This window comes from Flavobacterium sp. 1355, assembly GCF_017833415.1.
Taxonomy (GTDB): Bacteria; Bacteroidota; Bacteroidia; order Flavobacteriales; family Flavobacteriaceae; genus Flavobacterium.
The window spans coordinates 1-57,671 of record NZ_JAFICC010000003.1 but is presented as its reverse complement, the minus strand read 5'-3'; the positions used below and the strand labels follow the sequence as shown (position 1 = coordinate 57,671).

General features: G+C 32.1%; 57 protein-coding genes (1 of these 57 running past the window's edge). 40 read left to right on the top strand and 17 right to left on the bottom strand.

From position 1 onward, the window contains the following. The 3 genes in view from mobC to JOD96_RS04490 are tightly spaced (at most 17 nt apart) and all read right to left on the bottom strand, a layout consistent with a single transcriptional unit that may run on beyond the window. A protein-coding gene (mobC, locus tag JOD96_RS04500) for a conjugal transfer protein MobC (protein ID WP_209563312.1) crosses the window boundary here: on the bottom strand, nt 1-498 show its 5' end (the start). 1,479 nt of this gene lie to the left of the window's left edge; the window shows 498 of its 1,977 coding nt (coding positions 1-498); it begins with the start codon at nt 496-498; the stop codon falls past the left edge of the window. Between the two features lie 17 nt (nt 499-515). Beyond that, nucleotides 516-1,817 (bottom strand): relaxase/mobilization nuclease domain-containing protein, encoded by a 1,302-nt coding sequence (locus JOD96_RS04495; RefSeq protein ID WP_209563075.1) that lies wholly within the window; start codon nt 1,815-1,817, stop codon nt 516-518. Beyond that, entirely contained in the window at nt 1,802-2,197 is a 396-nt protein-coding gene (locus JOD96_RS04490) for a plasmid mobilization protein (protein ID WP_317195271.1), read from the bottom strand. The genes JOD96_RS04495 and JOD96_RS04490 overlap by 16 nt, the downstream gene beginning before the upstream one ends. Nucleotides 2,198-2,561: 364 nt before the next feature. Here JOD96_RS04490 and JOD96_RS04485 point away from each other — a divergent pair, with 364 nt between their 5' ends. From JOD96_RS04485 to JOD96_RS04475, 3 genes are all read left to right on the top strand, one after another. Further along, the gene (locus JOD96_RS04485) at nt 2,562-2,852 is read left to right on the top strand and encodes a hypothetical protein (RefSeq protein WP_209563074.1); all 291 of its coding nucleotides are present in this window, start codon (nt 2,562-2,564) and stop codon (nt 2,850-2,852) included. Nucleotides 2,853-3,071: 219 nt separating this feature from the next. Next, complete coding sequence (locus JOD96_RS04480; RefSeq protein ID WP_209563073.1) at nt 3,072-4,589, top strand: DoxX family protein; 1,518 nt, start codon at nt 3,072-3,074, stop codon at nt 4,587-4,589. A gap of 44 nt (nt 4,590-4,633) precedes the next feature. Then, on the top strand, nt 4,634-4,924 hold the full coding sequence (locus JOD96_RS04475) for a DUF6520 family protein (RefSeq protein ID WP_209563072.1): 291 nt from the start codon (nt 4,634-4,636) through the stop codon (nt 4,922-4,924). Between the two features lie 74 nt (nt 4,925-4,998). On the opposite strand, the gene JOD96_RS04470 is transcribed toward JOD96_RS04475, so the two are convergent. The 3 genes from JOD96_RS04470 to JOD96_RS04460 all read right to left on the bottom strand — a co-directional run bounded on the left by JOD96_RS04470 (nt 4,999) and on the right by JOD96_RS04460 (nt 12,028). Continuing rightward, nucleotides 4,999-7,605 carry a S9 family peptidase gene (locus JOD96_RS04470; RefSeq protein ID WP_209563071.1) on the bottom strand — a complete coding sequence of 869 codons (2,607 nt, stop codon included), beginning with the start codon at nt 7,603-7,605 and terminating at the stop codon, nt 4,999-5,001. A gap of 12 nt (nt 7,606-7,617) precedes the next feature. Continuing rightward, entirely contained in the window at nt 7,618-8,880 is a 1,263-nt protein-coding gene (locus JOD96_RS04465) for a RagB/SusD family nutrient uptake outer membrane protein (RefSeq protein ID WP_317195270.1), read from the bottom strand. A gap of 121 nt (nt 8,881-9,001) precedes the next feature. After that, nucleotides 9,002-12,028 carry a SusC/RagA family TonB-linked outer membrane protein gene (locus tag JOD96_RS04460; RefSeq protein ID WP_209563070.1) on the bottom strand — a complete coding sequence of 1,009 codons (3,027 nt, stop codon included), beginning with the start codon at nt 12,026-12,028 and terminating at the stop codon, nt 9,002-9,004. A 553-nt stretch (nt 12,029-12,581) separates the two neighbouring features. Between JOD96_RS04460 and JOD96_RS04455 the strand changes: the two genes are divergently transcribed. From JOD96_RS04455 to JOD96_RS04345, 23 genes are all read left to right on the top strand, one after another. Further along, nucleotides 12,582-12,815 (top strand): helix-turn-helix transcriptional regulator, encoded by a 234-nt coding sequence (locus JOD96_RS04455; protein ID WP_209563069.1) that lies wholly within the window; start codon nt 12,582-12,584, stop codon nt 12,813-12,815. 280 nt (nt 12,816-13,095) lie between these two features. Continuing rightward, complete coding sequence (locus tag JOD96_RS04450) at nt 13,096-13,944, top strand: PHP domain-containing protein (RefSeq protein ID WP_209563068.1); 849 nt, start codon at nt 13,096-13,098, stop codon at nt 13,942-13,944. A gap of 32 nt (nt 13,945-13,976) precedes the next feature. After that, nucleotides 13,977-15,122, top strand: coding sequence for a hypothetical protein (locus JOD96_RS04445; RefSeq protein ID WP_209563067.1), 1,146 nt, complete (start codon nt 13,977-13,979; stop codon nt 15,120-15,122). Continuing rightward, on the top strand, nt 15,085-15,405 hold the full coding sequence (locus tag JOD96_RS04440) for a hypothetical protein (protein ID WP_209563066.1): 321 nt from the start codon (nt 15,085-15,087) through the stop codon (nt 15,403-15,405). Before JOD96_RS04445 ends, JOD96_RS04440 begins: the two co-directional genes overlap by 38 nt. A gap of 189 nt (nt 15,406-15,594) precedes the next feature. Next, nucleotides 15,595-16,302, top strand: a complete 708-nt coding sequence (locus tag JOD96_RS04435; protein ID WP_209563065.1) for a hypothetical protein — start codon at nt 15,595-15,597, stop codon at nt 16,300-16,302. Nucleotides 16,303-16,556: 254 nt separating this feature from the next. After that, on the top strand, nt 16,557-17,510 hold the full coding sequence (locus JOD96_RS04430; protein ID WP_209563064.1) for a nuclease-related domain-containing protein: 954 nt from the start codon (nt 16,557-16,559) through the stop codon (nt 17,508-17,510). 218 nt (nt 17,511-17,728) lie between these two features. Then, the gene (locus tag JOD96_RS04425) at nt 17,729-18,535 is read left to right on the top strand and encodes a hypothetical protein (RefSeq protein WP_209563063.1); all 807 of its coding nucleotides are present in this window, start codon (nt 17,729-17,731) and stop codon (nt 18,533-18,535) included. Between the two features lie 153 nt (nt 18,536-18,688). Next, on the top strand, nt 18,689-19,846 hold the full coding sequence (locus tag JOD96_RS04420; RefSeq protein ID WP_209563062.1) for an RES family NAD+ phosphorylase: 1,158 nt from the start codon (nt 18,689-18,691) through the stop codon (nt 19,844-19,846). A 149-nt stretch (nt 19,847-19,995) separates the two neighbouring features. Next, nucleotides 19,996-20,856, top strand: a complete 861-nt coding sequence (locus tag JOD96_RS04415; protein WP_209563061.1) for a hypothetical protein — start codon at nt 19,996-19,998, stop codon at nt 20,854-20,856. A gap of 131 nt (nt 20,857-20,987) precedes the next feature. Then, nucleotides 20,988-21,158 carry a hypothetical protein gene (locus JOD96_RS04410; RefSeq protein ID WP_209563060.1) on the top strand — a complete coding sequence of 57 codons (171 nt, stop codon included), beginning with the start codon at nt 20,988-20,990 and terminating at the stop codon, nt 21,156-21,158. Between the two features lie 124 nt (nt 21,159-21,282). After that, nucleotides 21,283-21,864 (top strand): hypothetical protein, encoded by a 582-nt coding sequence (locus JOD96_RS04405; protein WP_209563059.1) that lies wholly within the window; start codon nt 21,283-21,285, stop codon nt 21,862-21,864. A gap of 153 nt (nt 21,865-22,017) precedes the next feature. Then, nucleotides 22,018-22,962, top strand: coding sequence for a restriction endonuclease (locus JOD96_RS04400; protein ID WP_209563058.1), 945 nt, complete (start codon nt 22,018-22,020; stop codon nt 22,960-22,962). Nucleotides 22,963-23,030: 68 nt separating this feature from the next. Next, nucleotides 23,031-24,152: a DUF4238 domain-containing protein gene (locus tag JOD96_RS04395; protein WP_209563057.1), complete on the top strand. Its 1,122-nt coding sequence runs from the start codon at nt 23,031-23,033 to the stop codon at nt 24,150-24,152. A 331-nt stretch (nt 24,153-24,483) separates the two neighbouring features. Continuing rightward, the gene (locus tag JOD96_RS04390; RefSeq protein ID WP_209563056.1) at nt 24,484-25,284 is read left to right on the top strand and encodes a GIY-YIG nuclease family protein; all 801 of its coding nucleotides are present in this window, start codon (nt 24,484-24,486) and stop codon (nt 25,282-25,284) included. A gap of 92 nt (nt 25,285-25,376) precedes the next feature. Beyond that, entirely contained in the window at nt 25,377-25,826 is a 450-nt protein-coding gene (locus JOD96_RS04385; protein ID WP_209563055.1) for a hypothetical protein, read from the top strand. Nucleotides 25,827-25,909: 83 nt separating this feature from the next. Beyond that, nucleotides 25,910-26,065 carry a hypothetical protein gene (locus JOD96_RS04380; RefSeq protein ID WP_209563054.1) on the top strand — a complete coding sequence of 52 codons (156 nt, stop codon included), beginning with the start codon at nt 25,910-25,912 and terminating at the stop codon, nt 26,063-26,065. Between the two features lie 397 nt (nt 26,066-26,462). Next, nucleotides 26,463-28,310, top strand: a complete 1,848-nt coding sequence (locus tag JOD96_RS04375) for a DUF262 domain-containing protein (protein ID WP_209563053.1) — start codon at nt 26,463-26,465, stop codon at nt 28,308-28,310. Nucleotides 28,311-28,375: 65 nt separating this feature from the next. Further along, nucleotides 28,376-29,323: a hypothetical protein gene (locus JOD96_RS04370; RefSeq protein WP_209563052.1), complete on the top strand. Its 948-nt coding sequence runs from the start codon at nt 28,376-28,378 to the stop codon at nt 29,321-29,323. A 110-nt stretch (nt 29,324-29,433) separates the two neighbouring features. Continuing rightward, on the top strand, nt 29,434-30,168 hold the full coding sequence (locus JOD96_RS04365; protein WP_209563051.1) for a hypothetical protein: 735 nt from the start codon (nt 29,434-29,436) through the stop codon (nt 30,166-30,168). A gap of 36 nt (nt 30,169-30,204) precedes the next feature. After that, nucleotides 30,205-31,029, top strand: a complete 825-nt coding sequence (locus JOD96_RS04360; RefSeq protein ID WP_209563050.1) for a UPF0489 family protein — start codon at nt 30,205-30,207, stop codon at nt 31,027-31,029. 99 nt (nt 31,030-31,128) lie between these two features. Beyond that, nucleotides 31,129-32,187: a hypothetical protein gene (locus tag JOD96_RS04355; protein WP_209563049.1), complete on the top strand. Its 1,059-nt coding sequence runs from the start codon at nt 31,129-31,131 to the stop codon at nt 32,185-32,187. A 20-nt stretch (nt 32,188-32,207) separates the two neighbouring features. Continuing rightward, nucleotides 32,208-32,828 carry an NADAR family protein gene (locus JOD96_RS04350; protein ID WP_209563048.1) on the top strand — a complete coding sequence of 207 codons (621 nt, stop codon included), beginning with the start codon at nt 32,208-32,210 and terminating at the stop codon, nt 32,826-32,828. Between the two features lie 623 nt (nt 32,829-33,451). Further along, nucleotides 33,452-33,949 carry an HNH endonuclease domain-containing protein gene (locus JOD96_RS04345; RefSeq protein WP_209563047.1) on the top strand — a complete coding sequence of 166 codons (498 nt, stop codon included), beginning with the start codon at nt 33,452-33,454 and terminating at the stop codon, nt 33,947-33,949. A gap of 21 nt (nt 33,950-33,970) precedes the next feature. On the opposite strand, the gene JOD96_RS04340 is transcribed toward JOD96_RS04345, so the two are convergent. Next, entirely contained in the window at nt 33,971-34,138 is a 168-nt protein-coding gene (locus JOD96_RS04340; protein WP_245188344.1) for a hypothetical protein, read from the bottom strand. Between the two features lie 236 nt (nt 34,139-34,374). On the opposite strand from JOD96_RS04340, the gene JOD96_RS04335 reads away from it, so the two are divergent. The 4 genes from JOD96_RS04335 (at nt 34,375) to JOD96_RS04320 (ending at nt 35,681) form a co-directional block, all read left to right on the top strand. After that, nucleotides 34,375-34,650 carry a hypothetical protein gene (locus JOD96_RS04335; RefSeq protein ID WP_209563046.1) on the top strand — a complete coding sequence of 92 codons (276 nt, stop codon included), beginning with the start codon at nt 34,375-34,377 and terminating at the stop codon, nt 34,648-34,650. Nucleotides 34,651-34,655: 5 nt separating this feature from the next. Next, the gene (locus JOD96_RS04330; RefSeq protein WP_073487864.1) at nt 34,656-34,940 is read left to right on the top strand and encodes a hypothetical protein; all 285 of its coding nucleotides are present in this window, start codon (nt 34,656-34,658) and stop codon (nt 34,938-34,940) included. Nucleotides 34,941-34,974: 34 nt separating this feature from the next. Next, entirely contained in the window at nt 34,975-35,310 is a 336-nt protein-coding gene (locus JOD96_RS04325; protein WP_209563045.1) for a helix-turn-helix domain-containing protein, read from the top strand. Between the two features lie 122 nt (nt 35,311-35,432). Next, nucleotides 35,433-35,681 carry a hypothetical protein gene (locus tag JOD96_RS04320; RefSeq protein ID WP_209563044.1) on the top strand — a complete coding sequence of 83 codons (249 nt, stop codon included), beginning with the start codon at nt 35,433-35,435 and terminating at the stop codon, nt 35,679-35,681. Between the two features lie 24 nt (nt 35,682-35,705). On the opposite strand, the gene JOD96_RS04315 is transcribed toward JOD96_RS04320, so the two are convergent. The 3 genes from JOD96_RS04315 to mnmE all read right to left on the bottom strand — a co-directional run bounded on the left by JOD96_RS04315 (nt 35,706) and on the right by mnmE (nt 39,078). Beyond that, complete coding sequence (locus tag JOD96_RS04315) at nt 35,706-36,851, bottom strand: tyrosine-type recombinase/integrase (RefSeq protein WP_209563043.1); 1,146 nt, start codon at nt 36,849-36,851, stop codon at nt 35,706-35,708. A gap of 5 nt (nt 36,852-36,856) precedes the next feature. After that, a complete protein-coding gene (locus JOD96_RS04310) occupies nt 36,857-37,426 on the bottom strand; it encodes a helix-turn-helix domain-containing protein (RefSeq protein WP_209563042.1) in 570 nt (189 codons plus the stop codon). Nucleotides 37,427-37,677: 251 nt separating this feature from the next. Next, nucleotides 37,678-39,078 (bottom strand): tRNA uridine-5-carboxymethylaminomethyl(34) synthesis GTPase MnmE, encoded by a 1,401-nt coding sequence (mnmE, locus tag JOD96_RS04305; protein ID WP_209563041.1) that lies wholly within the window; start codon nt 39,076-39,078, stop codon nt 37,678-37,680. A gap of 190 nt (nt 39,079-39,268) precedes the next feature. On the opposite strand from mnmE, the gene JOD96_RS04300 reads away from it, so the two are divergent. Next, nucleotides 39,269-40,102: a universal stress protein gene (locus JOD96_RS04300; RefSeq protein WP_209563040.1), complete on the top strand. Its 834-nt coding sequence runs from the start codon at nt 39,269-39,271 to the stop codon at nt 40,100-40,102. A gap of 69 nt (nt 40,103-40,171) precedes the next feature. Beyond that, nucleotides 40,172-41,944, top strand: a complete 1,773-nt coding sequence (locus JOD96_RS04295) for a MutS-related protein (protein WP_209563039.1) — start codon at nt 40,172-40,174, stop codon at nt 41,942-41,944. Nucleotides 41,945-42,043: 99 nt separating this feature from the next. Here JOD96_RS04295 and JOD96_RS04290 read toward each other — a convergent pair whose 3' ends face one another. From JOD96_RS04290 to JOD96_RS04265, 6 genes are all read right to left on the bottom strand, one after another. After that, nucleotides 42,044-42,673, bottom strand: coding sequence for a DsbA family oxidoreductase (locus JOD96_RS04290; protein WP_209563038.1), 630 nt, complete (start codon nt 42,671-42,673; stop codon nt 42,044-42,046). A 249-nt stretch (nt 42,674-42,922) separates the two neighbouring features. Then, entirely contained in the window at nt 42,923-44,041 is a 1,119-nt protein-coding gene (dnaN, locus tag JOD96_RS04285; RefSeq protein WP_209563037.1) for a DNA polymerase III subunit beta, read from the bottom strand. Nucleotides 44,042-44,147: 106 nt separating this feature from the next. After that, complete coding sequence (gene gldG, locus JOD96_RS04280) at nt 44,148-45,833, bottom strand: gliding motility-associated ABC transporter substrate-binding protein GldG (RefSeq protein ID WP_209563036.1); 1,686 nt, start codon at nt 45,831-45,833, stop codon at nt 44,148-44,150. Beyond that, a complete protein-coding gene (gene gldF, locus JOD96_RS04275; RefSeq protein ID WP_209563035.1) occupies nt 45,833-46,558 on the bottom strand; it encodes a gliding motility-associated ABC transporter permease subunit GldF in 726 nt (241 codons plus the stop codon). Before gldF ends, gldG begins: the two co-directional genes overlap by 1 nt. Before the next feature lie 197 nt (nt 46,559-46,755). After that, a complete protein-coding gene (locus JOD96_RS04270; protein WP_209563034.1) occupies nt 46,756-47,052 on the bottom strand; it encodes a putative quinol monooxygenase in 297 nt (98 codons plus the stop codon). 315 nt (nt 47,053-47,367) lie between these two features. After that, nucleotides 47,368-48,195 carry an S-adenosyl-l-methionine hydroxide adenosyltransferase family protein gene (locus JOD96_RS04265; RefSeq protein ID WP_209563308.1) on the bottom strand — a complete coding sequence of 276 codons (828 nt, stop codon included), beginning with the start codon at nt 48,193-48,195 and terminating at the stop codon, nt 47,368-47,370. 264 nt (nt 48,196-48,459) lie between these two features. Here JOD96_RS04265 and JOD96_RS04260 point away from each other — a divergent pair, with 264 nt between their 5' ends. The 7 genes from JOD96_RS04260 (at nt 48,460) to JOD96_RS04230 (ending at nt 54,633) form a co-directional block, all read left to right on the top strand. Further along, nucleotides 48,460-49,410, top strand: coding sequence for a PhoH family protein (locus tag JOD96_RS04260; protein ID WP_209563033.1), 951 nt, complete (start codon nt 48,460-48,462; stop codon nt 49,408-49,410). A 120-nt stretch (nt 49,411-49,530) separates the two neighbouring features. Continuing rightward, nucleotides 49,531-49,893 carry a DUF1801 domain-containing protein gene (locus tag JOD96_RS04255; protein WP_209563032.1) on the top strand — a complete coding sequence of 121 codons (363 nt, stop codon included), beginning with the start codon at nt 49,531-49,533 and terminating at the stop codon, nt 49,891-49,893. A gap of 140 nt (nt 49,894-50,033) precedes the next feature. Next, entirely contained in the window at nt 50,034-50,864 is an 831-nt protein-coding gene (locus JOD96_RS04250; RefSeq protein ID WP_209563031.1) for a Cof-type HAD-IIB family hydrolase, read from the top strand. A 224-nt stretch (nt 50,865-51,088) separates the two neighbouring features. After that, nucleotides 51,089-52,042: a phosphoribosylaminoimidazolesuccinocarboxamide synthase gene (locus JOD96_RS04245; RefSeq protein ID WP_209563030.1), complete on the top strand. Its 954-nt coding sequence runs from the start codon at nt 51,089-51,091 to the stop codon at nt 52,040-52,042. A gap of 32 nt (nt 52,043-52,074) precedes the next feature. Beyond that, nucleotides 52,075-53,211, top strand: a complete 1,137-nt coding sequence (locus JOD96_RS04240; RefSeq protein ID WP_209563029.1) for a glycoside hydrolase family 26 protein — start codon at nt 52,075-52,077, stop codon at nt 53,209-53,211. Between the two features lie 136 nt (nt 53,212-53,347). Beyond that, entirely contained in the window at nt 53,348-53,728 is a 381-nt protein-coding gene (locus tag JOD96_RS04235) for an ankyrin repeat domain-containing protein (protein WP_209563028.1), read from the top strand. 521 nt (nt 53,729-54,249) lie between these two features. Beyond that, nucleotides 54,250-54,633, top strand: a complete 384-nt coding sequence (locus JOD96_RS04230; RefSeq protein ID WP_209563027.1) for an ankyrin repeat domain-containing protein — start codon at nt 54,250-54,252, stop codon at nt 54,631-54,633. A gap of 186 nt (nt 54,634-54,819) precedes the next feature. Here JOD96_RS04230 and JOD96_RS04225 read toward each other — a convergent pair whose 3' ends face one another. Continuing rightward, entirely contained in the window at nt 54,820-55,908 is a 1,089-nt protein-coding gene (locus tag JOD96_RS04225; RefSeq protein ID WP_209563026.1) for a M42 family metallopeptidase, read from the bottom strand. 81 nt (nt 55,909-55,989) lie between these two features. Here JOD96_RS04225 and JOD96_RS04220 point away from each other — a divergent pair, with 81 nt between their 5' ends. Next, nucleotides 55,990-56,673, top strand: a complete 684-nt coding sequence (locus tag JOD96_RS04220) for a DUF4294 domain-containing protein (RefSeq protein ID WP_209563025.1) — start codon at nt 55,990-55,992, stop codon at nt 56,671-56,673. Nucleotides 56,674-57,671 lie beyond the last annotated feature (998 nt).

Sequence of the window (57,671 nt, the reverse complement as noted above, 5' to 3'; positions counted from 1 at the left end):
CTGAGGAAAGGTTTCATTTTCCTTATTAAAAATATCTTTGGAGCCAAGCCTGTTTTTTATAATGCGGGAAAGCAGAGTTCCTCCCGAGAGCATCAAAAGATAGCCGGTTGATGTTATAAAAATATATACTATGGCTGTGGAAGTTTTTTCAGATGAAAGATGCAGGGAAAGATAACTTATAAAGTACAGCAGCACTCCTGTGAGTATATAGACAAATGCATTTTTATAACTCAGTTTTTCATCTTTTCTGCCTTTGGCACCAAGCAGGGAAATGATTAGAAATCCCAGGGCAAACAATTTACATTTATGAAAATTACTAAATAATCCGGTATTGTAAATATTACCTAAAATAGCATCGCTAAATTTACTTACCAGCTGCCAGTTTTTAAAAGCGATATAACATTCATAGTAGAAATGAATGCTCAATAGTATGATACTAATAAGCCTGGTCATATCTAAAATTTTTCTCAAAGCCTGATCATTTTCTCCTGTCTGCATCCCCATGGCTATATGTTTTATTGATTATCAGATTGTCCTTTTCTCTTTCTTTTTTTTCTTTTGCCTTTTAATTGATTCGGCACATAATTTCCAACATATTCATATTTGAGTATGGAATCGATGAGTTCTTTCAATTCACTGTCGGATGATAAAATTTTGTCCTGATCCTGTAAAGTATCACTGGATGTGTTTTGAGTAACCTCAGCTTTGTTTTTGAATTCACCAACTTTTTGAAAAGCTGTTAAAACTTTATCAATAGATGTGTTCTCACAGCGCTCCTGAATAGCTTTTGCAGCATACGATTTTCCTAAAACACTTCCGTTGCACACACATTTTGTTGTGTGATCTATGTATGTGATTCCAAATAAAAATCCTTGATTATTTATTCTGCTAGCAATAGCAATACCTTTTTTCTGGAGTGTTGTTTCTAACTGCTCAACAGTGGTTCCACTGTTGTTTAAAAAGGCAAAATCAATTTCATTTTTAATCCTTTTCAGATCCGAAAGACGTGCTGTTTTATTTGAAGTAAATTTTTTCTCCAGATACTCAAGTGTCGGTTTAGTGTACAGACTGCTGGCTTTAATTGGAACCCCAACAGCTTTCTTTTCATTGTCAATTATTCTGTAAACAAGTCCTCTATGCAGAAACATTTTGGAATCTTCCCTACCGCGCTCAGCCAATACGTTATATAAATTCAATACTGCATTTAGTTCTCCAATGGTACTGAATTTATAATGAGGAACAACAGCATTTAAAATGCCTGAAATTGCTTTTTTAGTTTCGGATCTGCCGTATTGGACTTTATGAATATTAACCGCCTTTATATCTGTATTTTGTTTTTTATTTTGACCGGATGCCTGCACGAGATAGAATTGCTTTTCAATTTCTTTGCGGGCTGTTTCAGACTGATTTTTTCCAATGTTCTGCATGTCAATGCGTTTTCCATTAGCCTGTACTTTTATTGATACAATGTGAATGTGCGGATGTCCTGCATCATGATGCTGATAGACGAGATAAGGCTGAAGGCCAAAGCCAATTTTAGTCATATAGACAGAAGCAATTTTCATTAGTTTTTCTTTTGATAAACCGGTTTCTGAAGGATCAAAATTAAGTGAGATATGTACGCTGTTACGGGTGACATTTTCATTTAATTCCAATTGTTTTAAAAGTAGTTTTAATTTAAAATCAAGGCTCATTTGATCCACATCCATGGGATAATTTCCCTCACCGATACACTGAGCAGCACCAATGGAAACTTTGTTTTCATTATAATTAAAAATGCTTCGCAGCGAATGTCCTGTATTTATGACTGCAACCATTTCTGGGATAGGTTTTTAATGTGGTTTTTTATCTGATCAATAGAATTAAAAAGTACTTTTTTCTCCAGTTCATACGCCATTATCCAGTGTTTAAATTCCGGAATTTGATTTAACGTATGTAACTTTTTAACGACCTGGTTAAAGTTGTTTCCAATAGCATTTAACTCTGCTCTGAGCTGTATCAATTCACCGAGTAAGTCATCCAGAGATTCATTTCGGTATTTCATCACAACGGGTTTCTGCAGCAGATTTTTTCTTGCAAAATCACTTAGTTTTGGGCAGGTTGATCTGCTGAAACGTTTGTGTAGTATTTCAAATTCATCTGGTTTGAGCCTGAGATGAAGCCACTTTGTCCTGTTTTTGTTTTGCTCTTTCATCATCTGTCTTTTTCATTTTTACGCACTATTTTCTTTTGGTTTCACCGCCCACGAGTTCCGAGTAAAGGGGTGGCAAGATATCGGTTGTGATACAACCGGACATCTTGCAGATTGCAGGAACGTGGCAATCTTTGAGATTCTTTACAAGAACTGACTTGATTTTGCATTATAATATCAATCTGAAAATATTATTACGGAGTAACTGGCAAGATTTACCGATTTCAATAACCAAGACAGTAATTAAATTATGCACTAAATTATAAAAGGGATGACAGCTGACCAATCCCCGCTATATTTTGAATGGGGTAAATTGTACTGAACTTTTTATTTTTACCAGAAGTTATTATCAATTTAAAACACGTGAATTATGATTACAAAAAATGAAGTTGCCAAGGTTTTAGATACTGTTTTGAGTATCCCTGGCATGGGTGAAGTAGTGAAGATTGATTTGAAAATTTCACGAAAAAATGTACTGTTTTTAAGTCATGTTATCTCTGACGGACTGGCCAATGAAAAAGACTCATCGGTCCTTCTGGGCAGTATGGGTGAGGAGGGACTTTTAGAACTTAAAAATATCTCCGAAGAATGCCTGCAGAAAGCAGGACTTGTAGAGCTCAATCAAAAATTAATTACCCTGAGCGAAGCTTGTAAATCTTAAATTAGAGAAGATAAAAAGGGTTAAGGTGCTCTGTAGATACAAATGTATTTATGGAGCACTTTTTATTTGCAAAAACATCTTTTAAAAACGGCTTGTTTTTGACAAATTTCGGCTTGTTTTTGATATTAATTTATATAGAATCCCAGCTTAAATTTGCGTATAATTTTACTGGTTCACTCTTGTTTTTCTGCCGATTTTTAATCTGTTAATCTGGGTCTTATGAAATTTTTGAACAATTTTAAAAATAGTGTTATAGAAATGGCCAGTGTACTGTATATGTCCTTATTTGTTTATGCAGCTGCCAGTAAATTATTGGAATTTGAAAATTTTCAGGCGCAGTTGGGGCAGTCACCAATTTTGGGAGCATACACTGGAATTCTCTCTTATGCTGTAATAACCTCGGAGCTTATTTTGGCTGTATTATTAGCATTTAGCAAGACGCGGCTTTTCGCTCTTTATTCAGGTTTTGGGTTAATGGCAATGTTTACGGTTTATATTGTAATCATACTAAATTTTAGTTCCAATATTCCTTGTTCGTGTGGTGGAGTTTTGGAAAACATGGGATGGAAGCAACATTTAATTTTTAATATCTTTTTTATTGTTCTGGCTTTCTCAGCCATAATTTTCAATTCGGTGAATTACAAAAAAAGTGGCGCTAAGCTTTGTGTAATAATGGTGGCAGCAGCTATTGTTATATCTGTATTATATTTTCGCTCTGAACATATTATGCAAAAGGAGAACCCTTTTATCCGTAGGTTTACCCCAGGATCCAGCAGAAAAATATCAGAAACAAAACTACATAACAACACATTATATTTTGCAGGTGCGGATTCAAGCGGAGTTTACATTGCAGATCAGAAAGCTCCGCTTCACATTTTTAAATATGATACGGCACTAAAAGTAAAACATCATTATAAAATTCAATTAGACAAAACAGACTTTCCATTTCGTTCTGTGCAAGTAAAAATCATACCACCCTATTTTTTTGTTATAGACGGTACAGTGCCTGTAATCTACCGTGGAAAAATATCCGATTGGAAGGCAAAAGTTTTGATGAGTGAAAGTGGTTATTATTTTTCAAAGGCTGTTGCAGTTGATTCGTTAAAAATTTCTTTTCGAACCCAGGCGGAAAAGTCAGGAGAAAACACACTGGGTCTTTTTTCTTTTGAAAATAATCTCAAAAGCACTCTTTATCCCAGGCTACTGCAGAAGCAGATTGATGGTGTTTTCGATACAGACGGCATGATGAATTACAGTGTGGAGAGCAGGGCTTTTGTATATGTGTATTATTACCGCAATCAGTATATCGTAACCGATGATAAACTAAATCTGATGTATCGCGACAATACAATAGACACAATGAGCAGAGCTGCTATAAAACCCGTTTTTATTAAAGATAAAGGACAGCGGACACTAGCTTCCCCGGCAAATGCAGTTAACAAATTAAGCACACTGCGTAATACTGTTTTATTTGTAAACTCATCAGTGATAGGACAGTATGAGCCAAAGGAAATGTGGGATACCGCCGTAATAGTGGATGCTTACAATCTATCTTCCAGATCCTATATATCGAGTATCTATATTTATAATTCCGGCGGGTCTAAAATGAAAGACATGACAGTGTGGGGAAACAGTTTGTATGTGATTGCCGGAAAGTATCTGCAGCGTTATAGGCTGGATAAAGACCTTAAAATAAAAACTCATAATCTATCGGCCGATAGCAGGGGTGAAGATTGAAAACCTGTATAATAGAGTAGATCATAACTTTAATAATTATTACTATGAACACAATTGTTAAAATGATTCTGCCTGCGGCTGTATTTATACTGGCCAGCGCAGGTGCTGTAAGCACCAAGGCAGCTAAGGAAAGTGATGCAAAAAAAGCATTAACAACAGAGTGGATTCAGATTTCAGGATCCCCGACTAATTGTGATGATGTGCAGGTAAATTGCACGCCGGTCAACACTGGAACTTTATGTAGTTACGAAGATGAGAATAGTCAAGAACATCAAGTTTTTCGTAAAAACACCGCTGGGCAATGCCGCATTCAACTTTATAAAACTGAGCCTTAGTTAGGCATAAGATGTATGCGGTTTCCCGATAGAAACCGCATATTTTTTTTAAAGCATTTAGAGAACAAATAACCTTAATTGGATTTAATAATCCACTTTGGAGAACTGCTTTTTTTTAAGTAATAATCGAACCATTCTATAGTTTTTCTGCTTAAATCTTCCTGCGCAGCAGCAGATGATAATATATGTCCTTGATTGGGATACTGAAGCATGATATGCTTTTTTTTAAGTCTTCGAAGGCTAAGATAAAATGCCGTTGATTGTTCGGCTTTTACATTCTCATCATTCTTTCCCGTCCATGTCAGCAAAGGCGTGTTTATTTGCTTTGCATGGAGTATAGGAGAGTTTTTAAGATAAGCACTTTGATCCTCATATAGAGAGGCTCTCATACGGTACTGCTGATTTTCATATCTCCATATTTCAGGTTTTTGATTCTCTCCGCTGATTGAAAAGTAAGTACGAATAATATCTGAAACTCCAGCCCCGCTTACTGCAGCTGCAAAGAGGCTGCTTTGCGTGATAATGAAATTGGATTCGTACGCTCCAAAGGAATGACCTAAGAGCCCAATTTTGTCAGGATCAATTAAGCCTTTTGTAGTAACATTTTTGACCGCACTTGTAACACAATTTACAGCTGAGATTCCCGGATTTCCTTTTTCATACGCAATATCTGCTAGCAGTACAAAATAGCCTGCCGCTGTAAAGGTTGTAATATTAAAACCAATCCCGTTATGATCGGTAGGATTAACATAATCATGAATTTTAAACGATGGTCTGCTGTAGATGTAAACAATCATAGGGTACTTTAACGAAGTATTATAATTAGCAGGATAATATAAAGCACCATTTAAGAGAGTATTATCAGGAGCAGCATAATGAATCATTTCTGAGGAGCCCCAATAGAAATTCTGCTGTTGTTTATTGGACTGCACAACGGTTCGTACTGAAGACCTATTGAAAGCCTTTATTAGGATACTCGGAGCATTCTCAAAGCTTTGATATATAAATAAATATGTATCCTTATTTGAAGCTTTTAATATACTGTTTATTTTTCCTTTTTTTAAAGCCAGAGGACTTAGTTTCTTTCGATCCAGAATGTAGTAGCCGGCATCCCCATTTAATCTGTTTTCTGCTGAAAGAACATTTTTTTTATTGAGGTCATAAGTACCGTTCTGCGTTCCGGAATAATTAAAGGCAGCTTTATGAGGTTTACTCTCATCGGCGAATCTAAAGCGGATATTCTGCTCTTTCCCAGTAGTTAGTCTTACTCTTTTTCTGCCGTCTACAGTAATCTGCCAGATATCAAACTGATCGTAAATCAATACACTTTTGCCATCTGGAGCCCATCCTTTAAATCCATATAGTTCAGGATCCGGATCTACGGTTGAGTTGTCAAATTCAGTGGCCAGATCAGATGTAATATTGGTGTGTGTTTTAACTTTAATATCATAAATCCACCAGCTTTTGTTTTTATAATAATTGATGTATGTTCCATCTGGGGATGTGCCAATAAATGAAGGATGCATGGACACATTTTCAATTAATACTTCTTTTTTACCTGTACTAAGATTCATGAGATAATAATCGGTGTCGGCAAAGTCTTTATATTGGGGCTCATACTCAAGTGGATCGGCAATGATGGCATATTTTTGATCACCTGTAAGAGTTGTCCAGCCATATTGTTTGTTGCTTACCGGTATTGTTTTTCCGGTATTGGGATTCCACATGGCAAGATAGGACTGATTTGTGTTTTCTGCCGCATTGTTCTGCGGGTACAGCAGCTTGTCATCAGCATTCCAGATCTCAACTACAGGTTGTTCCATTGACGGTATTTGACTGTTTTTATATGAGAAAAAAACGGCGTCGTTGTCGCTGGATATTTTAAGGCGCATACCATTATCAGGAGCAATTTCGTGCATTGAAAAATCGCTCTTTGGTAATATTTTTATGTTGTTTATATTATTTGTATTGAATTGATAATAAAATAACTGCCATTGATCATCTAAACCATAAAATGCAAAAGACTTTTCATCTTGCGACCATGTTAGACTTTGAAGTTTTGGAGGCAAACCAGAAAGGATTGTGACAAAAGATATTTTTGTGTTGAAATTGACCTGTCCTATATTTGATGCCTGACCTGTAGATGTTACATAAAGCAATTTATTTCTTAAATTATTTATTTTATATTCTGTCACATTTTCAATGCTGTGGATCAGCTTTCCTTCTGCTGTTCGAATGCAGAGACTTGAAGCCTCAGTATCTTTTTTTTCCAGAGATACAATAAAGCGGTTGTCTGCTGCAAACTCGTAACTGAGTACATTTGGTATTGAAAATAACTGGCCGGTATGCAAATCTTGTATGTTCAAATTTTTACGGATATCAATATATCCGAATATCTTTTCAGCTCCGAATTTAGTATTGGAACCTTTAGGGAATGCATACTCTTTATTTGAAACAACATTTTTAATAAACAGTGTATCTAAATGAGATTCATATTTCAGATAATAGCTTATCCAGGTTCCACTATCGGAAATCTTATCTGCAGTTAGTGTACTCCAGAGTTTATAATCTGAAGGGCTCAGGTGTTTTTTGATTAGTCCCTGTCCCATAGCGGGACAGGTTACTAATTCAAATATGAGTACAGATAGAATTCCGTAAACAAATCGTAAATGCGTTTCCATTTTTCGATGGTATTAATACCCCGGATTCTGAGAACCAAGGAGTGGGTTTGCAATTAATTCCGTTTCTGGAAGTGGCCATAACTGGTCCGTAGTTTCCCATCCCGGTTTGGTAATTGACAAAACAGCATCGAGCTGTCCGGTACGTTTGAGATCAAAGAAACGATGACCGTATTCGGTAAAAAATTCAAAACGTCTTTCGCTGAGTACAGCTGTAATAATTTCATTAGCTGTAATGGCCGGCGTGTTAGCCAGCCCTGCTGTATTCCGGACTTTGTTAAGATCTTCTTTGGCGCCTATTAAGTCGCCTTGTCTTGCTCTTGCCTCAGCACGGATTAGATACTGTTCGGCAATCCTAAAAACAATTGAATATTCCTCGCTGGAGCCGGTGTTAGAATTTTGTTTGTATTTAAAAGAATGATACCATGTATCAGCACCTTCTGTAACAGCACGAATCCAATGAGATCTGCGTTGATCTCCTGTTTGAAAAGAGTTGATTAATTCAGCACTAAGGGCAACAAAAGAAGAAGATCCAGAAATAAAAATAAACGAGGTACCTTCATCAGTATTATTGCCATCTAGTTTAGGCATGAACTGGAATATGGTAGACCTGCTTTCCTTTAGGAATGTCTGATCTAAATCATTCTCTAGGGTGTAAGCCTGATTATTAAGCACAGCGGAAGCCGCATCAGCAGCTTCTGCCCATTGCTGATTATACAGATAGGTTCTTGCCAGAAGCGCATAAACAGCCGATCTGTTTGGCCGCACCCTCTCCTGAGAAACATATTGATCTGATAGTAGGGAAGCGGCTAGGTTGAGATCGCCAATGATATGTGAATACACTTCGTCAGTGGGAATTCTCTTTTCAAGTCTGTTTTGCTCGTAGTCTGTTGTTGTGATATAAGGAATACCGCCGTAAATATTGACCAGATAAAAATGTACCAGCGCCCTGACAAATAAGGCTTCTCCGATTAACTGGTTTTTATTACTAATGGACAGAGAAGATGATTTCTGGATACCTTCAATAACAGCATTTGCGCAGTAAACCTGATGGTAGCTTTGATTCCAATAATCTGCTGTAATACTGCTGGCCGGCAATATGTTATTGGTAAAAGCTAAACCAGGTTCCACACCAGAACCAAAATAAACCAGTTCATCTGCATACATCCCAAAATTAACAGAAGCACCTGTAGAGAGACCAGTTAGAATGCCTGTATCACGAAGCTTGGAGTAAATATCTACCATGGCGGCCGTGGCAGTAACAGGGTCTTCATACACTTTTGATCCCGTGAGCTGTGAAGAGGGCAAGGCAACATCCACAAAATTGTCACAGCCTGTAAGTAACAGAATATTTATATGTAAGATTAGTAATACGAGTAATTTTTTCATGATATCAGAATTAAAAAGTTAATTGTATTCCTGCGGTATAAACCTTAAGGGGAGGCAGATATCCGGCAAACTTAAATTCAGGATCACCGCCTTTATACTTTGTAAAAGTCAACAGGTTCTGTCCCTGCATGTAGATACGGCATTGTATCCCTTTTGTCAGATCAAGAGGAAGATCGTAGCTCAGCGAGATATTTTTAAGACGGATGTAAGAGGCATCTTCAATTGCACCGTCGCTTGTCCTATAGCGGGAGTAAGCCGCTGAAAGTGCACCGTTTCTTCCGCTGGTGAGTTTTTGATAATCTGCAATATCACCTGCCTGCTGCCAAAAATTGGTTAATGATGAGAGCTGATTGATTGCTGTGCCGGGAAGTCCTGGAGTATATGAAAAGGAATCCTGTTTGACAAACTGCAGTAGAAAATCCAATTGGATTTTTTTAAATGTTATCTGGTTCTGCAGTCCTCCATAATATTCGGGATTTAAATCTATAATGGTCTGCCTGTCAGCGACGGCTGAAATCAATCCGTCTGAATTGACATCTTCATAGGTATAAACACCAGTTTGCGGGTTAATTCCCGTAGAATGATAAACTTTGGTAATGTTTATTGACTTACCGACCACATATCGGTTTGAATAGGCAGAAGTTTCCAGTCCGGGGTAAGAAAGTAATTTACTTCTGTTGGCTGAAATATTAAAACTAGTATTCCATTCAAAGTTTTTATTCTGAAAGTTTACGGTTCTGAGTGTAAATTCGAATCCTTTATTCTGCACTACCGCATCAAGATTTGCGGTCATGGAGCTGAACCCTGTAGTTCCGGGAAGGGGCATACCAACAAGCTGGTTGGATGAGCGGTTTTGATAATAGGCAGCAGTAAAGAAGAGCCTGTCCTTAAAGAAACCTAACTCAAGTGCCGTTTCAAACTTTTTGTTTGTTTCCCATCCAAAATCCCCATTAAATAAACGACTAGGCTGCATACCAACTGTTCCCTGATACGTGTTTCCAGAGGAAACATAGGTGTCAAGAAACTGGTAATCCCCAATCTGATCATTACCTGTAATGCCATAGCTGGTACGCAGTTTTCCAAAACTTAAAAGGGAATTCTCTTCTAAGAATTTTTCTTTTGAAAACAGCCAAGCAAAACCAACAGCGCCAAAATTGGCAAACTGCTTACCGGGTCCAAAACGGCTTGATCCATCACGTCTTCCGGTTATATTAAGAATGTAGCGGTCATCATAATTGTAATTGAACCGGGTAAAGAAAGCCTGATATTTATAAATACTTTCATCACTATAGTCAATTACTTTGAGCGTTGCCGAGGCAATATCGCCAATAAGGCTGTTACTGGAAAAACCATATCCGGACTGGAAAAGCCTGTTGCTGGTCTGACTCTGAAAAGTACCGCCGAAAAGGGTTTCCATTCTGCCTTGTCCGAGATTGAAACTCCAGTTAATCTGAGGTTCCACAATCCATGAACTTCTTAGGGTAAGATTAGTGCTGATACCTGAAGACTCACTGCCAAGACCCAGTGACGGATTGTACATCGTGGAGGGCTGAATCATATTTTCATTATTGCGCAGATCGGTATAACCGAAACTGGATTTAATCTGTAGGTTCTGCAGAATGTTATATGAAAGTACTGCATTGGCTGTAAGATCATTAATCTTAGCATTGAATTTAGCTTCATAGGCTGCCAGAGGATTCTCCCAGGAATTGTTCTGCCAATTGAGATTCCCGTTGCTGTCATACAATGCCGGTGCATTAGGAGCAAGAAGCCTTGATATACGAGTCAGGTCTGTTCCGGGCTGAAAGTTCTTCTGCGCGCTGTATCCTGCCGAGAAGTTTAGGCGGAATTTATCATCTTCTGAGACATGATTGAAACTGAAATGAATACTGCCTCTATTGTATTTGAAAGCTCCGGGAAAAACCGTGGTTTCATTTCTGGTACTGCCACTCAATAGATATTGAGTTTTCGCAGATCCTCCTGTAACGGATGTCTGCAGGCTTGTAATCTGGGCAGTTCCTCCAATGAATTCCTTCTGCCAGTCCGTATAGCGGTTCTGGTCCCATGTGCCGTTGAGATCATATGCATTTCTGGGGTAAGTGGTAATACCGTCATTTGCAAATGCCTCACGGCGCATATCAAGGTACTGATTGGTATGCATCAGGTCAAGCATTTTGGTAACCTGCCCCATACTTGTCGATGCGTTTACCGAAAATTTTGTTTTGCCTGAAACTCCTTTTTTTGTCGTAATGAGTACCACGCCGTTGGCACCACGTGAACCATAGATAGAGGTTGCATCACCATCCTTTAAGATTTCAATACTTTCAATATCAGACGGGTTTATGGAATTCAGCGGACTGGTCATTGTAGGCAAACCTCCTGAGGTTAATGTAGAGCCAATGGTTTCAGAGGAATAGGGAACTCCGTCTATAATATACAGTGGCTGATTGGCATCTGCTCTCAGGCTGTTCTGCCCACGTATTTTAATCTGAAAAGCACCTCCGGGAGTACCGCTGTCCTGAATGATTTCTACGCCCGCCATACGTCCCTGCATGGCAGCGAGGATGTTTCCCACGGGCTGTTTTTCAATATCTTTTGACGTTATTTTCGCTATACTACCAGTGCGCTCTTTTTCCTTAACAGAATAATATCCCGCATTGACCCGGACTTCCTGCAGTGTAGTGGTATCATAAAATAATTGTATATCCAGCTTTTTACGTCCCTGTATCGCTATAAGACTTGTTTTAAATCCTATAAAAGAAACAACAAGCGTGTCATCTGGAGAGGCAAAAAGAGAATATTGACCGCTGTAATCTGAAATTACAATGTTATTTTGTTTGTTTTTTATAGCAATGGTTACACCAGGTAAAGGATTCGTGCCATCGGTTATAGTTCCTTGAATTTGATGCTGTTGGGAAATAGGGAGGTTATGGCTAAAAGTTTTTTTAGCATAAACGGATGAAAAAGACAAGAGCATACCCATAAAAATTAGGCAATAAAGATCTTTCCCATCCTTGTAAAATGAAAAATTATTCATAATATTGGATTGGTTAGTTGAACGATGGTTTGATTGGCTACGGTCCTCTATACTAGTTTTGTCGCTGTGGTAGAGGACCATTTTTTATGTATTAAGTAGACGGCTTAATGATCATAAGATGGATTTTGTTTACATAAATAAAATCAGTTATAAATTAAACTTTTGTTATTATGCGAACCTATTATTAAAAAAGTATTGCTAAGAATCTAAGTGAGTACTAGACCTAATAAAAAGGCGTGGAACTCAGCTTATCGTTTTCAAGGCACTGGCGGCGCCCTACCACAAATAAGTGAGCCCACGCCATAAGACGTGAGCATCTTACTTATCCTCTCGTGGTTTATAAAACGCCAGTTTTTGAAAACGAGATTCTAAGCGAATGCTTCAATTTATTTTTATGAAGAATCGCAAAATTATTTAATTATATGCTTAAAGCAAATAATATTGAATGTTAATTCAAATAATGTCCAAATATAACAAAAAAAATTAGTTTGTTATAAGTTCTTATAACATTTTTCCAAAGAATTATTACGCCTTTTGTTTAAAAGCTTGAAAAATGGAGAAACATAAGGAAGAAAAACTAAAAAAATTTGGTGTACATATTAAGAAGTTGAGGACTGAATTAAATTTAAGTCAAGATAATGTAGCATTGAATAGTGATAAGCTTATTAAGGCTACTATTAGTGATATAGAAAATGGAAAAAGGAACCTTTCATTTACAACTCTATTAGACCTGGCAAAAGGATTAGGGAAACATCCAAGAGAATTACTGGATTTTGATCTAGATTAAATACTTATAAAATTTCAAAAGATGCTTAGGCATCTTTTTTTATTTAGTTGAAATTACAAAAACACGTATTTATACGGTGTCTCTCTATTTATTAAAAAACTAATTTGCCATTTTCAGGGACAATTATGGAAAACCGTAAAAGAAAATGAAAGTGGATCTGTAAGTTTGGTATTAAAACTTATAAATGCCATAAAGCCATCAGATAATTTACGGTAGTAAGACATTCTGTAGCATGAATAAATGAGTTAGCAGAAATTTTTTGACGACCAACAATCAAATTATGAAAAAAATCGATTTACATCTTCATACAAAGCCATCTATTCACAGCGACGCTTTATTTGACTTCAGTCTTGATAAGCTTGAAGAATATGTGAGTAAATTAAGCATCGACTGTATTGCTATTACAAATCATAATCTATTCGATTTATCGCAGTATCAAGATATATCTAATCGTTTAAAAATTAAAGTTTTTCCAGGTATTGAAATTAATTTAGAAAAAGGTCACTTATTGCTTATTTCTGAAAACGACGAACTTGAAGATTTTAATTCTAAATGTAATAGAGTTGAAAGTCTAATAACGTCAAAGTCAGAATATATCCTGATTCAACAATTAAAAGAGATTTTTGGAGATTTAAGTAAATATCTTTTAATTCCTCACTACGACAAATCACCAATAATTTCCCAAGATGTAATTGATCAACTGAAACAATTTATAAGTGCTGGTGAGGTTACAAGTGCAAAAAAGTTCAAGTTTTATCTTAAAGAGGTTGAGAGTCTTGTACCAGTTCTATTCAGCGACCTAAGATTCAAACAAGACATGACTAATTTTTCACCAAGACAAACTTTTATTGATGCAGATGATACATCTTTGAGAGCAGTTAAAACATCTCTATTAAGTAAGGATAAGGTTTTCTTACACCCAAATGAAGGACATCATTTTTTCCAAATTTTTGAAAACGGTCAACAATTATCTACCGGCTTAAATGTTATTTTAGGCGATCGATCTTCGGGTAAATCTTTTACGCTAAAAACAATTGATAAAATATATGAAAATGTAAAGCACATTAAACAATTCGAACTTTTAGAAACAGATGAAGAAAAAGATAAGAAAAATTTGATGAACTTTTAACTGCTAAACAAAGCAGCGTATCTGAGCAGTTTTTGCGGGAATTTAGAGACGTTCTCGAAGACGTAAATAAAATTGACACTACTGAAAATGAAAAAAAAGTAGAAACTTATTTAACTTCGTTACTTAAAGTCGCGAAAGAAGAAGAGAAACGAGATGTATATTCAAAATGTGTGTTGTTTAACGAAAGTAAATTTCTTGAAGTTGAAAATGAAACTCTTAAAACTTTAATTTCAGCCGCGGAAATATTATATAACAATACAGTCTATATAGAAATCATCGAGAGACATCTTGAAAAAAATGCGCTTCGCATGTTACTTTTAGATTTGATTTATAAATTCAATGAAGAACAAGAAAGAAATCTTAAAAAACTTTGGGTAAATTCAATCGTAACAAACGTTCAAAAAGAATTGCAGTCTTCTACTTCATCCGCACATGTGAGCGACATCGATTTTTATGAGTATTTAGTTGAAAAAGAAAAGTGCAGAAAATTCGATATTATCGTTCGTGAAATTAAAAAGGAAAAAATCATTGAGAAAACAGATGTACGTAGATTTCGAATTGTTGCTCAAACTAAGAAATTTGGTGGAGCACAAGAATTGCTGAACAAGAGCGGAATTCGAACGCAATTCAGTAACGCATTTACCCATTATGATTTTTCACTTGAATATCTGGAAGAACTAAAGAAAATTGAACGATTACCAGAAACCGAATATTACAAATATTTCGTGGATGTAAAATATAGCATCTTGAATGAATATGGAGCAGAGGTTTCTGGTGGTGAAAGATCCGAATTTAATTTACTTGATAAAATCCAAAATGCACATCATTATGATTTATTATTAATAGATGAACCTGAATCATCTTTCGACAACTTATTCCTAAAAAGTGAGGTAAATGAACAGATTAGACAAATTTCAAAAACAGTTCCAGTACTTATTGTAACACATAATAATACTGTAGGAGTATCGATACAACCTGATTATATTCTTTTTACAAAAAAAGAAATTGTAAACTCAAAACCGGTTTACAAAATTTTTTCTGGAAAACCTGGCGAAAAAGTTTTAAAAAAAGTCGATGCTGAAGAAATTCCGAGTTACGAAATTATGTTAAATTGTCTAGAGGCTGGTCTAATAACCTATAATGAAAGAACACAAACTTATGATATACTTAAAAATTGATAACGGAAAAGCTTACTACAGAGCAATTGACCAAAATTGGATTGAACTTGATCAAATTGGAAAAGATGAATTACTAATTCTCCTAGACAAAGCAATAACAGATGACTTTGAGATGGATGAATTTGATGTAGTAAAACTTACCAACACGGCACACCAAATTATCTACAGACACTTGTATCAAAAATTTGGAGAATTGAAAGAAAATAAGAATCGTTTTAAGGATGAAAGTGAGCAACTTTATAAATTGGCATTCGAAAAATATAGCCAAGTTGGGCCAGAGTAATAAAATCTTCCACTAACAGCTAGGCAATATTTAAATTTTGTTGTGAATTCATGTCTATGATTCGCAAGAAATTTATTTGAGTAGAAAGTACTTGCTTACTTACTAAGCTCACAACCTTAACAAGCTACAGAATGTAAACGATAATGTTTCGGTAGAATCAACAAATAACAAATGTAAAATATATTATTAATGGAAATCGATGATAATAAAAACTTAGAAGTTCGAACAAAAGTTTTAAGCTATGCATTGCATATTGAAGATAGTGTTAATAATCTTTTACTTGCTAACTTATCAATTACCGATAAAATAAGAACTAAAAACTTTGGAAATAAAAGCGGTATATCATTTAAAAATAAAATTGATTTACTTTATGACATTGATATTCTAACACATGAAGAGCATAATAACTTAGAATTATTAATGAATTTTAGAAATAAATTCATGCATGATATTAATTGCAACTCTTTTACTTATGCTCTTGAATTTTCAGATAATGGAATAGTCAATCGTTTTAAAAAATTCATTGATCCTGATACAAAACAAGAGAATGAGAAAGTTTTTGAAAAAGCATGTTTAAATTTATTTTTGCATAATGCAAAAGTTCTGTTGAACAAATATAAAATACGAACGGAATCTTTAAATAATAAAAAAGACTTTTTAGATGGGTTTGCAAATTCGTATTCAACGCTTATGTCATTAAGTTGTTCTTTTTCTAGCGATGTAATGAAAATAATAGAGGAAAGTGAATTAGAAAACCCGGAAATATTGACTCTTTTGCAACCAATAATAGACAAATGTTTAATTTTTGTTGAAGAAATTAAAACTAATAAAGACTTAGAATTTATTAAAAATCTAGAAACCCTTCCCGAAAATTTAATGTTTCAGTTGCTCAAATAACACTTTCGCTAACAGGTTTTCGGCAAAATTTGGGTAGTAGTGAGATTACCTTTTTATATCATATCTTCGTTAATCAGAAAATAAGATGCTTAAATTCCTCAAACAATCAACAATTAATAACCGGCAGATAGATGTGCAGGACTTATAATAAGATCGGTTCACTGACGACTTTAAAGTTACATTTAGAGGAAAACAATATCCATGACTTTAAGTCATTAAAAGAGGTCATTGATTTTCAAAAGACATTTACAATTTTGCGACAGCAAGTAATTTCTCATCACGAAAATCTGATTGAGGAAGAAAAAAATATCCTCAACATAGATTTGCCGAATTTAGATACAGCAATCGAAACACAAAGACAGGTATCAGTTGAAATATTGACAAATGAAATTGATAAGCTGAAACAACAACTAAATGTTTCAACAAACAATACTTCAACAAACTTTTTTCATAAACTAGCCATTGGTTTAGAACATTGGAACTATAAAAGAAAAATTAAAAGGAAAGAAAATAATTTTGAAATTGTAGTAAAAATGTCAGTAAACAAACTAGTTGAAGATTATCAAGTCAAAAGCAATCGCTATCAATTTATAACTTCAGATTTTAATGAAGCAGTAAGGCTAAGTGCTCAATATTCTTTATCAGAACTTGAAAGAAAAAAAGGGACAATAGATGAACTCAACAGTTTCATTTATGGTGCGTTGGGAGAACAAAAAGTAGTTAAGACATTAGAAACTCTATCTGACGATTATTTTTTGATTAACGACTTTGCAGTTTCATTTTCACCTGCAATCTATAATAGAAATGAAAATGATTACATAAAGTCCGTTCAAATTGACCATATACTTGTAGGACCATCTGGAATATTTCTTATTGAGACAAAGAATTGGAGTGAAAAATCATTGGGGAATTTGAGCTTACGCTCGCCTGTAGAACAAATTAAAAGGACAAGCTTTGCATTATTTTATCTACTAAATAATGAGATGAGTAATTATCATTTAAGTTTAGACAGGCATCATTGGGGTGAAAAAAAAATACCAATCAAAAATCTGATTGTTTTGACTAACACCAAACCAAAAGAGGAGTTTCAGTATGTGAAGATTTTGACTGTCAACGAGCTTCTTAGCTATGTAAAATATTTTAAACCAATATTTTCATATAATGAGACAAAGACAATTGCTGACATGATTTTACGGATTAATGAATGAAAGGAGATGAAAAATAGAAATTATATTGCCTGTAACAAGGATTTTGAGTAAGGCGGGCTGAACTGCAAAATTCAACAGCAGTTTTTCAATTGAACTGTAGTAATAATATCGGCTTTTGTGCTTCGATTTCCCACCTGAATACAAGGCTCCGAACCGTTGGCAGTAATCATAACCAAAATAACTAAATTAAAAACGATAAGCTGAAAAATAAAAAAATTATGGATCAATGGAAAAGACAGAGTATTGAAAATTTTTTGATTGAAATAGAAAATTATTATTTAGATTGTTCTGCTGACTATTTTCAAAATATGGGAATAGTTGATAAAGTAAATATAGAAGAAGCCAAATATTTAAATGAAAAACTAGACTTATCAAGAATTGTTGGAGTTAATTCTAAACTCATTTTGAATGAAACTTTAAAAGATAAAAGCAAGAATAAATTTTCATACTTTCTATTAAAATCTAAAAATATTAATTTAGAAGTTAATTATTTAGATGAAACAAAGAAAACTGTTTTTATAAGATTAGCTGAAAATTACTTTTATGAAAAAAACAACTTTTTAATTTACTCCATAAACGAATTATTTAAGCGTGACTATAAAATCAAAGAAGAAGACATAATTTTCATAAATGAATTATACAAAAAAATTAATAGTCAAAGTGATTTTGAAAAATGGTCACTATTAAGATTTGCGGTAAAATTAAATAATTCTGAAAAATTTGAAAAAGCCTATCAGAAATCAAGAGAACTATTTGTTATTTTATCATTAAAATTTGACAAACCAATACATTTCAATTTTCCAAATTTACTAGGTATTTTAAATAATGCAATCCAACATTATAGGGAAAATGGCGACATAATATTGAAAGCAATGAATGTTTATGATAGAACATCTAAAATACAAGAATTGGACTATCGAAAAGGAAATTTAAAAAAGAAATTAAAGGAATATCACGAAAATAAGCCTATTCAAGACAAAGATTTTTTAGAAATAGTTGAAATCTTATTTCCAGAATTAAAATAATACTGGTAACAAACATTTCAAGCAGTTTACGGATTTAGTGGAATTACCTTTGTATTTTATATTTTCGTTTAGCCGAAAATACTCTGCTTCAAAGTCTACAAACCACTTTAAGAGTATGTACATTATACACAATTATAGAAAACAAGCGACAATATGATAGACGAAGATGAATTATTACTGTGCATTGAATGTGCAAAAGACATCCGTTTGAAGAAACTAATTAAAAGGATTAACAAAAAAGGGTTGTGTAGTTGTTGTGAAAATAATGAATTCATTATTGACGTTGACAGTAATGAGTTTATACAAATAATCAAAGCTTTAATACGGTACCACTATTCCGAATGGGATTACAATGAGCATTGGGGCGGCAATGGTTATGGCTCATTATTTTATAAAAGTGACAATATATTTTTAAACAAGGGAAATTTTAAAGACGAAGATGTTTACGATGAATTAATCAACAGAATAGAATGCTTAGAAGTTTATGAAGACTATGACAAAGGTGTTTCAATTTTTGCAGGCTATGATGATGGTCAACAAAACCCGCTTCTTCAGTCTATAAAATCTGACTTAGATTACTCAATTAAAGAAATAGAATATAAGTTAAAGAGTGAGAATTACTTTAAATTCGAAGACCAAATCACACAAATGCTTTCAGAATATTCTGACTGTTCCAAAATAAAAGTTAAAAAAAAATCCGAATTCTACAGGGCTAGAATAGGGGTTGAGAATAAAAAAAGAAGCTTGTTTGAAGGTGGATTTGAAGGAGACTTGATATTTGTCCCATATTCTAATTCTCAAATTGGAGCACCTCCTCCACTAATAGCTGGTATTGGACGATTAAACAGAGCAGGAGTTTCTTATCTATACTCCGCTACGGATAAATACACTGCAATATCCGAGATAAGACCGCATCCAGGTGATGTAGTTTCAATTGGAAAGTTTATAGTAAATAAGGAATTATTGATTTTCGATCTTACTGAAAGTCAGTTTTTGAATTTTTTTCAAAGCGATGAAAGCCTTGATAAATTTGGTAAATTAAATACTTTCACCGAACTAATGCAAAAAGTTATTCCACCCCTAGAAAGACACGCATATAACATAACACAACTAATTGCGGATTGTATTAGAAAGCTGAATTTTGATGGAATTCTCTTTCCAAGTTCTGTGGGAAACGGAGAGAATTTGGTAGTATTTAACCCTGAGCTTATGAGTTATACATATGACGAAGCAGAAGTGGTAGAAATAAGGGATGTATCATATGAATACTTTCAGAGAAAATGGAAAAAAGACATTTCAGAAATAGAATAACTGTTCATAGAACCGGTTTTCGAGAGTGTGTAGTATTTGTAAAAATCATATTTATCTTTTCTAAGAAATTTTATTTTAATAAAATATAGCGTTAAGCAGTTCGCAACTTCGAAAAGGCACGGACTTTAGCATCAATTTATCCAAGCAAAATGATAAGACTAGCCACATTTGAAAACAATGACTTAATCCCATTTAGAGAAATCAACCAAACACAGTATAATTATTTTAATTCTGATTGTAGTTTAATTAAAACAGTATATACCCAATATGTGGTTTTCAAGTATTTGCAATTAAATTTAAAAGAACATTTCGATTTTATAAAAAAATGGGAAAAAGTTCCAGCGAACAAAATGCATTTCACTATTGGAACAAACATCCACTATATTCTTCAATCTAATAAGTTGGTTTTAAATGTACTGATTGGGTTTAAATTCTTTTTAGATAATGCTGAAGCTTATCTTAAAAGGAAATTTGGTAAAAATTCAGATGAAGTCAAAAGTCATATTAACTTAACACGTGATTGTTTTGACACTTCATTCGCTTATAGATTTTTAAGTAAATTAAGAAATTATTATGCTCATTTAGGATTTCCTCTTGAGGTTGTTCATTTCGATATAGATTTTAACGATATAGACCCTGAAATAAGCGAACATTCGTGTAAACTTTTAGTAGATACAGAAATGTTGAGAAAAGAACAAGAATTATTTGGAGCTATTGTAATGAAAGACCTTGAAAAAATAGACTATAGCATTGATTTAATTCCTTTAATAAAAGAGCTAACTTATTCAATAAATACAATCCAAAAGAATATATATTCACTTCAAAAAACTGAAATCGAAGAAGCTATAGAAAACATAGATTTTTTTGTGGGTACTAAAAAGACTGGGACAAATGAAATAAAAGTTTATCAAAATTATAAACAAACTGGAAATGAAGTTTCTTTTGATGTACTTCACGTTCCAATGGAAATAATTGAAGAATTGAAGGATTATAAGAAAAATTGGTGCTGACACGCATATGTAGTCATTTGCAAATTAATAGAATTACTGTTTTAAGCATATTTTAGATTAGCCGAAAAGAGTTAAATTATTCCAAGAAGTAAATTTTAATCTAAAGTAGAAAATAAAAAAATATGAAATATATGCTCACCGGTATAGAGTTGCATCCTGATTTAGGCTTTGGGATTACAGCTGACTCGTATTATCAAAGTGCCGAACATTTAATGACTAATCATTTTGAACATTATGATTTGACACAACAAGCAGAAATGCCTCAAAATTTTCTATTTAGACATTCCACGGAATTCACATAATGACTAGAGTTACTCTATGTGGAGGAATGTAAATAATATTCACTGAGCCTTTAATATACTTAGCTTGAAAGCAGAAAGAATTTTATCACGATCTCAGTAAGGTAAAAAAAATAAACTTAATAAAATGGAATCAGGAGTAAATAACTTTAAAGATTTAGCAGAAATTATTTCTTATTGTGTAACTGCAATTTCTTTATTAGGATTGTGGGCGACGTACATTTTTTCAAAGAAACAAATCCATTTCACAACTATGGAAAAGTGTGTTTCTAATTTTAAAGAAATTACAAAACCGAGTGGTTTACAAAGTGATAAATCTGCTGAATATATAGAATTTGTTAGTGAAGAACTTTTTTATTTTGAAAATAGTTATTTGCCTTTAACAGTTAGTATTGAATGGATTGATGGAATGATTGATTATTTACCTTTTTATGATAAGAACAAAGTATTTATAAAAAGTAATCGTTTGGATGCATTAAAAGATCAAAATGAAACAATCCGACTTCTTCACGATTATCCAAGAATTCGAAAAGCAATTCAAATGCGTCAGGAAATTGATTTCGAAATCGTGCATATTTCAATTGAGAATGAAAATGACCGAGAAAAGAGAAGACAAGAACGGGATAAAATTATTTATACTGTCATAATGAACTTGAATATAAATTGGTGGAAAAAAATAGGTCTTAAACAAAAAATAACAAGGCGTTAACAGGTATTTTTTAAGTAATGCTTGTTGTTGAATTTTATTGGATTGTTGTTTAAATGATTTGTTTTCAGAATATTAAAAGGCTAAAGGAAGTGAATAATAAAAAATCCATTTACATTCAAAATTTTATAACTTCGTAATTTTAAGAATTAATTTATGGATTTAACACCGAAAGAATTTGAAGAATTACTTTGTGAATTTTGTAAACAGGACCTGCCCAATCATTTTGTGGTTGAACATGATGTAAAAGACTCAGGTGGCGAAAGTGGTAATAGACGTCAGATTGATACCAAAATCAGAGGAAGAATAGGCGTTTCTGATATATTAATTTGTGGTGAGGCAAAGAACTGGAATGAACCTGTTGGAAGTGAGACGATTGATGGACTTGTTGGGAAATATCTTTCAGGAGAAATCAGAGCCAATAAAGTGATTGTTTTTTCAAATCGCGGTTATACAGAACCGGCAATTACTAGAGCAAAACTTTTAGGAATTGAACTGCTAGAGCCTTTAGAGCTTGGAAAACCAATAAAAAAAATCCCATATGTTGTTGGAGTAGGATTTCTAGGAAACATGAGAATTAAAACATCTCATATTTCTCCTCAGGAGAATTTAATGGCAATTGATATTAATGAGTACATTATTTTGAAAGGGGCTAGCAGAATTTCATTTCAGCAAAATATTGCAATAAACTTAGTTTCGAGATTACGTTTGATGAAAAAAAGTATCGATACAAATTTATCAAACTTCGATGTTAAAGATGAAAACGTTTTATATGAACTTCGTTTTAAAGAAGGTTATCGCTATAATGCAAATTTTGAAGTGAATGTTTCGCTGAACTGGCATTATCATGTCGAGTATTTGAACGCAGGAGTACTTCGACATATAAATTCATCTGAAATCAAGGTTATTAGATTAGCAGGTAATGACGGAGAAATTGCGTCTAAAGTTTTGCTTTCAAAAAGTAAAACTGTTTACGAAACAAAAGAGGAGGTTTTCAATAATGTAATTGCTAAGAACGTTGCCGTTTCATTTCAATTTGCACTTGTTGACCCTGACAGACAAAAAACTCATCCAGATGAACCTAAATTCTTGCCGCTTTAAGAACTAATTCAGCGATGTTTATAAAAATAATTTCAACTTCTGGAGTTGTTTAAAAGCTATTTACGGTTATGGGTAAGGATTTGAATACTAAAAAAAATCAGCATTTTGTTCCTCAATTTCTTCAAAGATATTTTTCTTATAACGGTAACGAAAAAACTATTGGGATGTTTAATGTAAATAATAAGATATTTAGATTATCAGCACCAATAAAAACACAATTATATAGCGAATATTTTTACGGTAAATCTGGAAAATTGGAAACCTGGTTGTCTGAATTGGAAAGTAAATCTGCTCCAATTTTTAGAGCTATGTGGAAAACTGAAAAATTGCCAGCTTATGAAACTATTTCTCAACTAGAAATGTTACATTTTTTATTGATCCTTGATTTACGAAATCCAATCAGATTCAAATGCCTACAGGATTTTGAAGAGTTAATTAATAACACGAAATCCGGTATTACAGAAGGTAATATACCAACTGATTTGATACCAGTCTTAAAAAATCTGCAAAATGAGGACGGTAAAATAAAATCTCTAATAAGCGCTGTGAAAATTGTTCCTGACCTAACAGTTTTAAAATACAAATTACTTAAAAATACAACTAATATTCCATTTATTATTTCGGATAATCCATTAGTTCTTTACAATCAATTTTTAGAAAAAAGAAAATGGAATTTTGTTAGCCAACGTGGTTATGGAGTTAAAGGGTTACAGATGTTTTTGCCAATAAACGATCAATATTTGCTAATTCTTTATGATTCAATAGTTTATAAAGTAGGGTGTAAAAAAGAAATTGTTGTCAAGATAGATTGCCAACATAGTATAAATCAACTGAATATTTTACAATTTTTAAATTCAACCGATACAATTAATTTTAATCATAAAGTTTCAGAGCACTACATTAGAACTCTATACGAAAGATCTATGCGGTATAAAAAAGCTAATGAAGTTTTTATAAAAGTTCATGGTATTTACGATGGCAATGGTAATGTTGATTCTTTGCGAGAAGGAATTGAACTTGGGGTGACTGATTTGAAAGTTAATTTATCTATTCAGAAAATCAAATTTTTATCCAAATCGAAAGCTGTTAAATTAGACAACAGTTTGGTTCAACTTCGCAAGGGAATTAAATTAAATGATATAAAAACATTTGCAATTACTACAGTCCTTAATAATGATTTGACGCAATAGTTTTTTTATTTATAAATAGTTGGATGACATAAACAAGTTCCTTTTAAAATATAAAAACAGGTAATTATACTTGACTAATTTATTTAGTAAAGGACTAATTTCCCATTATTGAAATATGATTATGGAAATCAGTAAAATATAACAGAACTGATTTTATAATTTTGAGATTATGCATTGATTCTATTTTTGATGTAAGATCATATTTTATATTAAAGTTACCTAATTTAATTATAACTTCATTTTGTTCTGACTTTCAGAATTAAAATTTAATTTCTGTAATTCTGCCCATTAAGAAAACGTAATAATTAATTTCAAAAAGATCATAAAGTAAATGAATTCGATAGAGAAATATTTTAGCAATTATTGCCACGAACTAGATCGCAAAGCTATCTACGCTTTGAATGAACAAGATAACGGTCCCATTAATAATGTTATATCTCTTATAAATGAACATTGTTACGGAGTTCATGTTTATACGGATAAAGAGTTCATTGAATACATGATTTTTTATATTGACAACAAACATGTGCTGAGTGGTTTATCTTTAGAATTGTCAATGAAATTAGATTCTCAAACTAGAAATGAATATACAATAGAATTTTGTAAAGCTGTTAATGACAAATTTCCTCATTCTGATATAATTGACATATTTAATACGATTCAATCGCAACTACGGGGATTATTTGAAAAAATGGGCTATTTCACAATTGGCAATGAAATGTCAATTTTTGAAGGCAAAAATGGTGTATTAGTCTTTCCGAGAACAAAAGGAATTATAAATTTCAGTTTGATTGATAAAAAAAGTCTATATCGATGGTTTTTTGATGAAGATGAAAAATCAGTACAAGTTGATGGATCAAAAGTAAAAAAGGTATACTTGATAATTGACTCTGCAAATAATTTAATTAAAATTGGCCAAAGCTATCATCCTAAAATCAGAGAAAAAACTTTACATGGTGTATCTCCAACTTGGGATTTAATTACAACTTGGATTGCGCCGGTTATTGTGGAACGTGAGCTTCATGATAAGTTCAAAGATAAAAGGATTAGGGGAGAATGGTTTGATTTAAATTTTTCAGATTTAAAGATAATCAAAGAATGTATGAGCAAGTATCCAAAAAAGATAAATTAAAAAGATAAATTAAAAAGATAAATTAAAAAGATAAATTAAAAAGATAAATTAAAAAGATAAATTAAAAAGATAAATTAAAAAAGGAAAAATAAATGAGTGAGATTCAATTTAATATTCAGCAAGAATTTAGAGAAAAACAAGAAAAGTATGTTTATTATTTGATTGCAATTTCTGTATCTGCAGTTGGTTTTTCAGTATATAAAACTGAAAACCATAATTTAAACATAAGCTTACTTCCATTATTTTTTGCTGTTGCTTGTTGGAGCGCAAGTATTTTTTTTGGACTCAAATTTTTAAAATATGTTATTAGCACATTATATGCCAATAATAGTTATTTCGATATAATCAAGGGAAAACATCCAGATCTAGGAAATAATCCTGAATTTATTAGAGCTGGAGTTGAAGGATTTAAAGAAGCAATGGAGATAAATAGTAAAAGAATGAAAAGATATATTGCTTGGCAGGGATATCTATTTTATTTTGGAATTGTATTGTTTTTAATATGGCATGTTTTTGAAATGTATTTACGAACTAAATACTAAAAAAATTTTCAAATTAGAAATATTTATTAACTCTAAATATTATATGGAAGAACCTTATTTTATTAACAAGAAAATTTTATAATATGAATGATATTGAAAAAGCAGAAATAATGAATAATCATCTTTTGACAGATACAACCGTAGTAGCTCTACAGAATCAAGATCCAAAATTCTTAAAGATTGAGCCTTTACGCATTTATAAAGAATTAATTTTAGCATTGAAAGATGAGATTTTTTAGGAATTGAGACAAATAATATATTTTTAAGTGCTTTTTTTGGCCCTGCAAATAATTCAAACATTAAAGTTAGCTTACCTCCAAACTCAAAAATAATTACGTTTGATTACAATAAACTTTTAGAATGTGAAAAAGATGAACGTATTGCTATAATCTTACATGAATTTGGTTATGCTTTTAATCCTACAAAGAAAAATGAAGAGGGAGAGTTTGCAGCTGATGACTTTGCAATTGAAAGAGGTTATGGTAAAGCAATCAAAACTTCATTAGAGAAAAATATAATTGAAAATTCTTTAAATTTCGACAAGGAAATAACTAGAAAAAGAATTGCCCGAATTAACGATTAAGAATCCTCAAATTCTTTAAAATTATAATATAACTACCATAAATAAATTAAATTTTGGAAAAAAAAACATTATCAAATATTCTTGAAGGAAAGATTTTTCAAATTCCTGATTATCAAAGAGGATATGCTTGGGAAGAAAAACAGTGGGAAGAGTTTGTTCAGGATATTGATGCTCTTATAGATGATAAAATAATCAGCCATTATACAGGGACAATTGTAATTTATCAAGCGAATACAAAACCAACAGAAAATTACGGAACTAAAAGATTAGAAGTAGTAGATATAGTGGATGGACAACAAAGGTTAACAACCTGCAGTTTATATCTATCAATAATATTTAAAGAACTCATTAAAATAGGACTGTCTGATTTCACTGCAGAAATTCCCATATATCTTTATTCAGGCGGTAAAAGCAAACTTAGATTAAACAATGATACATCAGATTTCTACTTAGACTTAATTGCAAAAGGAGTTAGTAATATTGAAGCAAACTCAGTTCATCAAACAAGAATTTCAAATGCATATTCATATTTGAGAAATCATATAATAGAACAGCTGAAAATAAGAAAAGATAAAGAAGAAGAATACTTAAAAGATTTATTTGATGCAGTTATCAGAAAACTAAATTTTTCTTTTTACCCTATTGAAGTTGAAAGTGAAATAGGAATGACTTTCGAGTTAATGAATTCGCGAGGCAAGGACTTATCTTCAATGGAATTATTAAAAAACTATCTTATGTATTGGGTTTACCGAAATATAAATGATGATTCGGAAAAAGAAAGTTTCACAAAAACAATCAATAAAACATGGAAAGAAGTCTACGTAAATATTTCAAAATGCAATGGAAGTGAAAGTCAGTGCCTAAGAATTGCTTGGACTTTGTTTGTTAGTCATACTCCTAAAAATTGGAGCGGCTATAATGGTTTTAAATCAGATGAAGTTATTCCGCTAAGAAATTTTAATAAAAAGAATAAGGATCAGGTAAAAGAATTTATTTTAAAGTTTGTAGATGGACTCGCTTTGATTTCCAAACATTATTCAGCGTTAATTAAGCCAACAAATAAAGCATCAGATGAAAAAGAACTTTATTTATTAACTAAGATAAAAAATGCTGGTAATGTAGCGAATTATCTTCCTTTGTTAGTAGCAGTTAGAATTAAAAAAGAGAATGGTGAGCTGGAAGATGATGAATACAGCGATTTTTTAAAATCGATCGAGATTTTTTCATATCGAGTATTTTTATGGGAAGGTAAAAGAAGTAATGCAGGAATATCTACATTTTATCGTTGGGCTGATGATATATTTTCGTCCAAACATAGCTTAAGATCTGTGACAGAATGGATTTACGGAACAATCAATTGGTATTCAGATGAAAGTATTTTTAGAAAATCTTTAAAAGAAGATTTTTTTGATTGGTATAAATGGAGAAGATTATTGAAGTATACTTTATATGAGTATGAATTTTTTCTTTTAAAAGATAAGAATAAACCAAAATTAGATTGGGAAGATTTAACAGATGCAACATTGGAACATATTCTTCCACAAACACCAGACGTTAATTCAAAGTGGTTGAAAAAATGGCCTGCAGAGGATATAAGCAAATATTTGAACGACATTTCAAATTTGGTTTTAACTAAAGATAATTCAAGGTATAGGAACTTTGAATTTGAAAGAAAAAAAGGGAGTTCAGGTACAGGTTACTCATATTCAAATTCTGATATAAGACAAGAAAGAAAAATTGCAGAATTTGAAGATTGGACGCCTGAGAATTGTAAAATAAGACGTAATCAATTAATTGACTGGATTATCCAGAATTGGGGAATTGAAAAGCACTTGCAAGTTTTAATGGAAGATATTGCAGAAGAGGAAGAAGAGGTTGTTTTTGAGGATATTAACACATAAATTATCTAATCCCAAATTTATTAATGAATTTAGAATGCAACAAATTATAATTGCAATAGTTTTTTATGATAGAACGAATATTTGCTGAGATTGGTAAAAAATCAAATAAAAAGGAATGGATTTGTCTTGCAGGTCAATGTGATAAAGTATCGATAAATTCTCATTTTTTGCAAAAGAACGGTATTTTAAAAAATTTGGCAGATCAAGGTTTTTTAGTTGAAACCAAATTAACAGATCCTAATCATTGGAAAAAAACAGGGCCTATTGAGTTTAAAAAAATTGGAATCAATCAGGCTTTGTCGTTAAATGTTTTTTGTTCAAATCATGATAGTAATATTTTTAAAAGTATAGAGGATTTTGATTCAGACCTTACATCGTTTAAAAGTTTTTTATTATTCAGTTATAGGGTTACTTGTGCAGAACTAAGAAAAAAACAAATTCATTTAGATTCATATACGCAAATACTTGAAGATGAAAGATTGGATGGTAAAATAAAAAAAGAGAAAATAGAGAGTTATTGTAACGGCTTTTATGTTGGCTGTATTCAGTTAGTAAGGATTAAATTTATTTTTGAGGATGAGATAAGGAAAAACTCAAACTCGTTCATCTACTATTCACATGTATATGAAAAAATAGACGTATATGCTTCTGCTATTTTTAGTCCAATTGATGATGATGAATTTAATTTTGATGAATTTGAACAGTTGCAAAATGTTTACATTCACGTTATACCTAGAGTTCAAGATACCTTAATTCTAGTCGGTTATCATAAAGATTATTCAACTCCATGGACCGAGAGTTATGTTAAATCATGGGGTGGTCTCAGTAGAACTGAACTAGAATTCAAACTCACAGATTTGTTTGCAGAAAGGATTGAAAATTGGGGTATGTCTAACCGTTTGTACAAGGAATTAAAGGATGAAAATATTCATAAATACATTAATTATATAAAGAAGTCCCTTGTAGGAAATTATAAAGATTTGTTTGTTGATTTTAATCTTTTTGAGAAGTAATTTATATAACAGAAATAATGATTGTATCTTATTTAGAATCTAACACAATTCACTGTTTAATTTTCCCAGTTATCTTCAGTTAATAATTAATAAAGTAAAAATAGTAATTTATGAGCGACAAGGAATATTTGGATAGAATATCTACAGTTGAAATATATGCTGAGATTTTTTTAGGAATTTTAAGGTACACATCGGTAAAAAATAATTATAATGATGAAGCATATAAAACAGAAATTACCAAGAAATTAAAATTCCAAAATAAAACAGATTTCGAGTTATTAAGAGCATGTATCGATTTAATTGAAGATACACAAAATGCAATAACAGAAGTTTTTCAAAATGGACTAAGTACTAAGTGTCAATCTAAAGGAGAAATGTATCTAAGAATTTATGGGGTATTAAATGCATATTACTTACAGTTAGGTGCTGTCATTGATCTTATGAGATTGTTTAATCTTCCAAATCAGAAGGAGAAAAAAGAGCATTTAAAATCTGCAAAAATCATTGAATTGCGAAATAAAATAGCTTCTCATTCAACGAGCTACAATGTTCCAAATACTAAGGAAGTAGATTTTTATAAAATTGTACAATCATCAATAAACGAATCTGGTACTTCTTTGCGCATTATTGGGAAAAATGGGTCCGAAGAGATTGATTTAATTTCAAATATGAAAGTGTTTACAATCGAAATTGAAAAAGTATTACATGAGACCATTAAGAAGGAGATATACACAAGAAAATTTAAAAAAGATCATTTTGAGTGGCTTGAGTTTAGATATAAATATATTAATGAAAACAGGCTGAATAAGAAAAACGAAATTGACTTAGATATCATTAAGATTTAAAAAGCTTTTTTCTTAATTATTAAAGATTTAGAATTTATGGGGTTAAGTAAAAGAGAAAAAGAAATTTCTATTAAATTTAGAAACAGTTATTATATTGCACCGCCTGGTTCAGCTACCGAGATTTTATCTCATCCCAAAAATAAATATGCTGGCGCTATTGATTTGGCAATATTTCAAGAGCATCGATATGCTTTTTTTTATTGGTTGAAATGGACAAGAGAAAGCGAAAGAAGTGAACCGCCATGTATGATAAGTTTAGACTGGCATCAGGATTTATGTTTTCCAGATGAAGTTGAAAAAGATTGGCTTTCCAAACTAGATCAATCCAATGATGGAGAGGTCGCAGCATTTTCATGGGCTAAATTAGCAGGAAATAATGATGGACATATACTATGTGCTGCTTATCTAAATTTAATCGGAGATATATATGTTCATTGCAGACAAGAGCCTTTTTTTGATAGCTGGAAAGATGAAGAGCTTATAGATATTTATGGTAATAAGCATATAATTAAAAAATTCAAGACATTCGATTCTTTGGAACAGCATATGTTAACTTCAAAAGAAACTCAGGTTTATTTTGACATTGATCTTGATTTTTTTGTTTTAGACAGTCCGTTAAATAATGAAAATAAAAAGAAATTTTCATACATGACAAAAAAACAAATCCATGATATTTTATCCATTAATAGGCCTTTAATTGATTGGATTCTTGAAAGATTATCCGGTTTTACTATTGCGACAGAACCAAAACATTGCGGAGGTATTTTAAAATCGAATAGATTTTTGAGTATAATTAGTAAACTATATTTTGAGCCGGAAATTTTTGCACCAAACTGTGATTGGAAACATAAAAGGAGTTAGTTTTATGATATTTTTCTTTTATAAAAAAATGATTGAATAATGTATTTGTTCGGTATTAAGCATTATCATACTTTTATCCTTTATTGAAAATTTAAAGAAATGCAAGAAACTGCCGAAAAGATATTTGAAATTCTGCAAGACTATCACTGCGACAGTCCTGAAACAGACCATAGAATGTCAATTGAACATATAATAGAATGGGCAAATCAATTTGGAGATGATGCAAAATTTGTTCTTACTGAATTATTATATTTTTTACCACAAATTTATATTTCAAAAAGCAGAGCAATAGAATTATTAGAAAAACGTCTTGTCGAATTGCAAGCATTTTATAAATATAGTTCAATGCAAGAATTTATTAATAACACTCATTTTATTGATACTCAAAAACCAGAAAAAAGTCAAAATGAAATTCTTTCAATTCTTAAAGAAATTTTGGATAAACGATATGGAGTTAATTACAATTTGTTAATTGATCAGCCTAAAAAGCATTACATATATTTTGATGATGTATTAGCTACGGGGGGAACAATTTACAAAGATTTGAAAAATTGGTTTTCAGAATCTACTAATCTTGATGATATATTAAGCAAACAGAAAACAATAGCAATAAGTTTATTTTGCTATCATAAACTTGGATTTGATAATATTGAATGGGGATTAATGAAAGCGTTTGACGATAGAATTAAAAACTTCCTATTGCTAAGGTCCGACTATGTAATTGAAAACCAACTAAAGCCAAAATGGATTGCAGAGAAACAAAAATTAAATTGCATTTATCCTATTGAAAAGCAACCTAAAGAAATTTTAGAATATTTAGCCTCACTTGAAGGAGAAAATACTAGTATAGCACCTTTTAGACCAGCAACTTTACCTATTAAGGAAATCTTTTTTTCAAGTCCTGACAGTAGAGTACGTTTTGAAAATATCGTTTTAGAAAAAGGATTAGAGTTGATCAAGAAAATCAAAAAAGCTGATCCTGATCCACGAAAAAGACCACTTGGAGATACTGTAAGATCTCATCGAACTTTAGGAACAGGTACTTTATTTTTTACATGGAGAAATATATCCAATACATGTCCCGTTATATTTTGGTGGGATGTACCTGGTCACGAATGGATTCCATTATTTTGTTTAAGAAATAGAGGAAACAATTAATTTTTTCATTAATTTGCAGTATGAAAATATCTGAAAGAACATATAACAGCTCTGATGTTATAGCTTTTAAAAGTACTAAAGAAGAATTTGGAGGATTATCAAATATGGCCCCTGGATATTCTTTACGTGTTAATGATATAATTATCCCTTCAGCAGAAGCATTATATCAAGTATGTAGATTTCCTTTATTTCCTCAAATTCAGGAAGAAATCATTAATCAAAACAGTCCGATGACTGCTAAAATGATTAGTCGAAAGTACAATGACCATACAAGACAAGACTGGGAAGCAGTAAAGTATGATATAATGTATTGGGTTTTAAAGGTGAAACTTTCTCAAAACTCCGAGAAGTTTTATAATCTCTTGAAAAAAACTGGAGATTCTCCAATAGTTGAATTATCTCATAAGGATAAGGATTGGGCTGTAATTCCTGATGGGCACAATACTTTAAGAGGTAAAAATGCACTTGGAAGATTGTTAATGCAATTAAGATCTGAATATATTCATAGCGATAATTCAATTGATTGTGTTGCTCCATTAAATATAAATGGTTTTCTTCTTTATGGTTCTGAAATTGAAACTGTATGCAATCCAGAGATTGAATATGAAAACCATTTTCTTTTTGATTTAGATTATGCTTAACTTGCCTTATAATTAAAGCTGTTATTTATTTATCAATCAAAAATATACCTTTCATCTATTTAATCTTCCTATGATTGAAAGTATTTCATGAATCTACCAAATTCTCAATATCTACCGATAAATAAATTATCATCTGTATTTGCTAATACGTCTGCCAGTTATAAGTTTTACTGGTTTCTAGCTATTCTTGAATTGGTAGAAGAAGGCAACACGTATATTAATAAAAAAAAGATATTTTCAAGAATGATAAGTCATTCCTGGTATACAGTAAATTATTTTCATATTTCTTTTGGTAAACAAGACCTTATACAAGATTCCGTTAGAGCGATTATAAACATTGAAAATATCAATATTAACGAAAATAGAAGCAAAATAAAAGCACTACTAAGATTGAAACCATCAAGATATTAAACCATTTTGATAAAAATGTACCACACTGGTTTATTTCATCTTGGTTTTCTGGCATTCGTAATGAAATTTATTCCCTTTCGCAGAATTTTGATCACGGGTGTATTTACCGTTTAGAAAAAGATTTTATAGAGATACATCCCTTATGGATATCATATTTACAATCAAATTCAAAGATACTGAAGGATTTCTGTTTTTGGAATTTGTCATTATTTTTGCAGAAAAAAAATCTAAATGTTCCGAACATTTCAAATAAAATAAGTAAATCAGTCAGTAGAAATTCTTTATTCAAACAAACAAATGAGTACTGGAAACTGGTATTTAATGAACTAGGCACAATAGAATGCATTTTCACTAACAATAGATTAGTATTTGACGAAAAAAAATATGCTTTGGATCATTTCGTTCCTCATGCATTTGTTTCTCATGATTTGATATGGAATTTAATTCCAATTGATAAAACGTTTAATTCTTCAAAAAGAGATAAACTTCCGTTGCTAAATAAGTATTTTGATAAGTTTTATAATCTCCAAAAGACGGCTTTTGAAATAGTAAAAAATCATAACTCTAAGAATAAATATTTAGAGGAGTATCTTACCATTTTTCCTGATTTAGAGGTCAACAGTGAATTTGATTATCTGCGATATAAAGAAACTATTCAGCCTTTGATTACTATTGCCAGTAATAACGGCTTTTCATATATGAAAGATTAAATTTAGAGTTTGTTTAAAGCTTCAATCTTCTTTTATTTGAGTATTCTTCTTTATCTCTTTAATGAAATAGGAGGTAGTTATGCCGGTCCTGGCATAAAAAGCATTAGTAAAGCGCTGGGTGGTACTAAAACCTACTTCGTCTGCAAGAGCTTTATTGGTGTAATTACGAAACATTTTGTCCTGTTTCATAAGGTTAATAATGTAATCTATTTTTAGATCATTTACATAGTCGGTAAATTTCTTGCCACGAAAATGGTATACTATTTTATATAGATAATTGGCTTAAATACGACTTCAAAGAAGCAGACGATAAAGGCAATTTCAAACTTAATCATTACCATCAAAATTATGGCTACGATCTGGAAGCCAGTCTTTCAAAGCATTCAATTAAAGAACTGGAGACTCCAAAGTACAAGGAAGATCTTATGAACTCACTCAAAAAAGGTAACATTCAATCCGTTACGTTTGTCATCGCTGGGGAAGAAAGAAAACAGTTTGTAGAAGCAAATCCGCATTTCAAAACAATTAATGTATACGATAGTGCAATGCAGAGAATTAATGACCGAGAGAGTAAAGATCAGAAGAAGAACCAGACGGAGGCTAAAACTGAAAGTAAGGAAGCAAAGCAGAATCAGGATGCGGATGCTGATTCAAGTCCGAAGAAAAACGTTAAAAAAAAGAAGCAGGGTAATTCAATTTAAATGTTATGGATAATTTAAAACCCTTATCGGACTTCTTTACAGCAATTGAGAATGATTTTAGGATCAGTACAACGCATATTGCTATGTATGCCGCTTTGCTTCATTGTAGGGTAGATAAGGGTTTTGCTAATCCAATACAAATATTTAGAAGAGAATTGACTCCAATTGCCAAAATTTCTTCACTGTATACTTATCATAAATGTATTCAGGAATTAAGTGATTATGGTTATATTAAATACGAACCGTCCTTCAAGAAAACTCAAGGGAGCAAGGTTTATTTTGTAGATTAAAATCAAAATCAAATAACAATTAATATTTTGAATTATGAGACATTTTACATTTGATCAGTTACCTGAAGCAGTATCTCAATTATATGAAAAACTGGATAACATAGAAAAATTTCTAGAACATTTGTCTAATGAATCTATTCAGAAAGAGGAGCTTATGACTATTTCAGCTGCTTCAAAAATGCTGAATCTTTCCGTTGCTACAATTTATAGTAAGGTCTGCCGTAGAGAAATACCTGTTAACAAACAGGGTAAACAATTGTACTTTTATAAATCGGAACTTCAGGAATGGATAAAATCAGGCAGGGTAAAGACAAGTCTTGAAATCGCAAAAGAAGTAAAATTTAATCATCACTCAAGATTAAAACCCTAATTTTTTTGTTTGTGCGATTGTTACAATTTGTGCCATTAACATTATCTTTTGGGCAAAATCAATATCAATTAATTTTTATCTTTGATTTCGAATTAATCATTTATAATTTAAAAATATTTGCAATGGATAAAGCTATAAAACTAAAAGTTCGCAAGGAATTAGATGCTAGACAACAGTTGAATATCATTAAATTAAAAGGTAGTCTGATCTCTAAGGGCTACACCGAAATTATACATATTCTGGATCAGGATGATGAGTATCATATCAATTCTTTTGAAACTCCATCAGAAACCAATAATGAAGTACAGGAATATATTAGAGCTTTCATTGACAAAGAAAATCTAGCCGATACTATTACACTTTTCAGATGAAAGAGTGTTTTTAAATCAAAATTCTTAATAAAGACTTATTCTCTCAGAGGCTTCTCTTTTTCTTTCATCCACTATTTTGGTATACACCTGGGTAGTTTGGATGTTTTTATGTCCGAGCATTTTAGAGAGAGTATAGATATCAGTGCCAGAGTATAACTGCAAAGTTGCATAAGTATGTCGGAAACAATGAAAGGTAATATGCTTTGAAATACCTGCTTCTTTAATCCAATTTGGAATAGTGCGGTCAAAGTCCCATTTTTTTAAATCTTTAAATACAAGTTCAGTTCCTCGTTGAGGCTCTCCAAGAAGCTCATACGCCTGTTGGGGTATTGGTAAAGTTTCTTGGCCGTTTGTCTTTTTTTGTTTAAATCTAATATAAAAGCCGTCTCCCTCAATAAATTGGATTTCTGACCACTGCAGTTTTGAGATATCTGAGTATCTGAGCCCTGTTAAGATTGAAAATAAGCTTACTAATTTGACAATTGAATTATTACAGTCTGTATTAAACAGCTTTCTGGCTTCCTCAATAGTCAGAAAGTTTTTTTGTGATTCTTTTTCAGGAATACCTGGGATGGCCGCATTAATGTCGGATCTTAATTTACCTTCTTTATAGGCTTTTTTAAGTGTTGCTTTGACCTTATTAAAATAACTCAGAGCAGAATTATTGGATAATTTTTTCCCATGATTTCTTTTGCTTTGTGCTTTTAGAAGATATGAGCGGAATTCTTCTATTAATTGGACTGTAATTTCAGAAAACGTAATGTCATTGTTATCAAGGAAATCTGAAAAGTATCCAATTGAGACGATCCATATTTGATAATTTACACCTTCTCTTTTTTGTGCTTCATTTTTAAAATAGTCAAGAAAAGATTCCGCCGATATTTCCTGCAGTATCAATTGCTCTTTTTCAAACTCACTATAAATATTATCTTTATTATACTCGGTTTGTCTTCTTATTTTTATGAGTTCGGCAATTCTTAGTGTTTCTTCATTTGATACTTTTTCAACTGCATTTTTCGGCTTATCATATAAGTAAAGTTTTAAAAATTCACGTCTGGTCAGCTGTTTGGTCTGTACATGTTTGACTGGAGGATAGAAATCCAGGTATAAGCTTTGCAGACCTTTAGAAATAGGTTTTTTTCTAAGTGTTATATTGATTTTCTGTACCATGATAATTACTTTTTAAATATTGCCTCAATATCTGCCTTCGCTACGTAGGTAAACTTGCCTTTGCTGAATTTGTGAATGCTGTTTCGCTTGATAATGTTATACAGTGCTCCGCTTGAAATATTGAATTTTTGCTGAATCTCTGTGATGGTATAACAATCTGCGACAGCGGCATCTTTTTTCTTTTCTTTAGGCCGTATTATTATTTCATAATTCGATTCAATTAACTGAAATAGTGCATCAATTTCAGATCTTTTGATTACGGTCATTCTCTGCGAGAAATTATATGCTGCAATTTTATTTTCATTTATTAAACGATATATAGTCATTGTGGAAAAACCCAGAAGCAAAGAAACCTCCTTGACAGTTAAAAATTCTTTGTCTTTAAGTTCAAGAATTGGTTTGCTTTTAATGGTTATTGTTTCAAGATTGCTAGTGGCAATTTTTTGCAGTCTTGTCCTTTTTTTATACGCTTTGCTGCTGCACGTTAAAGAACAAAATTTTGTCTTTGTTGTTTTTGCAGTAAACTCATTTTCGCAAAACTGGCAGATTCTTGTAACTTGTATATTTGAGCTCATCTTTTGATAATTTGCCCTCAATTTTTTCTAAATAAGTATACTTAAGTATAGTTAAGTCAACTTAAGCCCCATAATTTGTCCAATTTTCTGTTCGTTTGTAACAAACTGATTTCGAGGTACAATGAAGGTACAAAAATATGCAAAAAATAGTATTTCTTCCAAATAGAAAACGGTATAAAAAAATGCTATAATGTTTATTTATAGTATTTTAACGTTTTGTTTATTAGTTTGTTTTGTGTTGTTTTACCGTCTTATTTTCCGATGCAAAAATTAGCAAAAATATTACCCAATAATTCATCATTACTAACCTGTCCTGTAATAAGTCCAAATTGATATAAAGCCTCACGGATATCAAGTGCCATTAAATCGCTTGAAAGACCGGTTTCCAGGCCAAATTTTACTTTTTGTATTTCATCTAAAGCTTTCAATAAAGAATCATAATGTCTTGTATTGGTTATGATTGTTTCGTTATTGCGAAGAGCTCCCGTGTTTACAAATGATAATAATTCATTTTTTAAATCATCAACACCAATTTTTTGTTTTGCTGAAATTAAAAGAAGTTTTGCGTTTAGATTTTCCAGTTGATTCGTGATATTCGAAATTTCATTTTCAGACAAAATATCCTTTTTATTGACTACAATCAGTAAAGGTTTTAGAGGATATTTGTTTTTAATTTGTTCAATTTCAGAAACAAATTCAGAACTGGAAATTTGAAATTTTAAGCCATCAAATAAATAGATTACAACTTGTGCCTGTTCTATTTTTTCAAAAGTTTTTTTGATTCCAATACTTTCAACCACATCTTTTGTTTCGCGAATACCTGCAGTATCAATAAATCTAAAACCAATTCCGCCTATTACCAGTTCATCCTCAATTGTATCACGTGTTGTTCCCGCAATGTCAGAAACAATGGCACGTTCCTCATTTAATAATGCATTTAGTAAGGTAGACTTTCCAACATTGGGTTCTCCTACAATCGCTACCGGAATTCCGTTTTTAATTACATTTCCGACAGCAAATGAATCAATTAAGCGCTTTAAAACAAATTCGATCCTGTTTAGTAATTCATGAAACTGCGTTCTGTCTGCAAATTCTACATCTTCTTCAGCAAAGTCTAATTCTAATTCAATAAGAGAGGCAAAATTCAAAAGTTCTTCACGCAGTTTAGCGATTTCGTTACTAAAACCGCCACGCATTTGCTGCATTGCAATCTGATGAGAAGCTTCATTATCAGATGAAATTAAATCTGCAACTGCTTCTGCCTGAGATAAATCAAGTTTTCCGTTTAAAAATGCTCTCAATGTAAATTCTCCTGCATCTGCCATTCTGCAGCCTTTCCGTAACAATAACTGAATAATTTGCTGCTGAATGTAGGTTGATCCGTGACATGAAATTTCTATAGTATTTTCACCAGTATAAGAATTTGGCCCTTTAAAAATAGAAACTAAAACTTCATCGAGTGTTTTAGTTCCGTCAATTATATGTCCCAAATGAAGTGTATGTGTTTTTTGCTTAGTTAAATCCTTGTTTTTTATAGATTTAAAAACGCTGTTTCCGATCGTAATGGCATCAGAACCTGAAATACGAATTATGGCAATTGCACCAGCTCCTGATGGTGTCGCTAAAGCAACTATAGAATCTTGATTTATCATGTTACAAAGGTATAAAAAAAGCCTTAAAATTGCGAAAATGAGGCATTGACATAATATTTCACTTTTTATTTTGTTTTAAAAAAATTCCAGCTTTTAAGATCTGATTTAAATGTTAAATTACTGATAATTGTCAGGTTGATTTGTTTTTAGAATGATTAAATTTGAGAGAACAACTTAAATCTGACACAAAATGAAAAAGATATTATTCCCCACAGATTTTTCTGAGGCAGCAAACAATGCATTTGTACATGCCTTAGAATTTGCCAAAATTGTAAATGGCGAACTTATTTTGTTGCATACATTTGAGATCCCGGTTTATGATAGTCAGTTTTTTCCCGAAAATTACGCATCTATATATAGTTCGATAGAATTAGCAAAATTTGAAATGTTCAAAGATGAGATTCCAAAACTAAGAACCATTGCAATGGAAAGAAAATTAGAAGATATCGTCATAAAACATCGTTTAATGGATGGTGACTTGTTGTATAATTTGAAGAATGCAGTTAAGGAAGATGAAATAGATTTTGTTATTATGGGAACCACAGGCGACTCTGACTGGACTAAATTCTTTCTTGGTTCTAATACGAGTTCTGTAATTTCTGGAGTTGATGTTCCGGTTTTATGTGTTCCTATTGATGCAAAATTCAGGAAAATTAGAACAATCGGATTTACCACACGTTATCGTGAAAAAGATAAAAAAGAACTAAAAAAAGTTTTGAAAATTGCAAAGAAGACTGATGCTAAAGTAAAAAGTTTATATGTAAAGACTTCAAATTCTGATGTTTCAGCCGAAACTGTAAAAGAATGGGAGAAAGAGTTTGCTAATGATAATGTCGAATTTCTGGTGTTGCCAAGTGATGAAGTAAAGGAAACAATACTAGATTTTGTTCTTTATAAAGATATTGATGTTCTGGCAATGATTACACACAAACGTTCTTTCTTTGAAAGTATTTTTGATTCAAGTTTTACAAAAAAAATGTCAAAAGAGACTTCTGTCCCCGTTTTGATTATGCACGAAGATTAAATTTCCAGAATATTCACACTCTTATTTTGTTATCGATAACCTATATTTGTATTTCATCAAATTAATGCAATGGATTCATATCAAAATAAAGTCACGCAGTATTCTCTACTTTTTAACAAAATCAATAAAAGATACAACAGCATTAGTATTTTACGTCTTTTAAGTGTTTTTATTTGTTTGTATTTTCTCTATAATTATATAAAAACAGATGAAATCATTTATGTCGCTTTTGCTTTTATGTCTTTTGTTGGTTTTCTTTTTTTAATGAGAATCCATTCAAAATTATCTTTTAAAAAACAGATTGTAACTGCTATACTGAAGATTAATGAAAATGAAATTGCTTTCTTAAAAAGGGAAAAAATTCCTTTTGAAAATGGTATTGAGTTTAATGATTTTAATCATCCGTATGCTTACGATTTGGATATCTTCGGAGAACATTCTTTATTTCAAAGTCTTAACAGAACAGCAACCTTTATAGGAAAAAAAACACTTGCCTCTCAATTATTAAGGGTGCATCCAAAACATATAATTTTAGAAAATCAGGAAGCTATTCATGAGTTAAAATCAAAAATTGACTGGAGACAGGATTTTTTGGCATTAGCAGCAATAAGTAACGATTCAAAACCTTCTTATGATTCTATAATTAATTGGATTTCATATAAAAATAATTCATTACCTAAAGTTTTAGTTTTACTTTCTGTTGCGCTTCCAATCTTGTTTTTTGGACTTTTAGCAGCCTATTTTATAACATCAAAAACCATTTTACTCTCTTATCTTACTTATGCTTTTATTGCAAATATGATAGTTTTAGGAAGGTCGGTTAAGCGAATTCAATCTGAAATTGCTAAAGCAGATGACGTTGATAAAATCATTAAGCAATATGGTTTATTAGTAGAAAAAATTGAAATTGAAAAATTCAGCTCTAAAAAACTGATTAATTTGCAACAAGAGTTGATTTTTAAAAATGCTTCAGCCAGTTCACATTTGAAACAGTTATCTGAATTGTTTTCACGAATGGATACAATCAATAATTTTGTTACGGCTATAGTATTTAATGGAACTTTCTTGTTTAATCTACATGTACTAAGAGCACTTTTAAAATGGAAGGATAATTATTCTGATGAGCTCGAGAAGTGGATTTCTATTATTGGAGAATTTGAGGCCTTAAATAGTTTTGCCAATTTAGCGTACAATAATCCTGATTTTGTTTTTCCTGAAATTAATTCAGAATATAAAATAGGATTTAAAAATTTAGCACACCCATTATTAAATCCGGAAAGCAGAGTAGGGAATGACACCAATTTTTATCCCGAATCTTTCATGATTTTAACCGGTTCTAACATGTCAGGAAAAAGCACATTTCTAAGAAGCCTTGGAGTAAATATGGTTTTAGGAGGAATTGGCTCTACAGTCTGTGCATCAGAGGCTACTATTCATCCACTGCAAGTTTTGGTTTCAATGCGACTATCAGATTCCTTGTCAGATAGTGAATCGTATTTTTTTGCCGAAATAAAGCGTCTAAAACAAATAATGGATGCTTTGGAAGAAAAACCGGCCTTTGTATTATTGGATGAAATTTTGCGAGGAACAAATTCTGATGATAAACGAAACGGAACAATTGAGGTAGTAAAAAAAATAATAGCTAAAAAAGCAATTGGAGCGATTGCAACACATGATATTGAAGTGTGTTTGACAACCAACGAATATCCTGAAATTTTAACCAATCAGTGTTTTGAAGTTGAAATTAAAAACAATGATTTGCATTTTGATTATAAACTGCGAAATGGAATCTGCAAAAATAGAAGTGCGACTTTCTTAATGCAGAAAATGGGAGTTATATAATTTCAGATTTTAGATTTTAGATGCAGACTTAAAATTATAATTCTTCATGCCCCATAAATGATCTAAAATCTAAAATCTATATTCTAAAATCTAAATTTTTTACTTAAGCACTTCTTTAATAGTATTAACGAAAGCTTCAACAGGCTGAGCTCCGGAAACTGCATATTTCCTGTCAAAAACAAAGAATGGAACTCCTTGTACACCAATTTGCTGCGCTTCAGAAATATCGTTTTTAACGTTGTCCAGAAATAAGTTTTGGTCTTTAAGAACTTCTAAAACCTGAATCTGGTCTAATCCTGATTTCACGGCCAATTCTATCAATGTAGGACCATCGTTTAGATCCCTGCCTTCTGTGAAATAAGCTTTAAAGAAAATTTCTTCCATTTCATCGCCTAAATTTTTAGTTTTAGCGAATTGAATAATTCTGTGCGCTTCCAGAGAGTTTGAAATAATAGCCTTATCGAAATTATAATCCAGCCCAACGCTTTTTGCGCGTTCTGTGACACCTTTGTGCATTTCTTTAGATTCTTCAACTGAAATACCTTTTCTTTCAGCCAGGAACGTAAAAACGTCTTTGCCGGACTGAGGCGTAATCGTTGGATCCAGTTGAAAACTTTTCCACTCAATTTCAAATTCATCATTCGGGAATTCAGTCAAAGCCGATTCCAGTTGTCTTTTACCGATATAACAAAACGGACACATGATGTCCGACCAAATTTCTATTTTCATATTACAAAGTTAAAGAAAATTTGTTTCAGGTTTTCTTTTTTCCAAGTTTCATGTTGCAGGTTTGTTGGGATCAAACCTAACAGGTTTTACTTATTCAAATTCACCCAAAATAAAAAACCGCAACTCTTATTAGGAATTGCGGTTTCTAGGTATAAAAAATGGTTGGTTAATAGCGATATTTTTTTTTACAATGATATATCTTTAATTTTGAACTAAAAAATATCCCTGTAACAAAAAGAAGATTTGATGTTAACTATTTAACATTACAGGCATTACCAGCATGGTAACACTTTCTCCTTCTTCTAAACCATCAACAGGAGTAAGGATTCCTGCTCTGTTTGGTAATGACATTTCTAACATAATCATATCCGATTGTAAGTTAGTAAGCATTTCTGTAAGGAAACGTGAGTTGAAACCAATTTGCAAATCATCACCTTGATAATCACAAGTTAATCTTTCTTCGGCTTTATTAGAGTAATCAATATCTTCTGCAGAAACATTTAACTCTGCACCTGCAATTTTTAGACGAATTTGATGTGTGGTTTTATTTGAGAAAATCGCAACACGACGAACAGAGCTTAAAAATAAAGAGCGATCGATCATTAATTTATTTGGATTTTCTTTTGGAATTACCGCTTCGTAATTTGGATATTTTCCATCAATTAAACGGCACATTAAAATATAATTGTCAAATGAGAAGGTCGCATTCGAATCGTTGTATTCAATTTTAACTTCAGCATCAGAACTTCCTAAAATACTTTTTAAGATATTCAAAGGTTTCTTTGGCATGATAAAATCAGCAACCTGAGATGCTTTTACATCTGTACGCGCATATTTTACTAGTTTGTGTGCATCTGTAGCTACGAAAATTAATCCTTCTGGTGAAAATTGAAAAAATACTCCCGACATTACCGGACGTAAATCATCATTTCCGGCAGCAAAAATTGTTTTACTTACGGCAGTTGCCAAAACTTCTGCAGGAACCAAAGTTACAGACGGATCCTCAAGATGAACAGCTTTAGGAAATTCTTCTCCGGCTGCATATGCCAATGCATATTTTCCTGAATTAGAACTTATTTCAACCGTATTGTTTTCTTCAACTGTAAAAGTCAGGGGTTGTTCAGGAAACGTTTTTAAAATTTCAAGTAAAAGTTTTGCAGGCACAGCTACACTTCCTTTACTTTTAGAATCGATAGATAAGGTAGCTGACATTGTTGTTTCAAGATCTGATGCAGAAACTGTCAACTCATTGTTATCTAGTTCAAATAAAAAGTTGTCTAAAATAGGCAATGTATTGTTACTGTTAATGACACTACCTAAAACTTGTAATTGTTTTAATAAGTACGAACTCGATACTATAAATTTCATCTGTTTTGTTTTATTTTTTGATGTTTCTTCAGCAAATTATAGGCTAAATATACGGATTACAAATATATCGTAAACTATCTAAAGTATTACATTTTTTTATTAACATCTATCTGCTGTATTTTCTTTTTCTGATAAAAGTAAATGCAAGTCCAAAAACCAATAATATAAGAATTGGAAGCCCGATAGTTATGAATTGGGTCGTACTGTAATTTTCATATACTTTCTCTTTATCAAGTAGCGGCAGATCAAGATCTTTACTTCTTATGTTAATAAGTCCCGTATCATCTAGTAAATAATTGATGCAATTCATCATGAAATCCTTGTTATCATAAAGATTACCAGTACGTTGATCATAGCCTAATTCTACCGGCATCATGTTTTTATCTAACTGGTTTCTGGCTAAATCCCCGTCAGAAATAACAATCATTTTTGTTGGTTTTCCTTTTGCCAGAAATGAATTTTCCCTGAAAGGTAAAACACGGTTTTCAAAAGCAGAATGAAAGGAACCTTCCAATAAAACCGAAAGCGGCAAGTTCCCTTTGTTAATATAATCTTGTGGAGAAGTTTTTTCTGTTACAATATTCAGATTAATTTCAGACGGAGTTCCGATGGTTTTTGAATATTGTGAAGAATGCAATAAAACAGTTTTTTTGATTCCGTTTTTTAAAGTGTCAATCGGACTTGCAAAATCGAATTTAATTCCTCCTAAATTTTTAACGATAGGATGCTGGCTGTCAGGATAAACCTGAGGAGCATATTTCCAGACAAAATCCTGGTATTGTGTGGCACTTCCCTGTTCGCCCGTGGCTAGTTTTATAGGACTTCCTTGCTCATCTTTTACTAAATCAGGATTAATTCTGAATCCGTATTTAAAAAACATATCATTGAGGTTTAAATCTCTTGGATATGCCAAAGTCGCTCCAGACTGATTATACAAACTGTCCATGTCTGCAGCAACCTGATCTACAAGCCAAAGCGTTTTTCCGCCATTCATAATAAATTGGTCTAAAACCTGTTTTTCTTCATCAGAAAAAGTTTCAGTTGGTTTTGAAATAATCGCCAGATCATATTTTTTAAGGGCCTCTAAACTTCCCGTTGGATTTTTAGCAACAGAATCTAGTGTAAAAGGTCCTATGTAATAGCTTTCGCGAATTTGTATCAGCATTTTGGCAATATGAATTTCATTCATTTCACCATTTCCTTTTATTATCGCAACTTTCTTCTGTTTGTCTTTAGTGATTTTATTAATTGCATCGGCAATAGAATATTCCAAATGCTGAATAGAGCCAATTACTTTTTGTGTAGTCGAAGCTCCCATTCTGTTTTTTAGCAAAGGAATATTTACTTCCTTATTGTTATAAACCGCAATTGCCCACGGAAAAACCATTGCCTGAGATTGTTTTCCTTTATCGTCAACTGTAATATTTATCGGCGAAAGCCCTTTTTGAAAAAGAGATTTTGTTAAATCCATGCTTTCTTCCTGATTCTCAAGAGGATTAACAAATTCAAAAACAATATTGCTGTTATAGGCCTGAAATTCTTCGAGTAATTGTCTGGTTTCCTGTTGCAAACGTCTAAAATCTGCAGGAAGATCTCCATCCATGTAAATCTTGACAGATAACGGATTGCGAACTTGCTTGACAATATTTAAGGAAGTTTCAGATAAAGTATATCGTTTGTCTTTTGTTAAGTCAAATCGGTGAAAATAAAGACTTCCGAGTATATTTAAAACTATTAAAACGAAAACGGTAATACCTAATGTTTTGATATTTTTCTGAGTAGTTGCTTTCATTAGGCTTTAAAAGATTTTAATTTATAAACAGTAAAAGACAGAAATAAAACGGTAATACTCAGGAAATAAATAACATCGCGTGTATCGATTACGCCACGGCTCATACTCTTAAAATGATCCTGCATTCCAAATACTGAAATGATACCTGAAAAACCGGGAATTAAGGAAGCTAAACCTTCAAAACCAAAATAAAATATGAAACATAAAAAAACAGCAATGATAAAAGCAACAATTTGATTTTCTGACAATGTCGAAGTAAAAATTCCGATTGCAGAATAAGAAGCTATTAAAAACAACAATCCGAAATAAGAACCAATTGTACTTCCCATATCAATATTTCCTTCCGGTAGCCCTAAATTAGAAATTACTTTTATATAAATAAAAGTGGGTACAATTGCCAAAACAATCAATAATAAGGAACCTAAAAACTTACCGTTTACAATTTCCCAGATAGATAACGGTTTGGTTAAAAGTAATTCAAGAGTTCCTTGTTTTTTTTCGTCAGAGAAACTTCTCATTGTTACAGCCGGAATAAGGAAAATTAAGATCCATGGCGCCAATGTAAAAAACGGAGTTAAATCGGCATATCCTGAATCTAAGATGTTGTAATCTCCTTTAAAAACCCATAAAAATAGCCCGTTGCTGATTAAGAAAATTGCAATGACCAAATAGCCAATAGGAGAGCCAAAAAAGGATTTTATTTCTCGTAAAATGATCGATTTCATTTGTGTTTTTGTTTTTTTATTGTTTGCTTCGCCAATTCGGCTAAAGCCTCGTCCAAGTTTCAGGTTTCATGTTTCAGGTTGCTATACTTTTGCGAACTTTGTGTTTTATTAAAACCTTTAAATATAATCTTTGCGCCCTTTGCGGTTAATTGTTTCAATTTTCAGATCCAGCATAAAACTTGAAACCTGAAACAAAATTAAGTCAAAGAAACTAACTTTTCTACACTCCATGCTTCTGGTTTTGCGTTGAATAGTTTTTTTGTAAAAGTCCAGACTGAATCAAATAATTCTGAATTTCTGTAATTTTCCAAATCGGTTTCGGTTTCCCAATAACTGTAAGTAAAGAAAATACATTTGTCGTTTTTATCCTGATATAATTCTAAAAAACGATTTCCTTCAGCATTTCTTATTTTATGTTTTATGGTTTCAAAATTCTCAAGGAAATCAGGAATTTTTTCTTCATGAAAACTCATTTTTACAATTCTGACAAACATAAATATTATTTTAGATTTCTGATTTTAGATTGAAAATCGTTTACAGGTGCGCAAAAATACCAAAATTGATTGTTTTTTTTATGAAAAAATAAAATATTATAAATGTTAGTTTTTTGAATTTAGAAAACCTAAAATATTTCAAATACAGGCCGCTGTTTCAGCGTGGAATGTATCGTGATCATTGTGTGTTTGAAACCTTTGTTGGTAGTTATGATATAATTCTCCATAATTAAAAAAGAGGGAATAATGTAAATCTGGTCAATCAACAAAATCTGCGTGCCAGTTAATCTAAAATCTAAACTCTGAAACCTACAATTATGAAAACTGAATCGTAATTACATCACGATAATTCAGCCCCAGTAAACTATTGGCAGAACCTACTTTAGTCGGATTACTTCTGAAAATTGCTATTTCCAAAAAGCCCGCTTCATTAAAAATCGCGAGTTTTTCTCCTTCATAAGTCTTTATAGGATATTTGTCTGATGTGGCAATAGCCGAATAATTGGGCAAAATGGTTTTGATGTTTTTTGTCTGCATCACAATCTCATACGGACGGCCTTTTGCAACTTCCATAAATTGTTGTTTGGAGATATTTGTTACAATGTTTCCGAAGTGATCAATATAAATCACGTAACCTTTTATAGAATTTCCTTCTGCAGAAACTACCGGTTGTAATTCTGTTGCTTCTTTGACTGAAGGTATTTCTTTTCCAATAACATTCAATAAACCGCCTTTGGCAATATGACAAGCAACCTGAATAAATATATCCATATCAGTTGATTCTGGCGGAAAACGATCATGAATATTAATAGCCACAATTTTTTGCGGTACTATTTTCTGCGTAAGCATACTCAGAATTCCGTTGTCTGCACAAATAAAATAATGGTCATTCCATTGCATGGCAATGTGCTGGTTTTCTTTATTGCGCTCTATATCTACACCGATCAGATGCACAGTTCCTTTTGGAAAACTCAAATAAGATGCACCAATAATATAACTTGCTTCGGCAGTATTAAAAGGATCAATGTCGTGAGAAATGTCAATTATTTGAACTTCTGGGAGTTCTGATAAGATTTTACCCTTCAGCGAACCAACAAAGTGGTCCTTTAAGCCGTAGTCTGTAGTAAGGGTAATTATTGACATCATTTTGTTTATAACTATTGATAGTATTTAAATCTAATTTTCATTAAATTTGAGAAATGCAAAGCTAGTAATAGTAAATACAAATTGAAAGAAAGAAAAGACAATTTGTGTTTTTTAAAGGAATCAACCGTTACAGTTATCTCAGTTGTTGTTTATATTGTATTTAAAAAAAACTATAACCACTGCTGAAAAACTGTACCTGAAAAATGACCCGACAGTTAATATATAATAAACCTGAGTAAAATTAATTTAAAACTACTTCATTTGAACGAAAGAATAATTGAGCTAATTGACATCGCACCCAAAGAGTTTTGGGGCGCTCACGACAGCCATCTTGAAATAATCAAAAAGTATTACCCGAAGCTTAAAATAGTAGCGCGAGGGACAACCTTGAAAGCATTTGGCGAAAAAGAAGTCTTAGATGAATTCGAAAAAAGATTTCAGAGATTAATGCTCCACTTTACCAGATACAACAACATTGATGATAATGTAATTGAACGCGTTATTATGAGTGATGGTCAGGACGAAAAAAGAGCATATGATCATGACAAAATATTAGTTCATGGTGTTGGCGGCAAAATAATCAAGGCCATGACACCGAATCAGCAGCTGTTGGTAGATACCATCAAAAAAAATGATATGGTATTTGCAGTTGGTCCTGCCGGAACCGGAAAAACCTATACGGGTGTGGCAATGGCGGTAAAAATGCTAAAGGATAAGGAAGTAAAAAGAATCATATTGACACGTCCGGCGGTAGAAGCAGGGGAGAACCTTGGGTTTTTGCCTGGTGATATGAAAGAAAAACTGGATCCTTATATGCAGCCGCTTTATGATGCCTTGCGCGATATGCTGCCCAACGAAAAACTCGAAGATTACATTCTAAAAGGAATTATTCAGATTGCGCCATTGGCATTTATGCGCGGGCGAACGCTTGATAATGCCTTTGTAATTCTGGATGAAGCGCAAAATACAACCCACTCGCAAATGAAGATGTTTTTGACCCGTATGGGAAAAAATGCCAAATTTATGATTACGGGTGACCCGGGACAAGTAGATTTACCACGCAGAACAATTTCTGGTCTTAAAGAAGCACTTTTGGTTCTAAAAGACGTTGACGGAATCGGAATTATTTATCTGGATGATAAAGATATCGTTCGTCACAGATTAGTGAAAAAGGTAATTGACGCTTATAAACAAATTGAGAATCACGATTAATTAATTATAGTGAAATGTTAAATGTAAATCGTGGATTGTGTTTTAACATTTATTAATATTCGTTTTCTACATTCTTATCAAGATTATGTAGAAAACGAATATTTTTTTTGAAGAGATATTATGAAACAATTAGACGATTTCTACCTGAAACAAGAAGAGCCTGTAAAAGGAATATTTCTTTCATTAAAAGAAATTATTTTGCATCAGGACAAAGACATTACAAATGTCATGAAATACGGAATGCCTTTTTTTTGTTATAAAGGAAAGATTTTCTGTTATTTATGGACTCATAAAAAATACAAAAAGCCATATATCGGAATTGTTGAAGGAAAACATTTTGATGAATCATTTTTGCTTCAGGAAGCACGTTCAAGAATGAAAATTATGCTCTTTGATGTTTACGATGATTTGCCTTTGGAACAAATTAAAATGGTTGTTCAAAAAGCGTTAAATTTATACAAATCAGGAATTATAAAAGTTTAAATTATTTATAATTCAATATTTAACTAAATAGTTAAATAAATAATAAACTTACCTCAATTCGGGGCTTTAAAGCTCAATTCCTTTGCTCTTCTGAGCCTAAACCTGTAAATTTGCACCTCATTAAATACTTGATCTTTAATATGACTAAGCTTAAAAATATAAAAGTTGTAGTGAGTGACCTAGATGGAACTTTACTCAACACCAATCACCGGATTTCAGATTATACAAAATCAATTTTTCAGGAACTTCACAATCAAAATTATCTTATAGTTGTAGCTACAGGGCGCCATCATCTGGATGCCATGGCAATTATAGAAAAACTTGAAGTACCGGTTTATTTAGTAAGTTCAAATGGAGCCAGGATACACTCGCCAGAAAAAGAAGAACTTTTTGCTTTTAACTTAGATAGTGACGTAGTAAAAGCAGCTTTGAATGTTGAAATTGACCCTGAAATTACCGTAGTCTTATTTAAAGAAAATGTATGGCAGACCAATAGAATAAGCGATAAACTTAATGCTTTTCAGGAAGAATTGAAATATCGTCCTGAATTGGTAGACTATAAAGCATTGCAGGATTTCGGAGCAATTAAAATTTTCTTTTCATGTGATAACCATGAAAAATTAGTAAAATTAAAAGATGATATTCTGGCCAATTCCTCAGAACATCTGCATCATGCTTTCAGTTTGCCAACTTGCCTGGAGTTTATGGATAAATCAATAGATAAAGCTGTTGCGATAGAACAAGTACTCGAGAAAGAAGGTTTTACATTAGCAGAAGCCGTATCTTTTGGAGATGGTTTTAATGATGTGCAAATGCTGTCTGTATCTGGAAAAGGTCTGATTATGGGAAATGCACCTGCGTTACTAAAAGAGACTTTACCCGATTTAGAAGTTATCAAAACCAATGCTGAAGATGGTGTTGCAAGATTTATAGCTTCAAGAATTTTGAACAAAGAATTTGCAGCAGGATAATTAGCTGTTTATTGCAAAAAAACATGTTCTTTTTGAATAAAAATAATTCGTGCAAATTGGTGTAATTCGTGACAAACTTTAAAAAAAATCTTTTTGATTATTTAGTTAGTCTCTTCTAATAACAAAATTTTATCGCATTTGTAATTTATCTCTTTATTTTAGTAGTGTAACTCTCTGAAATAATTTTAAATTTGCATTCATAAAAAAACAACACAACGAATCAGATGAGCAATACAATTACAACTACAAATTTTAATTTTCCGAATCAGAAATCAGTTTACCGTGGAAAAGTTAGAGAAGTTTACAACATAAACGACGAACTTTTGGTAATGGTAGCAACCGACAGACTTTCGGCTTTTGATGTAGTTTTACCAAAAGGAATTCCGTATAAAGGGCAGATTTTAAATCAAATCGCAACAAGATTTATGGAATTGACTGAAGATATTGTACCAAACTGGTTAATTGCAACTCCCGACCCAAATGTTGCTGTTGGTCATTTGTGCGAGCCTTTTAAAGTTGAAATGGTTATTCGCGGATATGTTTCGGGTCATGCAGCCCGTGAATATGCAGCAGGAAGAAGACAGATCTGCGGAGTAACAATGGCAGAAGGTTTAAAGGAAAATGATAAATTTCCGGAACCAATTATTACACCAACAACAAAAGCAGATAACGGCTCTCATGATGAAGATATTTCTCGTGAAGATATTCTGTCTAAAGGAATTGTTTCAGAAGAAGATTATTTAGTTTTAGAAAAATATACCCGAGCATTATTTCAAAGAGGGACCGAAATTGCTGCAAGCCGCGGATTAATTTTAGTTGATACAAAATATGAATTTGGTAAAACAAAAGACGGTGTAATTGTTTTAATTGATGAAATTCATACTCCGGATTCTTCCCGTTATTTTTATGCAGACGGTTACAAAGAAAGACAGGAAAAAGGAGAGGAGCAAAAACAGTTATCTAAAGAATTTGTGCGTCGCTGGCTGATCGAAAATGGTTTTCAGGGTCAGGAAGGACAACAAATTCCGGAAATGACAGACGCTTATATCGAATCTGTTTCTGAAAGATATATCGAATTGTATGAGAATATTTTAGGAGAAAAATTTGTAAAGGCTGATATTGCCAATATCGATCAACGTATTGATAAAAACGTATTAGATTATCTTTCTTCAAAATAGTAATTTTCAGGTTTAAACTAATTATTTAAACCATGAAATTTATACCCAAGAAAAAAAATGTCCTGTTATTTATTTTTATAATAACAGGACATTTTCTTTTTGCTCAAATTGATAAAAATGCGACAAAAGAAACCAGGCATTTGTACCGCAATCTAAAAACAATAGCTAAAAAACATATCCTGTTTGGCCATCAACATGCATTGGAATATGGCCATGGCTGGTCAAATGAAACAAATAGGTCTGATGTAAAATCAGTAACGGGTTCTCATCCTGCTGTTGTGGGAATTGATTTTAGTGATTTTTCCAGGCATTCCAAAGAAGAAATTGAAAATGCAAAAGCAATTCTAAGAAAAAATGTAATTAATACTTATGAACGAGGAGGGATCACAACCGTTTCATGGCATTTTTTGAACCCGGTTTCAGAAGAAAGTTTTTATTGGAAAGATTCAGTCTCTGTTGCAGCCATGGAATTGATTAAACCTGGCGGATCTCATCATGAACGGTATAAAGAAATTTTAAAAACAATTGCTGATTTTGCAAATTCTGTAAAGGGAAAAAACGGAACATTGGCACCAATGATTTTCAGACCCTATCATGAGTTTGACGGAGATTGGTTTTGGTGGGGAAAAAAATATACTTCACGAGAAGATTTTATAGCCGTCTGGCAATTTACGGTTTCTTATTTGAGAGATACTTTGGGTGTACATAATTTTATATATGCTTTTTCTCCAGACAATAAATTTAATTCTGAATCTGAGTATTTAGAGCGTTATCCCGGTGATGATTATGTAGACATGCTGGGTATGGATGACTATGCTGATTTTGGCAGAGACGGAAAATATGATTTGAAAGCAGGAGTTAAGAAACTCAAAATAATATCGGATCTCGCGATAAGCAAAAATAAGCTGGCAGCTTTTACAGAAACAGGTCTAGAATCGATTCCAAATCCAAACTGGTGGACAGAAATTTTATTAAAATCATTAAAATCAGAAAATCTTCAACTGGCTTATGTTTTAGTTTGGAGAAATGATGTAAAAAGCCCCACACATTTTTATGCTCCATTTCCTGAACAAATTAGTGCTCCTGATTTTGTCAAATTCTACGATGACCCTTATTCATTCTTCGAAAATGATTTGAAAAATATTTATAACAAAAAGATTAAGCTCTAAACTATTATAAATACCAAAAGCGCAATCCATCAAAGTGGGTTGCTTTTTTTTGAATTTAATGCAACCTAATCAGTTTTTTTGTCGTCTATAGCTTATATATCAAATATCATCATCAATCATTTAACAAACAATCATCATGAAAAAATCGTTAATTACGGGAGTAGCCCTTGTACTGGCATTTACAAATTTATCAATGGCTTCAAATAACACATCATTAAAAAATATTCAGACTCAATTTTTAGCTTTTTCGGAATCACCATTTCATCTGGCAATAAGCAGAGGTGATATTGACAGTGTCAGAAAATTTATTAAATATGGCGCTGATGTCAATAAAATGGCAAAAGACATGACACCATTAATGGTTGCAGCACTTCATAATGAAGTCGAAATTATTAAAATATTACTGGCAAATGGGGCCAAAGTTTCTGATAAAAATGAAAAAGGGTATAAAGCGCTCAATTACGCAGAATTTTCAAATGCGAAAGATGCGATTACTGTTCTGAAATCTATGAAATAAAAAATCATTTATTTATTCAAAAAGCGCAATTCATAATGAATTGCGCTTTTTTATTTTAAGCTATTGTACAGTCATTCCAAATTATCTAATTTGTATTGATTCCAATTATTTATTTGTATTTTCCTACTTTATTGTTTTTTTGAAAAATATTTCATTAAGATGATTAATGCACATTTTCGTATTAAAAAATTATGCATTAATTAAAAAAAGCATCCTTTTTTACCTATAATTTTAAAGTAAAGTTAAAAAACTAAAATTTTACTGCTTTAATTTTGTAAAAATTTTCGTTTTATTTTTTAAAAATATTCGTATTAGTGTAACATTTTTACCTTTGCAGCGTCTTTTATATGTGTTTAATTTAAAAATTGTAATACATTAATCAGGAATTATTAATTAAATGTTAAGAGTTGGTTAAAACATAGTACCTTGTAATACATTATACCAAAATTTATTTTACATTTGTAGAGAATTAAAAATCATCAATCAAATATTTATCAATCAATTTAACAAACAAACCCATTATGAAAAATTCAGTTATTTATTTAGGATTAGCATTAGTAACATTTGCAAATGTTTCAATGGCTTCAACTCACAAAACAGCAGTTGTAAACGAACAAGTTGTATCAGCAGCATACGACGCGACTCCACTAAACGTTGCAGTTAGTAAAGGAGATATTGAAGTAGTGAAAAAATTTATTGAATATGGAGCTAATGTAAATGAAAAGTCAGACGATATGTCTCCTTTAATGACTGCTGCACGTTATAATAAAGTTGAAATTATGAAAGTTTTAATAGCTAGCGGAGCCCGTCCAAATGATAAAAATGAAAAAGGATATACAGCCTTAAAATATGCACAATTATCAAATGCTACAGAAGCTATTGCCCTTTTGAAAGATTTAAAATAAGATTTAAATAAGTTCGAGTTAGTATACAAAGCGACCTTCCTGAGCAGAAGGTCGTTTTTTATTTATACAATCAAAAACAAAAAAAGCACCATTTTAATAAATGATACTTTTTTCAATTAGAATTTTCATGCTTGTTATATTTATCAGTTCAGACATATTATTCAATCTCCGAACTGACTTTTAATATTATTTGAAATAAGAAAAAGTCTCATTATTTTCAATTTTCAATAATGATTCATAAATTAACTGAATCACATTTTCAACATCTTCCCTCTGAACCATTTCCACAGTAGTATGCATATAGCGCAAAGGCAGCGAAATCAAAGCCGATGCAACACCTCCATTACTGTAAGCAAAAGCATCAGTATCTGTACCGGTAGCGCGTGAACTTGCATGACGCTGAAACGGAATTTTATTCTCAATTGCTGTATCAACAATTAAATCACGTAGTTTGTTTTGTACTGCCGGAGCATAAGCAATAACAGGGCCACGACCCATTTTAAGATCACCTTCTACCTTTTTGTCAATCATAGGAGTTGTTGTATCATGACAAACATCTGTAACAATTGCAACATTCGGCTTAATTGTTTGTGCAATCATTTCCGCACCACGAAGACCGATTTCTTCCTGTACAGAATTCACGATATACAAACCAAAAGGTAATTTCTTTTTATTCTCGTGCAATAAACGAGCTACTTCAGCAATCATAAAACCGCCCATACGATTATCAATAGCGCGGCAAACAAATTTGTTTTCGTTCAAAATCATAAATTCATCCGGATATGTAATCACGCATCCCACATGCACACCCAGAGCTTCAACCTGTTCCTTAGTTTCACATCCTAAATCAATAAAGATATTACTCAATTTCGGAATTTCCTCTTTATCACGCAATCTCGTATGAATTGCCGGCCATCCAAAAACACCATTTACAATTCCTTTTTTGGTATGAATATGAACTCTTTTTGATGGAGCAATCTGATGATCAGAACCACCGTTTCGAATTACATATAATAATCCATCTTCAGTAATATAGTTTACATACCACGAAATTTCATCAGCATGGCCTTCAATAACAACCTTAAAAGGCGCTTCCGGATTAATAATCCCTACAGCAGTGCCATAAGTGTCGGTAATAAAAGTATCAACATAGGGTTTTAAATAATCCATCCAAAGTTTTTGGCCTTCACTTTCGTAACCAGTAGGAGAGGCGTTATTAAGGTAGCTTTCCAAAAAAGCTATAGACGTATCTTTTAAGATAAAATTCGTGCTCATAAAAATATTTTTGCGCTAATTTATAAATTTGGTATTAGAGTTGTATATAAATATATAATTTTACATTTAAATTATGACTCAATGAAATTTACCTACTGTATTTTAGTTTTATTATTGATTTCTTTTAAAAGTCAAGCACAGGTTACTCCTAAAGAAAATCAGGAAATGGGCTATATATTGACAGAACACGATTCTATCTTAAATGATACTATCGAACTGCCAGAGATTATCATTTCTAAAGAAAAACTGGACCCCGAAGCTCAAAAGCAATTTCTCATTCTTCAGAACAGAGTCTATAAAACGTATCCCTATGCAAAGTTGGCAGCAGATAGATTAACAGCCTTAAATCAGGGAATGGCGCGTTTAAAGACTAACCGTGAAAAGAAAAAATACTTTAAAATTGTAGAAGACTATCTAAATAACGAATTTGAAGCAAGATTAAAAAAGCTTTCGCGAAAACAGGGACAGATTCTTGTAAAGCTTGTTCATAGGCAAACCGGAGTCACTACTTATGAATTAATCAGAACATTAAAAAGTGGTTTTAAAGCATTTGTGTCCAACACTACAGCCAATTTATTCGATATAAGTTTAAAAACCGAATACAAACCCTACGAAGTCAATGAAGACTATTTGATAGAAACAATACTCATCAGAGCTTTTGAATCTGGAAGATTGATAAACCAAAAGCCTGCAAATCCAATAAATTACAATGATCTTGCAGAAAAATGGCAGCAAAAAGCAAAAGAACAATCACAAAACAAATAAGATGTTCTATTATATAGCGTAAAATCTCCCACTATTATATAAGGTACAATCTCGCAGAACCCGATAAGTTTTCAAACCTGTCGGGTTTGTTTTTTTTATACCTATATATAAGTAGAAAACTTTACTACAATATATAAGAGTAAAATAGGTTGACGAATCCTATTTCAGATTTAAATACCCATTGTCAGGCTGAGCGAAGTCGAAGCCCCTTCTGGTTTAGAATTTGAATTTTAAAAAAGGGAGTTTAATTTAATAAGGAGCTAATCCCGCTATCCGCTACAATCTTTTGTGTCTCGTTAAAGCAACGAGACACAAAAGGATTTTCACTTCTATCGGGGCTAGGGCACTTGTTTTCAAAAGAACTTTCAAAATTCATAATGAAAAGTAGAAGCAAACCTTGCACCTTGATGGGCAGAATGAATCAAATTCCTGCAAAAATCTATAAATTCCGCAAAAACGTCGTTTCGAAAAAGACTTAAAATACAGAAATATCAGCCGGATGAAGAAAAAACTGACAACGATTCAAAAAATAATAATTGTAAAGAATCTGTTATCAGCGAGTTAAGAAAAAGCGTGGAAAAACATGGAAAAAATATAATAAAAACCCTTGCAAATGTAAATAATGGTGCTACTTTTGCACCCGCAACAATGACACACGTTCCCTGATTTACTGACAAGCGATACGAATTGAGACTGAAAAATTTTTTCAAAAAAGATTCAAAAAAGCTTGTGAGATTAGAAAACGGATGTTACATTTGCACCCCGCAAAACACGGAAAGTTCCTTGATAGACTGGTAAGAAAAACAAAGAGATGAGACGAAAAAAAGTTTCAAAAAAAACTTTAAATTTTTCTTGCAGGTTAAAAAAGAAATTGTAGTTTTGCACCCGCTTTGAAACACAAGTGAAACAAAAAAGAAATACACGTTCGTAGACATATTGAATTGACAGCCGTCTCGTTTTACAACGAGACAAAAGAATAAGAGTAATGGAATCGTAAG

What these genes read in the sequence shown, in the direction of transcription:
- JOD96_RS04495 (WP_209563075.1), bottom strand. Translation starts at nt 1,817, where the DNA reads ATGGTTGCAGTCATAAATACAGGACATTCGCTGCGAAGCATTTTTAAT.
- JOD96_RS04490 (WP_317195271.1), bottom strand. Translation starts at nt 2,197, where the DNA reads ATGATGAAAGAGCAAAACAAAAACAGGACAAAGTGGCTTCATCTCAGG.
- JOD96_RS04485 (WP_209563074.1), top strand. Translation starts at nt 2,562, where the DNA reads ATGATTACAAAAAATGAAGTTGCCAAGGTTTTAGATACTGTTTTGAGT.
- JOD96_RS04480 (WP_209563073.1), top strand. Translation starts at nt 3,072, where the DNA reads ATGAAATTTTTGAACAATTTTAAAAATAGTGTTATAGAAATGGCCAGT.
- JOD96_RS04475 (WP_209563072.1), top strand. Translation starts at nt 4,634, where the DNA reads ATGAACACAATTGTTAAAATGATTCTGCCTGCGGCTGTATTTATACTG.
- JOD96_RS04470 (WP_209563071.1), bottom strand. Translation starts at nt 7,605, where the DNA reads ATGGAAACGCATTTACGATTTGTTTACGGAATTCTATCTGTACTCATA.
- JOD96_RS04460 (WP_209563070.1), bottom strand. Translation starts at nt 12,028, where the DNA reads ATGAATAATTTTTCATTTTACAAGGATGGGAAAGATCTTTATTGCCTA.
- JOD96_RS04455 (WP_209563069.1), top strand. Translation starts at nt 12,582, where the DNA reads ATGGAGAAACATAAGGAAGAAAAACTAAAAAAATTTGGTGTACATATT.
- JOD96_RS04450 (WP_209563068.1), top strand. Translation starts at nt 13,096, where the DNA reads ATGAAAAAAATCGATTTACATCTTCATACAAAGCCATCTATTCACAGC.
- JOD96_RS04440 (WP_209563066.1), top strand. Translation starts at nt 15,085, where the DNA reads ATGAAAGAACACAAACTTATGATATACTTAAAAATTGATAACGGAAAA.
- JOD96_RS04435 (WP_209563065.1), top strand. Translation starts at nt 15,595, where the DNA reads ATGGAAATCGATGATAATAAAAACTTAGAAGTTCGAACAAAAGTTTTA.
- JOD96_RS04425 (WP_209563063.1), top strand. Translation starts at nt 17,729, where the DNA reads ATGGATCAATGGAAAAGACAGAGTATTGAAAATTTTTTGATTGAAATA.
- JOD96_RS04420 (WP_209563062.1), top strand. Translation starts at nt 18,689, where the DNA reads ATGATAGACGAAGATGAATTATTACTGTGCATTGAATGTGCAAAAGAC.
- JOD96_RS04415 (WP_209563061.1), top strand. Translation starts at nt 19,996, where the DNA reads ATGATAAGACTAGCCACATTTGAAAACAATGACTTAATCCCATTTAGA.
- JOD96_RS04410 (WP_209563060.1), top strand. Translation starts at nt 20,988, where the DNA reads ATGCTCACCGGTATAGAGTTGCATCCTGATTTAGGCTTTGGGATTACA.
- JOD96_RS04405 (WP_209563059.1), top strand. Translation starts at nt 21,283, where the DNA reads ATGGAATCAGGAGTAAATAACTTTAAAGATTTAGCAGAAATTATTTCT.
- JOD96_RS04400 (WP_209563058.1), top strand. Translation starts at nt 22,018, where the DNA reads ATGGATTTAACACCGAAAGAATTTGAAGAATTACTTTGTGAATTTTGT.
- JOD96_RS04395 (WP_209563057.1), top strand. Translation starts at nt 23,031, where the DNA reads ATGGGTAAGGATTTGAATACTAAAAAAAATCAGCATTTTGTTCCTCAA.
- JOD96_RS04390 (WP_209563056.1), top strand. Translation starts at nt 24,484, where the DNA reads ATGAATTCGATAGAGAAATATTTTAGCAATTATTGCCACGAACTAGAT.
- JOD96_RS04385 (WP_209563055.1), top strand. Translation starts at nt 25,377, where the DNA reads ATGAGTGAGATTCAATTTAATATTCAGCAAGAATTTAGAGAAAAACAA.
- JOD96_RS04380 (WP_209563054.1), top strand. Translation starts at nt 25,910, where the DNA reads ATGAATGATATTGAAAAAGCAGAAATAATGAATAATCATCTTTTGACA.
- JOD96_RS04370 (WP_209563052.1), top strand. Translation starts at nt 28,376, where the DNA reads ATGATAGAACGAATATTTGCTGAGATTGGTAAAAAATCAAATAAAAAG.
- JOD96_RS04365 (WP_209563051.1), top strand. Translation starts at nt 29,434, where the DNA reads ATGAGCGACAAGGAATATTTGGATAGAATATCTACAGTTGAAATATAT.
- JOD96_RS04360 (WP_209563050.1), top strand. Translation starts at nt 30,205, where the DNA reads ATGGGGTTAAGTAAAAGAGAAAAAGAAATTTCTATTAAATTTAGAAAC.
- JOD96_RS04355 (WP_209563049.1), top strand. Translation starts at nt 31,129, where the DNA reads ATGCAAGAAACTGCCGAAAAGATATTTGAAATTCTGCAAGACTATCAC.
- JOD96_RS04350 (WP_209563048.1), top strand. Translation starts at nt 32,208, where the DNA reads ATGAAAATATCTGAAAGAACATATAACAGCTCTGATGTTATAGCTTTT.
- JOD96_RS04340 (WP_245188344.1), bottom strand. Translation starts at nt 34,138, where the DNA reads ATGAAACAGGACAAAATGTTTCGTAATTACACCAATAAAGCTCTTGCA.
- JOD96_RS04335 (WP_209563046.1), top strand. Translation starts at nt 34,375, where the DNA reads ATGAACTCACTCAAAAAAGGTAACATTCAATCCGTTACGTTTGTCATC.
- JOD96_RS04330 (WP_073487864.1), top strand. Translation starts at nt 34,656, where the DNA reads ATGGATAATTTAAAACCCTTATCGGACTTCTTTACAGCAATTGAGAAT.
- JOD96_RS04325 (WP_209563045.1), top strand. Translation starts at nt 34,975, where the DNA reads ATGAGACATTTTACATTTGATCAGTTACCTGAAGCAGTATCTCAATTA.
- JOD96_RS04320 (WP_209563044.1), top strand. Translation starts at nt 35,433, where the DNA reads ATGGATAAAGCTATAAAACTAAAAGTTCGCAAGGAATTAGATGCTAGA.
- JOD96_RS04315 (WP_209563043.1), bottom strand. Translation starts at nt 36,851, where the DNA reads ATGGTACAGAAAATCAATATAACACTTAGAAAAAAACCTATTTCTAAA.
- JOD96_RS04310 (WP_209563042.1), bottom strand. Translation starts at nt 37,426, where the DNA reads ATGAGCTCAAATATACAAGTTACAAGAATCTGCCAGTTTTGCGAAAAT.
- mnmE (WP_209563041.1), bottom strand. Translation starts at nt 39,078, where the DNA reads ATGATAAATCAAGATTCTATAGTTGCTTTAGCGACACCATCAGGAGCT.
- JOD96_RS04300 (WP_209563040.1), top strand. Translation starts at nt 39,269, where the DNA reads ATGAAAAAGATATTATTCCCCACAGATTTTTCTGAGGCAGCAAACAAT.
- JOD96_RS04295 (WP_209563039.1), top strand. Translation starts at nt 40,172, where the DNA reads ATGGATTCATATCAAAATAAAGTCACGCAGTATTCTCTACTTTTTAAC.
- JOD96_RS04290 (WP_209563038.1), bottom strand. Translation starts at nt 42,673, where the DNA reads ATGAAAATAGAAATTTGGTCGGACATCATGTGTCCGTTTTGTTATATC.
- dnaN (WP_209563037.1), bottom strand. Translation starts at nt 44,041, where the DNA reads ATGAAATTTATAGTATCGAGTTCGTACTTATTAAAACAATTACAAGTT.
- gldG (WP_209563036.1), bottom strand. Translation starts at nt 45,833, where the DNA reads ATGAAAGCAACTACTCAGAAAAATATCAAAACATTAGGTATTACCGTT.
- gldF (WP_209563035.1), bottom strand. Translation starts at nt 46,558, where the DNA reads ATGAAATCGATCATTTTACGAGAAATAAAATCCTTTTTTGGCTCTCCT.
- JOD96_RS04270 (WP_209563034.1), bottom strand. Translation starts at nt 47,052, where the DNA reads ATGTTTGTCAGAATTGTAAAAATGAGTTTTCATGAAGAAAAAATTCCT.
- JOD96_RS04265 (WP_209563308.1), bottom strand. Translation starts at nt 48,195, where the DNA reads ATGTCAATAATTACCCTTACTACAGACTACGGCTTAAAGGACCACTTT.
- JOD96_RS04255 (WP_209563032.1), top strand. Translation starts at nt 49,531, where the DNA reads ATGAAACAATTAGACGATTTCTACCTGAAACAAGAAGAGCCTGTAAAA.
- JOD96_RS04250 (WP_209563031.1), top strand. Translation starts at nt 50,034, where the DNA reads ATGACTAAGCTTAAAAATATAAAAGTTGTAGTGAGTGACCTAGATGGA.
- JOD96_RS04245 (WP_209563030.1), top strand. Translation starts at nt 51,089, where the DNA reads ATGAGCAATACAATTACAACTACAAATTTTAATTTTCCGAATCAGAAA.
- JOD96_RS04240 (WP_209563029.1), top strand. Translation starts at nt 52,075, where the DNA reads ATGAAATTTATACCCAAGAAAAAAAATGTCCTGTTATTTATTTTTATA.
- JOD96_RS04235 (WP_209563028.1), top strand. Translation starts at nt 53,348, where the DNA reads ATGAAAAAATCGTTAATTACGGGAGTAGCCCTTGTACTGGCATTTACA.
- JOD96_RS04230 (WP_209563027.1), top strand. Translation starts at nt 54,250, where the DNA reads ATGAAAAATTCAGTTATTTATTTAGGATTAGCATTAGTAACATTTGCA.
- JOD96_RS04225 (WP_209563026.1), bottom strand. Translation starts at nt 55,908, where the DNA reads ATGAGCACGAATTTTATCTTAAAAGATACGTCTATAGCTTTTTTGGAA.
- JOD96_RS04220 (WP_209563025.1), top strand. Translation starts at nt 55,990, where the DNA reads ATGAAATTTACCTACTGTATTTTAGTTTTATTATTGATTTCTTTTAAA.